We start from the raw sequence: 56,919 nt of genomic DNA, 5'->3' as shown, positions 1-56,919 counted from the left end.
ACGACGGTCGAGGCGACCCGCAGCCACGTGCGAACCCTGTACCGCGAGGGATTCGCGACCGAGCGCGAACGGTTGACCGACCTGATCGGCGAGGTCAAGGAACTGGCCGACCGCTCGGGACTCCGTCCCGGCTCGATCTCCTACCCGGAGGCGACCCTGGAGCAGTACGGTCTGGTCGAGAAGTCGATCGTGTTCACGGTCGAGGGGAACTACCGCCAGTTGCGGGGCCTGGTCAACCTGCTCGAGGTCACGGACACCTTCGTGGCCCTCGAGTCGATCAGCCTGAGCGAGGCGACGCCGAACCTGCGCATCGACCTCCGGCTGTCTACCCTTTTCTCCGGCAACGAGTCCCGGACCGGCCAGCAGGAGGCGGGAGCATGAGCGCCGCCCAGGCCGGCTCCAGCCGGCCGAACCCGCTACTGCTGGGCCTGCTCGGCATCGTCGTGGTGGTCGCCGCGTGGCGCTACCTGCCGTCGTTCGGCGGCGGTCCCGGCTTCACCCGCACGACCGCGGGCGACCTGCGTTCGACCACGATCGACGTCTTCGAGCTCGCCGCCTACACCCTCGACCAGCCGCCGCCGGCCAGCAGCCCGACCCGGGATCCCTGGTCCTTCGGCAGCCGGCCGGCGCCCGAGACGGCCCTCCCCGAGCTGGAAACGGCCCCGCCCCCCGAACCCGAGCGGCCCGCGATCCCGGAGACGCCGCCGCCACTCACCATCCCGGAGACGCCGGCGCCGGAACCGATCGGCCCCGCGCCGCCGCCGATCGACATCTTCTATATCGGCTCTTTCGGGCGCAGCGACAATCCGATCGCGGTGTTCATCGACGCCGACAAGTCCATCTTCAACGCACTCGAGGGCGACCTCGTCAAGGACAAGTTCGAAGTGCAGAACATCGGCTACGAGTCGGTCGACCTGCTCTTCGTGGGTTTCCCGGACGAACAGCCGGTGCGGCTCGCCATCGGTGGCCGGCCGACCGGAAGCTAAGGATCTGAACCACATGAACGAACACGATCGACAACCAGACCGGCGGCAACGGCGGCGCGCGCTCTCACTGGGGCTGGCGCTGCTCCTGATCCTCGCTTCCTGCAGCGGCTACCGGAGCTTCCGGGAGGCGCAGCACGCGGAGCTCACGGGCGACTGGGACACCGCCGTGCTCCGTTACATGGAACTGGTCACCGAGGACCCGGCGGATCTCCGCTACCGGGCCGGCCTGCTGCGGGCCAAGACCCAGGCCGCCCATGCCCACTTCGAAGCGGGCAGGAAGTTGCAGGAGGCCGGCCGTGACCGGGACGCGATGCTCGAGATGCAGCGGGCCGTGCAGCTCGATCCGACCAATCAGTACGCCCTGACCGAACTCGAGAAGCTCCGCACGAAGATCGAAACCAGCGGCCTCCAGCCCAGGACCATCTCCCAGATGAAGGACGATGCCCGCGCCGCCGAGCCGATGCCGCCGACGCTCAGTCCGCTGTCCAACGAGCCGGTCAGCTTCGACTTTCCGAACGCGACGTTCATGGAGGTCTACCGGGCGATCGGGCAGGCCTTCGGGATCAACATCGTCTTCGACACCAGGCTGCGCGACGCAGCGGTCGGGCCCGAGGGCATCGAGTTGCGCGACGTGACGGCGATCGAGGGTCTCGAGATCCTGATGCACAGCCTCGGCCACTTCTACCGCGTGCTCGACGAACAGACGATCATGATCCTCCAGGACACGCAGCAGAACCGCCAGCGGTTCGAGGACCGCATCATCCAGACGTTCTTCCTCTCGAACTCGGAAGTGAGTGACGTGATGACCATCCTGCGCAGCCTGCTGAACACGCGGTTCATCGCGACCAACGAACGGCTGAACGCGATCGCCATGCTCGACAGCGTGGAGAAGGTCAAGATCGCGGAACGGCTGATCGAGCAGAACGACAAGGCGAAGGCCGAGGTTGTCGTCGACGTGGAACTGCTCCAGATCGACACATCGAAGCTCCAGGAACTCGGAATGTCCCTGGACGCCAACCGCCTCGGCATCAGCCTCGACATCGGCGGAGAGGAGGTGCCGCTCAGGATGTCGGACGTGGAGTCCCTGAATCAGAACAACTGGGTGCTGAGCGTGCCCGGCTTCCTGTTCGACTTCGTCAAGACTGCGACCGACGCCCAGACCCTGGCCAAACCGCAGGTGCGGATCACGGAGGGTGAAGAGGCGTCGTTCTCGATCGGCGACAGGGTGCCGATCCCGGTCACCAGCTTCAACACTGCGAACACGGCGGGCAGCAACATCGTGCCGATCACCTCCTACCAGTACCAGAACGTCGGCATCGACGTGCAGATCACGCCGCGGGTGCATCACAACGAAGAGGTCTCGCTCGAACTCGACATCGAGGTCAGCAACATCAGCGGCCGGATCGAAAGCCAGCCGATCATCGGCAGCCGCAACATCAACACCAGCATCCGGCTGCGGGACGGAGAGACGAACTTCCTGGCCGGGTTGATCCGAACGTCCGAGACGAATACTCAGGGCGGGATTCCCGGGCTGTCCGAGATCCCCGTGCTGGGGCGTCTCTTCTCCCGGCGCTCGACCGACAACAAGCGCACCGACATCGTGCTGACCCTGACCCCCCACATCATCCGGCGCGCGGACATCCGGGAGGAGGACCTCGCGCCCATCTGGGTCGGCACGGAGAGCAACGTCGTCTACCGCGGCTCGAGCCCGCGGGTCGACTCCGGCGTCGACGGCCCCTTCGACGAACCGGACGCCACGGACGGCGCCAGCGACGAACTCCAGGACCGGCTGCCGCCGGGCCTGCGGGACGCGGCGCCGGAGGGCCAACAGCCACCGGGGGAGGAAGACGAAGGCCCGCCGCTGGGCGTCGAGCTCGTGCCGCCGCCCGGCAATCCGCCGCGCAACGCCGGTCTGCTGGATTCCACGCGCGCCCCCGGTTCCCCGCGGGTCTCCAATTCCCCGCAGGTCATCCTCCCGGCGGTGTTCCAGGAACGTGCGGAACGCTCCACCGGAGGAGTCGAACTCACGTTCGCCCCTGAAGCGCTGCGTGCAAGCGTCGGCGACAGTGTCGAGGTGCGGCTGGACGTCCGGTCCACGGCGCCGCTTTCCCACCTGCCGCTGCGGCTGCGCTTCGACCCGTCTCTGATCGAGGTCACGGCCGTGCGGGCAGGTTCGTTCCTTGGGGGCGAAGACGAGATCTCGCTGATGACCGACGACTCGACACCGGGCACTGTCGTGGTGGGCCTGAGCCGTTTGGGCGAGCGGCCGGGTGTGGCCGGCAGGGGACGTCTGCTGGCGCTCGAGGTGCGGGCCATGGACCCCGGCACGGCAACCATCGCCGTGGAGCATGCCCGGCCCAGAGGCCCGGCCCTCGAAGAGCTGGCCTCGCCCACCGTGCAGCCGCTCGAGATCGAGATCCGGGACGGCGATAGTGCGGATCGTGAACGGCCGGAGACGGTCGCATGAAGCGGGCGGGCGCGTGGCGGCGGGCCGGCTACACGCTAGTCGAACTGGTCACGGTCTGCGCCGTGATGCTGGTCCTCGCTGCCGTCGCCCTGCCCACCGCGACCTTCACGAACAAGCGAATCAAGGAGGCCGAACTGCGCTCCCACCTCCGCCAGATGCGGAACGCGATCGACGAGCACAAGCGCTACAGCGACGTGGGGCTCATCCCGATCGAGATCGGCACCGACGGCTATCCAGGTGAACTCGAGAACCTGGTGGAGCCGATCCAGCTCATCGGGCAGGCGGAGGGCGAGATCCGGTTCCTCCGCCGCATCCCCGTCGACCCGATGACCGGCGAGGCGGAGTGGGGGCTCCTGAGTTACCAGGACGACCCGGACGACCGTGCCTGGGGAGGCGAGAACGTCTACGACGTCTACTCCCTGAGCGACGGCCTCGGTCTGAACCGGGTCGCTTACCGGGAGTGGTGAAATGAACGAACGCGTCCGAGCCCGGCGCCCGGAATCCCAGGGTGGCATGTCGCTGCTGGAACTCATCATCGTCATGGCGATCATCGGCATCCTGGCCGCGGTCGCCGTGCCCCTGCTCAAGAACGCGCCCCGGCGGGCCCAGGAGGCGGCCCTCAAGCAGAACCTCCGGGTCATGCGCGACGCGATCGAGCAGCACTACGCCGACAAGGGCCACTACCCGCCGAGCCTCCAGGCGCTCGTCGAGCAGGAGTACCTGCGCGCGATACCGCCCGACCCGATCACTCGCAGCACCGAGACCTGGGTCGAGGTGTTGGCCGAGTTCCCTTCATCAGCCGACGAAGACCCCTGGGCCGAGACCGACCTGTCCCCGTTCGGGGATCCGGGAGTCGAGGACGTCCACTCCGGTTCGGAAGAGAACTCGCTGAACGGGGAGGCCTATGCCAACTGGTGACCGCGGGGTCCGCCGCAGCCAGGGGCGGACCCGCCACTCCGAAGCCGGCTACAACCTGGTGGTCCTGGCCGTCCTGATCACGGTGATGAACATCGCGGTCGCGGCCGCGCTGCCCTACTGGAGCAGTTGGGCGCAGCGACAGAAGGAAACGGAACTCATCTTCCGCGGCCTGCAGTACGCCGAGGCGATCCGCATCTTTCGCGTGCGCCAGGGACGCCTGCCGACCGCGCTCGAGGAGCTCGTTGAAGTAGAGCCCCGTACGATTCGCCAACTGTGGCCCAACCCGATGGCCGAGGACGGTCGCTGGGGCCTGCTCATGCAGGGAGGGCCGAGCAATCCCGGCCGAAGCGGCAACCAGACAGGCGGCGCGCAGCCGGCGACCAACGCGGGGGCCGTCGCGGCCGCCGGCGGAGGTTCCATGACGGCCGTGCCGCCGCCGAACGAGGAAGAAGGCGAAGGTCCCGTCGTCGGACCGATCCTCGGCGTCTACAGCGCCACTCCCGGTCCCTCGAAGCGCGTGTTCAACGGCCAGCAGGATGTCGGAGACTGGTACTTCACAAGCGAACTGATCCAGCTCAGGCCAGGCAATGCGGCCGACGGACGGCCGCCGCCCCGGCTGACCAGCGAGTGGATCGGCAAGCCGTTCCCGCCCGGAGTGCTCGAAGGCCCGGCGGTCCAGGACGGTACGGCGCCCGGCAGAGAGGCCCGTTGAGCCGGGCACCCTTGTGGCGCGACCCGCGCCACACGCGTCTCAGTCCGCGCGCCCGTCAGCGGGCGCACGGATGACATCCGCCGTCGCCGTCAGGATCCGCCAGCTGCCTCACGCCGCCGGCCTGCCGGAGCGGGCTTCGACCGGCAGCGCCGGCTACGACCTGCGCGCGGCCACCTCCGGGCCGGTCCGGATCGGGCCCGGCGCGCGCTGTCTGATCCCGACCGGTCTCGTCCTCGGCCTGCCGCCTGGCTACGAAGCCCAGATCCGGCCTCGCAGCGGACTCGCGTTCCGCCAGGGCCTGACGGTCCTGAACGCCCCCGGCACGATCGACAGCGACTACCGCGGCGAAGTCAAGCTGCTGCTGGTCAACCTGGGCGACGAGCCCGTCGATGTCGAACACGGCGAGCGGCTGGCGCAGATGGTGGTGGCCGCCGTTCCCGAAGTCACGTTCCGGGAGGACGACGCCCTCGGCCGGCAGCCGACGGAGGGCGACCGCAACGACGGCGGCTTCGGGTCCACCGGCACCTGATCGGCCCACGGTGATCATCCGCCCGGACAAGCCGGCCAGAAGACCGGCGCACCGGCACTTGACGCCTCGGACCTCTCCGTCCGTTAGTTGGAGTCGCCGTCGCCGGCGGTCCAGCTCGGCAGGGACGCCGGATCGATCCCCAGCGAGGCGAGCGCGCCAGACCAGGCATCCACCGGGTCGCCGGAAAACACGATCGATTCCTCGATCGGCGCCGTCAGCCAGTCGCTGCGGCTGACTTCCCGCATCAACTGACCCGGCGCCCAGCCCGCGTGCCCCAGGAGCAGCCGCATCCGGTCCGGCGCGCTACGGGCGAGCGTACGCAGCGCCAGGATGTTCTGCGTCGCTCCGACGCCCGGAGCGATCTCCGTGATGCCGTCCCGCTCCAGGCCGCTCAGGCCGTCGAGAGACAGCAGCACCGTGCCGACCTCAGGCTGCACCGGACCGCCGACGAAGGCCACGACTTCCGAGTCACCGGACCACTCGATGTCGAGTTCACGCAGGACCTCGTCGACCTTGAGCTGGCTCGGCCGGTTGACGACAAAGCCCAGGCTACCCCCTTCGCCGCCGTCCTCGTGAGCCGCGAGCAGCACGACCGCCCGAAAGAAGAAGGGATCGAGAACCTGGGGCATGGCGACCAGCAGCGTCGGCGTCTCGAAGTCGTCCACCCCGGGCATGGGCGCGACTCTACACGCGGCCATGCGGGCGGCGGGACGGCTTTGGGTAATCTCCGGCCCAGGCCGCACTTGAACTTCAAACGTCCGGCTGCCCAGGCCGGCGATCACCGAGAGAGCCTGACATGACGAACAGCTTCGGCGCGATAAGGACGATGAACGCCGCCGGCCGATCCTTCCGGATCGCTCACCTGCCGACTCTGAGCGCCGCCGGCCTGCCGGTGGAGCGCCTGCCGTACGCCCTGAAGATCCTGCTCGAGAACCTGCTTCGCCGGGAGGACGGTCACGCCGTGCCGGCCGCCGACATCGAGGCCGTCGCCCGCTGGGAACCCCGGGCCGAGCCGAACGTCGAAATCGCCTTCATGCCCGGACGGGTGCTGCTTCAGGACTTCACTGGCGTCCCCGCGGTGGCCGACCTGGCCGCGATGCGCGACGCGATGGCGGCCATGGGCAGCGATGCCGCCCGGATCAACCCGCTCCAGCCAGCGGAACTGGTGATCGACCACTCGGTGCAGGTCGACGAGTACGGCTCCGCCGCCGCGCTCCTGATCAACGCCGAACGGGAGTTCGAGCGCAACGAGGAACGCTACCTGTTCCTGCGCTGGGGGCAGACCGCCTTCGAGAACTTCCGCGTCGTGCCGCCGGCGACCGGCATCGTCCACCAGGTGAACCTCGAGTACCTGGCGCGCGGCGTCATGCATTCGCAGAACGGTCGCGCCGAGCCGCCCTTCGCCTACCCCGACACCCTCGTGGGCACCGACTCCCACACCACGATGATCAACGGCCTGGGCGTCCTCGGCTGGGGCGTGGGCGGCATCGAGGCGGAGGCCGCGATGCTCGGTCAGCCGATCGCGATGCTGGTGCCGCAGGTCGTCGGCTTCCGCCTCGTCGGCGCCCTGCCGGAGGGCACCACCGCCACCGACCTCGTGCTGCGGGTCACCGAGATGCTGCGCAGCCACGGAGTCGTCGGCAAGTTCGTCGAGTTCTTCGGCCCCGGGCTCGCCGAGCTCAGACTCGCCGACCGCGCGACGATCGCGAACATGGCGCCCGAGTACGGAGCCACCTGCGGCATCTTCCCGATCGACCGCGCCGCCATCGACTACCTCCGGTTCACCGGCCGCAGCGAAGCGCAGGTGGAACTGGTCGAGGCGTACTGCCGCGAACAGGGGCTCTTCCACGATCAGGACACGCCGGAGGCCGAGTACAGCGACACGCTGGAGCTGGACCTGGCCACGGTCGAGCCGTCGCTGGCCGGACCAAGGCGGCCCCAGGATCGGGTTCCCCTGTCCGGGGTCAAGGACTCCTTCCTCGGCCAGTTGCCTCAATTGTCGACCCGCGGCAGCGGCCTGCCGGTGCTCGACGGCGACGGCGGCGCCGATCCCGCCCCGGCAACCGACAAGGCGGGGGACGCCGGTGAACCGGCCGGGATCACGGACGGTTCCGTGGTCATCGCCGCGATCACGAGCTGCACGAACACCTCGAACCCGTCCGTCATGCTGGCCGCCGGACTGCTGGCGAAGAAGGCCGTCGAGGCGGGGCTCCGGACCCGGCCGTGGGTGAAGACGAGTCTGGCGCCCGGGTCCAAGGTCGTCACCGACTACCTGGCTGAAGCCGGCCTGACCGCCTACCTGGAGCAGCTCGGCTTCCACACCGTCGGCTACGGCTGCACGACCTGCATCGGCAACAGCGGCCCGTTGCCGCCCGCGACATCGGCCGCGATCGCCGAAGGCGAGCTGGTCACGGTTTCCGTCCTCTCGGGGAACCGCAACTTCGAGGGCCGGATCTCGAGCGAAGTACGCGCCAACTACCTGGCCTCCCCGCCCCTGGTCGTGGCCTACGCGCTCGCCGGCCGCATCGACATCGACCTGTACCGCGAGCCCCTCGCCGACGGCCCCGACGGTCCCGTCTACCTGCGCGACATCTGGCCGGCCCAGGGCGCCATCCAGGCTGCCCTCGAGAACTCGCTGAGGCCGGAGATGTTCACGCGGCAGTACTCGGACGTGTTCTCGGGAAGCGAAGCCTGGCAGGCGCTCGACGTTCCAGCCGGACAGACGTTCGACTGGCAGGACGACTCGACCTACGTCAAGCAGCCGCCGTTCTTCGCCGACATGCCGCGGCAGCCCGAGCCGGTACGGGATATCACCGGCGCCCGTGTGCTGGCGCTGCTCGGCGACACGGTGACCACGGATCACATCTCACCCGCCGGCCCGATCAGCCCGGACAGCCCGGCCGGGCACTACCTCCGCGAGCTCGGCGTGGAGCCCGCCGACTTCAACGCCTACGGCGCGCGCCGCGGCAACCACGAAGTCATGATGCGGGGCACGTTCGCCAACGTCCGCCTGCGCAATCACCTAGTGCCGGGAGTCGAGGGCGGCTACACCGTGCTCCTGCCGGAAGGCGAGCAGATGTCGATCTTCGACGCGTCGATGGCCTACCGCGAACGCGGCGTGCCCCAGATCATCCTGGCCGGCCTCGAGTACGGCACGGGTTCGTCGCGCGACTGGGCAGCCAAGGGGCCCCGGCTCCTCGGCGTGCGAGCGGTCATCGCCAGGAGCTACGAACGGATCCACCGCAGCAACCTGGTCGGGATGGGGATCGCGCCGCTCGAGTTCCTGGAGGGCGAAGGCCCTACCGAACTGGGGCTCACCGGCCGCGAGGAGTACGCCATCGAAGGGCTTGCCGCCGGGCTTGCCGCGGACTTCGAGCCCGGCCTGACCGTGCGAGTGCGGGCCACGGGCGACGGCGGCGAGACCGCCTTCCGCGCGCGCGTTCGCCTCGACACGCCCCAGGAGGCGGAGTACTACCGGCACGCCGGCATACTCCAGTACGTGCTGCGACAGCTCCTTGACGACGACGCCTGATCGACGTCTTCCGGTCGATCCGGTCGCCGCGCTTCCGGCCCGCGAGCGCCTCAGGATCAACGAGATCTTCTACTCGATCCAGGGCGAGTCGACCTTCGCGGGCCGCCCCTGCGTACTGGTGCGACTCACCGGCTGCCAGATGCGCTGCACCTGGTGCGACACCGAGTACAGCTTCTACGAAGGCGCCTGGATGCGGGTCGACGACGTCATCGAGCGGGTGCTCTCGTACGATTGTCCCCTGGCCGAAGTCACCGGCGGCGAGCCGCTGCTCCAGCCCGGGGTCCACACCCTGATGAGCGGCTTGTGCGACCGCGGCCTCGAGGTCCTGCTCGAGACCGGCGGCGGACTCGACATCTCCGGGGTCGACCCGCGCGTCAGGCGAATCGTCGACCTGAAGTGCCCGGCCAGCGGCGAAGCGGAGAACAACCACTGGCCGAACCTCATGCACCTGCGAGCGACGGACGAGGTGAAGCTCGTGATCCACGATCGCGGCGACTACGAGTGGGCGCGAAACGCCATCCGGGCGCATCGGATCGACCGGCTCTGCACCGTCCATCTGTCGCCCGTCTGGAGCGCGCTGGAGCCCGCCGAACTCGCCTCGTGGGTGCTCGAGGACCGGCTGCCGGCGAGGGTCTCGCTGCAGCTTCACAAGACGCTCTGGGGCGGCGAAGAACGCGGCGTCTGAACCGGACCGCGCCGCCCCCCACGAGCGCATTGGGGACTGCTACACTCCGCGCCGAATGCGGCCCAGGACGATTCGCATGCCGGGAAGGACAGAACTCTGGGGGGAGGAAGAAGGGGTGAGACAGTCAAGATGAAAGCGGCCAAGCTGACCTACGAGGACCAGGAGTACGAATTCCCCGTTGTCGTCGGCTCCGAGGGCGAAGTGGCGATCCAGAGCCACGCGCTCCGGAGCCTGACCGGTGCCATAACGCTCGACCCCGGCTACGGAAACACCGGTTCCTGCCGCAGCGCCATCACGTTCATCGACGGCGAGCAGGGAATCCTGCGCTATCGCGGCTACCCCATCGAGCAGCTCGCGGAAGAGGCGTCCTTCGTCGAGGTCTGCTACCTGCTGATCTACGGCGAGCTGCCCAACGAAGAGGAACTCGAGGATTTTCGCGCCAGGCTGCGGCGGCACACGCTGATCCACGAGGACATGAAGAAGTTCTTCGAGGCATACCCGCCGACGGCCCATCCGATGGCCATCCTCTCCTCGATGATCTCATCGCTGGCCACGTTCTACTCCGAGGACGAGAATGTCGACCTGCACGTCGTCCGCCTGATCGCCAAGCTGCCGACCATCGCCTCGTTCTCCTACAAGAAGTCGATCGGCCAGCCCTTCGTCTACCCGCAGAACGACCTCGGCTACGCCGAGAACTTCCTGAACATGATGTTCTCCGTCCCGTGCGAAGACTACGAGCCACCGCCGGTTCTGGCCCGGGCCCTGAACATGCTGCTCATCCTGCACGCCGACCACGAGCAGAACTGCTCCACCTCGACGGTGCGCATGGTCGGCAGTTCCGGCGCGAGTCTGTTCGCCGCGATCTCGGCCGGCATCGACGCCCTGTCCGGCCCGCTTCACGGCGGCGCGAACCAGCAGGTGATCGAGATGCTGGAGGCGATCCGCGACAGCGGCGACGACTTCAGCAAGTTCGTCGACCGCGCCAAGGACAGGGACGATCCCTTCCGCCTGATGGGCTTCGGACACCGCGTCTACAAGAACTTCGATCCGCGCGCCAGCATCCTGAAGGGCGCCGCGGACGAGGTGCTCGCGGAACTCGGCGTGAACGATCCGCTGCTGGAGATTGCCAAGAGCCTGGAAGAGGTCGCCCTGCGGGACCAGTTCTTCGTCGACCGCAAGCTCTACCCGAACGTCGACTTCTACAGCGGCATCATCTACCGGGCGATGGGCCTGCCGACGAACATGTTCACCGTCATGTTCGCTCTGGGCCGGCTGCCCGGCTGGCTGGCCCACTGGAAGGAGATGAGCGTCGACCCGGACAACCGGATCAACCGGCCGCGGCAGATCTACACCGGCGCCGAGGCCCGCGACTACCTACCGCTGGCCGACCGCTAGGCGCGCAGTTCCGGGCGGGTCGGCTTCGCCGGCACGTGGCCCCGGCGGTACACGAGGATCGTACGGTCGAAGGTGATGACCGGCTTGCCGTCCTGGTTGTAGCCGACGGTCCGGAAGCCGACGATTCCCTGGTGCGGCCGCGACTTCGATTCGCGCAAGGAGAGCACTTCGCTCTGCGCGTAGAGGGTGTCGCCCTCGAACACCGGGTTGGGCAGGCGGACGCTGTCCCAGCCCAGGTTCACCGCGTTCTGCGAAAGGTCCGCCACAGTCAGGGCCGTGACCAGCGAAAGCGTGAAGCAGGAGTTGACCAGGGGCCTGCCCCACTCCGTCTGACCGGCATACTCTCGGTCGAAGTGAATCGGGTTCGGGTTCAGGGTGATCATCGTCAGCCACACGTTGTCGCCCTCGGTGACCGTGCGGCCGAGCGCGTGCCGGAACACCTGGCCGACCTCGAAGTCCTCGAAGACCCTGCCGGCGCCGCCGGCAGACGGGGCCTCGTGCGTGTTCGTGTCCGTCATGTCCTCAGGATCGCTCCTTCCTCTTCCAGTTCGACCATGTCTTCCGCGCTGAAGCCCAACGCGGCCAGAACGTCCCCCGTGTGCTCTCCCATCCGCGGTTCACGCCGCCGGAGAGCGCCCGGCGTACGCTCCAGCCGCGGCGCGGGCGCGATGTGGATCTCGCCGTCGGGGCCGACCGGAAACGTGCCGCGCTCGGCGTTGTGGGCGTGCCGGGGCGCCTCGTCGAGGTCGAGCACCGGCGACACGCAGGCGTCCAGCCTGGTGAAGACCTCGGCCCACTCGTCCCGCGTCCGCGTCAGGAAGGCGCGTCGAAACGCCTCGATGTGCTCCGGCCAGCGATCGGTGTCCATCTGCTGGTCGGCGACGTCGACACCGGTGCCTTCGCAAAGGGCGGCGAAGAACTGCGGCTCTATGGCGCCCACCGATACGTAGCCGCCGCACCTGCATTCGTAGCAGCGATAGAACGCGGCGCCGCCTCCGAGCAGTCCGACGCCGGGCGTCGAGCGCGCCCCCTTCTGCCCGAAGTGAACCGCCATCAGCGAAGCGGCCCCGTCGACCATCGCCGCGTCGATGTACTGGCCCCGGCCCGAGCGCTCGCGCTCGAACAGGGCGCAGAGGATGCCGAAAGCGGCCATCAAGCCACCCCCGCCGAAGTCGGCGACCAGGTTGAGCGGCGGCAGGGGCGGGTCGGTGCCGTTGCCGATCTGCGACAGCACGCCCGCCAGGGCGATGTAGTTCACGTCGTGCCCGGCGGCCTGCGCCATCGGGCCCGACTGCCCGTAACCGGTGAGGGAGCAGTACACCAGGCGCTGGTTGAGCGCCGACAGCGTCGCGTAGTCGCAGCCCAGCCGCGCACAGACGCCCGGCCGGTTGCCTTCCAGGAAGACATCGGCCTCCGCCGCCAGCCGGTGCAGGATCCGCTGGCCGCCCGCCGTCTTCAGGTTGAGCGCGATGCTCCGCTTGTTGCGCGACACCATGTCGCCCGAGCGGACCGGCCCGCCGACCGCATTGTCGACCCGCAGCACGTCCGCTCCCATGTCGGCGAGCAGCATGGAACAGTAGGGGCCGGGCGCGAGCCGCGACAGGTCGAGAACCCGCAATCCGTCGAGCGCGCCCACGGGGGCGGAGCCTAGCAGCGCCTCCTTGCCGCCGTTGATACCCTGACCCGATGGAAGCGCCGGCCCCGGCCACCGTACTGCCGCGCTCCGAGCATCCCATCGCCTCACGCCGGCTCTCCGCCGGCGCGCAGAAGGTCCTGCGCCGGCTCCGCCAGAGCGGCAGGAACGCCTGCCTGGTGGGAGGCAGCGTGCGCGACCTGATGCTCGACCGTCGGCCGAAGGACTACGACGTCGTCACCGACGCGCGGCCGGAGGAAGTGCGGCGGTTGTTCAGGAATTCGCGGATCATCGGCCGGCGCTTTCGTCTGGTCCACGTCCTGTTCAGCGACGAGGTGGTCGAGGTGTCCACGTTCCGCGGCGCACCCGATCCCGACGATCAGCGCCGTTCACCGGGCGAACTTCTCGTCACCAGCGACAACACCTACGGCACGCCGCGGCAGGACGCGTTCCGCCGCGACTTCACCGTCAACGCCCTGCTCTACCGTGCCTCGGACCGCGCTGTCGTCGACTACGTCGGCGGCATACAGGACCTGGAGCAGCGCTCCCTGAGGGTGATCGGCGATCCGAACGTGCGCTACCGGGAGGACCCGGTGCGCATGCTGCGCGCCTGCGAGTTTGCCGCCCGACTGGACTTCGAGATCGAGGAGGGTACGCTCGGCGCCGCCTTCGCGCATCGCCGCGACATGGTCAAGGCGTCTCCGCACCGCCTGATCGAGGAGTTGCTCCAATTGCTCGCGAGCGGCCGCAGCGCCGCGGCCTTCGACTGGATGGGACACTCCGGACTGCTGCCGATCGTCCTCCCCGAGGTCGACGAAGTGTCGGAACAGTCGAGCGGGGCGAACAGCTTCGCGAACCTCGCCCGCCTGCTCGACAAACGGGTGCGGGCAGGCCCGGAGGTGCCGCCCGCGGTGCTCCTCTCGTCCCTGCTGCTGCCGCGCGTGGTGGTCGGCAGGGACCGCCTGGAAGCCGGCGGCGCCAGGGTTCACCGCCGCCGTCTGCAGCAACTGGTGGACGACGTGGTGGCCGACTTCGGCCAGCGCTTCGCCCTCTCCGCGGCGCGCCGCAGCAGGATGAAGAAGGCGCTCGAGACCTTCCAGCGGCTATGTGAAGAACCCCGGAACCCGAGAACCGTACCAAGCCTCGTCCGACGCGAAGCCTTCGTGCCCGCTCTCGAGCTCTTCGCCCTCCTCTCCGCCGCCACCGGCAGCGGCGTCGAAGCGCTGGAGAGCTGGCGGCGGCACGCCGAGGCCGCGCCGCCCGGCAAGCCGGCGGACACCGCCAGGCCGCGGAGACGCCGAAGGCGGCGAAGACGGCCGCGCCGGCGCCACTTGTAGGAGCCTGGATGGAACCGGTCGCCCAAGCGGAGCCGGCCTGCGGCCGGCGCGTTCCTGGCCGCCTCCGGCGGCAGCGGGTCAGAAGACCCGCGCACCCAGCGGGCGGTCGGTTCCATCCAAGCTCCTAGCTGGTCAGGCGGAACCAGCGGGCGAACAGGCGCTGGGCGCGGGGCGTGAAGCGCGTCCGCCGCCACTGGTTCGCGGCTCTCTTCAACACCTCGGCTCGCGTCGGGTACGGAAGGATGGTCGAGGTGAAGCGGGAGAGGCCGACGCCGTGTGTCACGGCCAGTGCGAGCGGTGCGATCAGGTCGCCGGCGCCGGCGCCGACCACGGTGGCCCCGAGCACGCGATCGCTGCCCTGCTTCAGCAGAAGCCGCAGGAATCCCTCCTCCTCGCCGTCGAGCAGGGCGCGGTGATTCTCCTCGAAGGACACGTCGATCACGTCCAGAGCAATTCCCTGCTCCTCCGCTTCCCGCCGGTCCAGGCCGGCGTGCGCCACCTCCGGCGCGGTGTAGGTGCAGCGGGGGACGACCAGCCGGTCGGCACGGGCGCTGGGAAAGAAGAGCGCGTTCTGGACGACGACCGCGGCATGGGCGTCGGCCAGGTGGGTGAAGTTGGGCGCGGGCGTCACGTCGCCGGCGGCGAAGATGCGGGGGTTCGTCGTGCGCAGCTTCGCGTCGACCTGGATGCCGCCGGCATCGCTGCGGACGCCGACCTGCTCGAGTCCCAGCCCTTCGACGTTGGGCGCCCGGCCCACGGCCACCAGGAGTTCGTCGCAGGCGGTCTCCCGCTTCTCGCCCTCGCTGTCGACCCAGGCGAGCCGGACGCCGTCGGAGTCCGGCGCCGCCTCCTCGATCCTCGCGCCGAGGGCCAGCTCGACGCCGTCACGGCGAAGCGCCCGTTCGACCAGGGCCGCGGCGTCCGGATCCTCGCGCGGCAGGACGCCGGGCAGCACGTCGAAGGTCGTCACCCGGCTGCCGAGCCGGGCGAAGGCCTGGGAGAGTTCACAGCCGATCGGGCCGGCACCGATGACGGCCAGTCGCTCGGGCCGCTCGGTCAGGGCGAAGACGGTCTCGTTGGTCAGGTAGCCGCAACGCTCGAGGCCCGCGATAGGCGGCGCCTGAGGGCGGGCGCCGGTGGCGATCACGGCCCGCCGGAAGGGCAGTTCGCGGTCGCCGGCGGAACCGGTCACGGCGACCGCGCGATCGGAGAGAAAGCGTCCTTCGCCTAGGTAGACGTCGACGCCGGCATCCCGGAAGCGCTCCGCGCTGTCGTCCCAGCTGATCGCCGCACGTATACGGCGCATGCGCTCCATCGCCGCGGCGAAGTCGCCGGGCCGCTCCGCGCCCGGCGCTCCGAAGCCGGCGTCGGCACGACCGGCGCTCCACCGCCGGGCGGCGGCGATCACGCCCTTGGACGGCACGCAGCCGAAGTTCAGGCAATCGCCGCCCATCAGCCGGCGCTCGATCAGCGCCACCCTGGCGCCCAGTCCCGCGGCGGCGATCGCGGTCACCAGGCCGGCGGTGCCCGCGCCGATGACCACCAGGTGGTATCGCCCGGGCGGCTCCGGGTTCGTCCAGTCGGCGGGCGCAACCCGGTCAGTCAACGCCCGGTCGTGCCTGTCCTCCGCCAGCAGTTCCGGCCTGGTCACTCGCCCACCTCTTCCCTGAGCGCCCGGCGGGCGATGCGGGTGACGACCGTGATGACCGCGATCGTGGCGACCAGCCCGACGCCCGTGAAGACCCAGGTTTCCCAGCCCCGCTCCCCGCCGCCGCCGGCCGCGATCTCGGCCAGGTCGCCGACCACCTTGCCGTAGTACACGTAAAGCAGGGTCGCCGGCAGCATGCCGCTGAAGGCCAGGACGTAGTCGCGCAGCTTCACTCTCGTCAGCCCCAGGGCGTAGTTCAGCAGGACGAAGGGGACGACTGGAGTGAGGCGCAGGAGGAGGACGATCTTGAACCCCTCGCGGCCGACCGCCCGGTCGATCGCGGCGAAGCGGGGCTCCGCGGCGACCTTCCGTTCGATCGCTCCGCGGACCATGTATCTCGACGCCAGGAAGGCGGCCGTCGCGCCCAGCGAGGCGCCGGCGAACACCAGCGCGGTGCCTTCAGCGAGGCCGAAGATGGCGCCCCCGGCGAGGGTGAGCAGCGAACCGGGGATGAAGGCGACGGTCGCCACCGTGTAGCCAAGAACGAACACGACCGGCCCCCACACGCCGAGGCCGTCCACCCAGGCGCTGAACTCGGGCAGGTAACCCGCCACGCGCCGGCCGAACAGCAACAGCGCCACGACCAGGGCCACGACGGCGGCTATGCGAAGCGCCAGCCCGGCCTTCATCGGTCGTCCCCATCGAAGGCCGCTGGCGCCGGGCACTGGTGCTCTTCGCCGGCGAGGTCGAACACGGTCTTGACCGGCGTGTACACCTCACCGGGCAGGTCGACGAACCGCGTCTTCCACCCGGCCATCGAGCCGTTCCACAGGCCGGGGCGCTCCAGCGCGGTCAGCGGCCTGCCGCCGTGACTCTTGTCCACGAGGAAACTGGCGGCGTGATCGACGTAGTCCTCGAGGCGGTACGGTTCGCCGCCGGGCGCCAGAACCGCGCACACCATGAACACCGGGTTGAAGTGCGTGGACCTGCCCAGGATCGCCGACTGTTCAGCGTCCTCCATGTCCATCTGGGCCGTCTCCACGATCTGCAGCCCGACTTCGCCGGACGCGTCCCGCACCCAGAAGGGACCGCCGCCGGCCGTGCCCAGGGTCGGCACGACGCCGCAAACCCGGGACGGTCGACCTGCACTCCGCGCCAGCTCCAGAGCCATGCCGGCCAGAATCCGCAGCCCCCTGACCGCCGGGCCCTGGAACGGTTCCGGCTGCATGTTGTCGATGTTCTTCATCGCGATGAGGTCGTAGCCCTGGTCGGCCAGTCCCTGGAGATTGCGAACCAGCGCGCCATGACCGCCGGGCCGGACGAGCAGTGGGGACGCCGGATCCTCAACGAGCCGGAACGGCCCGCCCCGCTCGCCCAGGGCGATGCTGTCGGTGGCCGGCGACTGGTGGGAGAGGGCGATCTCGAAGCGGCACCCGCAACGCCGCTCGAGCGCCGGCAACCGCTCGGCGAGCAACGCCTCGAACGCTGGCCCGTGCCGCGAAGCGACGGAGAAGTGGAGCGCCGCCAATCCACCGCCGTCGCCGAGGACGGCGGCCGCCTCGACGAGGTGCTCCTCGAGGGCCGTGCGCACCTCACCGCCGGGATAGCGGTGGAAGGGGATCAGGGCCTTCGGAGTGTCGCCGTACCGTTCGAGAGTTTCCGCCGCGCCGGCGGCGGCGTCGAAGGGGAGATGGCGCCGGACCTTCTCGAAGCGGCCGAGCACCGGATCGTCCGGGGCGCCGGCGGCGGCGGCCTTGAGCTCGGCGAAGAGCCGCGAGGCCGCGCCCGAAGCCGGCACGAACCGGACCAACCGTCCGGACGAGGCCGCCGCCCGGCCCGCTTCGGCAAGCCGGTCCGCTTCGGACCCGGCGGGCAGCGGGTCGATGCCGTCGCCGAGCAGGGCCGGCCGGACCAGCCGGGCCTTCGGAGGCGGGTCGCGCAGGATGGCGAGCTGGCGCCGCGCCTCGTCCACGCCGATGCCGTGCGTCTCGAGCTGCTCGCGGTCGGCGGCGCGCAGATCCTCCTCGACTGCGGTCGGCGACATCATCTCAGTAGAAGAACGTCGGCAACTGCTCGAAACATCCCGCGATCGTCGCCGCGGCGCGATCCCGGTCGGAAAGCAGCGGTTCCTCGATCGGCCAGTCGATGCCGACCTGCGGGTCGTTCCAGGCGATTGCGAGCTCGTCGTCGCCGTCGTAGTACTCGTCGCACTTGTACTGCACGTCCGCGGTTTCGCTGACCACGCAGAAGCCGTGGGCGAATCCGCGCGGAATGAAGAGCTGGCGGAAGTTGTCCTCGGAGAGCAGGCAGCCGGTCCACTCCAGGAACGACGGCGAGCCGCGCCGCACGTCGACGGCGACGTCGAACACCTCGCCCCGGGTGACGCGGACGAGCTTGGTCTGCTGCCGGCGGCACTGGAGATGCAGCCCCCGCACAGTGTGCCGGTTCGACCGGGAGTGGTTGTCCTGGACCCAGGGCCGGCCGATGCCGCCTTCCGCGAACGTCGCCGCGTTGTAGCTCTCCAGAAAGAAACCGCGGCCGTCGCGATGAACGACCGGCTCGACGATCAGCACGCTGGGCAGCCCCGTGGCGCGGACCGTTGGCAGGGCGCTCACCGCCCTTCCTCGAGGACCAGGCTGAGGTAGCGGCCGTACCCGTCGCTGGTCTTCGCCGCCAGCCGCCGCAACTGGTCGGCTTCGATGTAGCCCATGCGGTAGGCGACCTCCTCCAGGCAGGCCACTTTCAGTCCCTGCCGCTCCTCGAGCGCCTGAATGAAGTTGCCCGCCTGCAGCAGGGCCTCGTGGGTCCCCGTGTCGAGCCAGGCGATGCCGCGGCCGAGCAGTTCGACCCGGAGCGTCCCTTCGTCCAGGTAGAGCCGGTTCAGGTCGGTGATCTCCAGTTCGCCCCGCACCGAGGGACGGAGCGTCCGCGCCAACTCGACGACGCGGTCGTCGTAGAAGTAGAGGCCCGGCACCGCGTACGGCGACTTCGGCGCCGCCGGCTTCTCCTCCAGGCCGATCACGCGCCGCCCCGCATCGAACTCGACGACGCCGTAGCGCTCCGGATCCCGGACCCGGTAGCCGAAGATCGTGGCGCCGGGCGAGGACATGTGCCGCGCCGCCGCCCGCTGCAAGACGTCCGCCAGTCCGTGGCCGTGGAAGATGTTGTCGCCCAGGGCCAGCGCCGCCCGGGCGCCCCTCAGATGCTCGGCCCCGATCAGGAACGCCTGGGCGATCCCCTCGGGGGCCTCCTGGACGGCGTAGGAGAGCTCGATTCCCAGATCCCGGCCGTCGCCGAGCAGGCGCCGGAACGCGGGCTGGTCGTGCGGCGTGGTGATGATCAGGACCTCCCGCACACCCGCGACCATCAGGCTGGAGAGCGGGTAGTGGATCATCGGCTGGTCGTAGACCGGCAGCAACTGCTTGCTGACCGCCCGCGTCACCGGGTGAAGCCGGGTGCCGGCCCCGCCCGCCAGCAGGATGCCCCGAAGCGGACTCATGTTGCCGCCGTCAACCGCTGCTGCAGTCCCAGCCGGCGCCGTTCGCTGCCGGAAGCGACCGCCTCGCACCAGTCCGGGTGATCGAGGTACCAGCGGACCGTCTCGCGGAGACCCGTTTCGAAGTCGCGCCGCGGCGCCCAATTCAGATCTCTCCGCGCCTTGGCGGCGTCGACCGCATAGCGCAGATCATGGCCCGGCCGGTCTTCGACGAAGGTCACGAGGTCCCGGTAGCTCCCTGCCCCCCTCGCCGCCAGTGAAGGATTCTCCGAGGCCGGGAACTCCGCCTCGAGCGCCGAGCAGACGGCCTCGACGACCTCGAGGTTCGTTCGTTCCGCATCGCCGCCGAAGTTGTAGCTCTGGCCCGGCTCGCCCAGCCGGAGCACACGGAGCAGCCCCTCGCAGTGGTCGTCCACGTGAAGCCAGTCCCGGACGTTCGCACCCTCGCCGTACACCGGAAGCGGCAGTCCGGATGCTGCGTTCAGGATCATCACCGGGATCAGTTTCTCGGGAAACTGGTAGGGACCGTAGTTGTTCGAGCAGTTCGTCACGATCGCCGGCAGGCCGTAGGTACGGCACCAGGAGCGCACGAGATGATCCGCCCCCGCCTTGGACGCCGAGTACGGCGAGCTCGGATCGTAGGGCGTGTCCTCGCGGAACCGCCCTGCCTCGCCGAGGCTTCCGAACACCTCGTCGGTCGAGACGTGGATGAACCGGAACCCCGTCCGCTCCCGTTCCGGCCGCCCGCCGAGATCGAGCCGGGCCGCCTCGAGGAGCTCGTAGGTGCCGAGAACGTTCGTCCGCACGAAGGCTCCGGGGCCGTCGATCGACCGGTCCACGTGGCTTTCGGCCGCCAGGTTCAGGACTGCCGACGGCCGGTGCTCGGCGAACACCCTTCGCACCGCTTCACGGTCCGCGATGTCCCCACGCACGAAGGTGTAGCGGGGGTCGTCGGCCACCCGCTCCAGGTTGCGCAGGCTGCCCGCGTAGGTCAGCTTGTCGAACACGACCACCTGGCGGTTCGCACCGCGAGCGTCGGCGAGCGCGGCAGCCGCGAGGTTGCTGCCGATGAAACCGGCGGCGCCGGTAACGAGGAGCGTCTCCATGGGTTGCTAGGCCGCCGGAGCTTCCGGCAGGACGGCCGACGCCGCCGCCAGGACCTCGCGGTGCAGCAGACCGTTGGTCGCCACGACCCCTCGATTCGTTTCGAGAGTCCGCCCCAGGCTGAAGTCGAGCTCCCGTCCGAAGGCGTCCGTAACGGCGCCGCCGGCTTCCGTCACAACGATGAATCCCGCGGCGTGATCCCAGATCTTCTCGCGGTAGGTGGCGGAAGAGGGCAGGCGGAGGTAGATCGAAGCGTCGCCTCGCGCAATCGCTCCGTACTTGCACTGGCTGTCCATGCGCACGGGAGCCGCCGTGACGCCGAGCCGCTCGGCTATCCCGGCATGCCCGCCCCGGTCCGAGTGCATAGACACCGCCGATTCACAGAACACGGCGGCCGTCGAGTCGGTAATCGGGGAAACGCCGATCCGGCGGGGCGCGTACCCCTCCTCATCCAGCGGCAACTCCCAGGCGCCCCGTCCACGGGTGGCGGCGAACAGGCAGCCGCGACCGTCCGCGGAGGGTAGGTTCGGACAGCCGAGCACTCCCCCCACGACCTCGCCGTCCTCCATCAGGCCGAGCGCGATCGCGTACTGGTCACCGCGCAGGAAGCCCTTCGTACCATCGATCGGATCGAGCACCCAGAACCTGCCGCTCGCGCCGCCGGCGCTCGAACAGCGATCGATCGCTTCGCCAACCTGCTTCGCGGTGACGCCGGGAAGTTCGGATCCGACTGCGTCCACGACCCTGGTCATCACTTCCCGCCCCTCGGGGGTCACGAGGTCCGGCGATGTCTCCTCACCAACGATGGCGTCCTCCGCCGGCAGCGCAAGACTGACCAGTGCCTGGGCCGCGTAGTCCGCGACCGTCACCGGCGAGCGATCGTCCTTGGTCAGGAAGGCGCCCCCAATCTCTGCCTGCAGGCGCCGGGTGACCCGGCTCGCGATGCGGACCGCGCAAACCGCGTCCGCCAGTTCCGCGTAGTTCCTGGAGTCCGGGTCAAGGCGCACGACGGCAATGATACGGGGCAGCCCCACCGCATGCCACACTGAACCGATGCCCCACGGACCGCAGGATGAAGCCGCCCTGGTGGCGGAGGCGATCGAGGGTTCGGAACTCGCCTTCCGGACACTGGTCGAGCGCTACCAGCGGCCCGTCTTCAGTTTGGTCCTGCGGATGGTTCGGGACCACGGTGTCGCCGAGGACGTCACCCAGGAGGTCTTCGTCAAGGCCTGGATGGCGCTCTCCCGCTACGACCCCAGGCGACGTTTCGCAAGCTGGCTGTTCAAGATCGCGAGCAACGCCGCGATCGACCAGCTTCGCCGGAAGAAGCTCCCCACGACGCCGATCGAAACCAGCGACACGGACCAGCTGTCCATCCTGGACCGCATCGAGGACGAGCGCTCGGAGTCCCCCGACACCCTGGTCAAGCGGCGCGAATTGTCGGCCGCTCTCGAAGCGGCGGTGGCGGCTCTGCGACCCGAGTATCGACTCGTCGTTCTGCTCCGGTTCCGGGAGGAACTCCCCTACCGGGACATCGCGGAAGCGACCGGCATGCCGCTCGGAACCGTGAAGACGAACCTGCGCAGGGCGCGCCGCGAGATCGAGGAACGCCTGCGCCAGGATGGCGTAGTGTGAAACACGGCGGATCGGGGACCAGCGTGAAACCACGGCGACCTGGGAAACGTAGGGCGAAGGGCATGCGGAACGTCGTGCCCGAGTCGCCGTCGTACAATCGCACAGGCTGCGAGGAATGAACATGCGGAACCGAATCGACCTCCGGACCCTGTTCCAGTCGCTGGAAGATCCCGTCGCACCGGCGGGACTCACGGAACGCATCATGCGGCAGGTCGCCGCAACCAGCCGGCCGCCCATGACGCCGGTCCGGCGGCCGATCCTGCCCTTCGCGATTCCCCACTGGGCCCGGTTGCCGCTGGCCGTCTCGGCCGCGGCGGCGGTCCTGCTGCTCACCGGCGCCGCCTGGCTGGCCCCCTCGTCCTGGCTGGGTCTGCTCGATAGCCTGCAGGCCTCGCTGTTCACCGCGGTCTGGCTGCTGACCCAGGCGGCGACCGTGCTGGCGGAGAGTGTGGCCCTGCTGAACGGAGCGGTCCGGGTCGGCGAGGTCCTCGACCTGATCCTGAACACGCCGGTGGCGACGATCACGATCGCAGCAGTCACGCTGCTCTGTCTGGTGGGGGTCGCTCTCCTTCACCGGCTGTCGCGGGCGCCCGTCCATCGGACACGGGGTCGAGGATTCAGAGCGGGCGCGCTTCTTGTCGCCTTCGGGCTGTGCTGCACCGGCCTGGCCTTCGGCCAGCCCCAACAGGAGGCCGAGACGGCCGGGGAGGACGCGCGGGAAGAGGCCGCCGCGGCGATCGAAGAGGTCCGGGAGCAGTTGGACGAAGCCCTCGAGGAGGCCGGCGAAAGCGCGCAGGGTGCGGTCGAGGATGCGATCGAGCGCATCGAGGATCTCGAGCGTGACCTGGCCGAAGCCGAAGATGCCGGCGGCGAGAGCGGGCCGGTGGTGCGCGTCGACCTCGACAACAAGGTCGCCTTCGGCAGCACGGTGCGGGTCGGTCGGGACGAAGTGGCCGACGACATCACCTCGATCGGCGGCGGCATCAAGGTCGACGGGGAAGTCCGTGGAGACGCCGTGGCCATCGGCGGCGAAGCGAAGATCGACGGCCGCGTGACCGGCGAGGTGGTCGCCATCGGCGGGGACGTGGAGCTCGGTCCGGACGCGGAAGTGCTGGGGGACATCGTCACCGTCGGCGGCAGAGTGAGCCTCGAAGAAGGCGCGACCGTCCTCGGAGAGATCTCCGAGGTCGACTGGGGCGACTTCGAGTGGGACTGGGACGGCGACTGGTTCGACGGCTGGAGCGGCGACTGGTTCCCCCGGGTCGGCGAGAGACCGCCCTTCTTCCGGGTGGGCAAGGTGTTCGAGTTCGTCCGGGCGATCATCTTCACTGGACTGCTCATCGTGCTCGCGGGCCTGGTTCTGCTCGTGTCGCCGAAGGGCGTCGACCGGGTCCGGGCCGCCGCGGTTTCGGATCCGCTGATCATGCTCGTGGTCGGCTTCGGCATCGAACTGCTCATCCTCCCGGCCCTGATCGTCGCCAGCATTCTGCTCGCGGTGACGGTGATCGGCATTCCGTTCGCCATCCTCCTCTGGCCGGCGGCGCTCGTTGCCCTGGCGCTCGCCCTCGTGCTCGGGTACACCGGAGCGGCGGCCGCAGCCGGCGACTGGTTCCGGAACCGCTTCAAGGGCGCCAACGGGATCGCGGCCGGGAGCTTCGGCGCTCTCGCCCTCGGCGTGCTGACGATCCAGGCCCTGGCCCTCGTGGCCGACCTGCTCGGCTTCCTGGGCCTGCCGTGGTTCTTCCGCTTCATGTTCGGTTTCCCCGGCCTCGTCATCTGCTACCTGGCGTGGACGATCGGCCTCGGCGCCGCCTGCATGACCGCCTTCGGCACGTCCCGCTTCGGCGCGAAGGCGGCCCCCCAGACCGTGCCGCCGACGCCTCCGCCGGCGAGTGACGCGGGTAGCGAGCCTGACGCGGGTGACGCGGGCGCTGGCTCGGGAGACGGCGACACACCGCCTGTCCCCGAACCGCCGGGCGAGCAGAAGGAGTAGCCCTCCGGGAGCCGCTCGCGACAAGGACGATCGCTCGAGCGTAGTAGTCTCCCGCCATGCCAGCCCGCGGGCTCGCCAGTCTGGTCCTGCTCGCAGCTCCCCTGGCAGCTGCGGCCTCCGACGACCTTGCGGAGTCCTGCAGCCGGCTACGGGACGGCTCGAACGCCTACTTCGGAACGCGCCTCGCGGACGAGCTTCGAGCAAGCCTGTCCGCCAGCCCGAACAGCCCCGAGATCCAGGCGCAGCTCGGCGGCGAACTGCTCCGGCTCGGCGACACGGCAGGGGCGATCACGCACCTTGCGGCGGCTACCGAGGCCCTGGCTGCCTCGCCGGAAGTCCGGCCGACCATTCCCGAGTGGAACCTGGCCCTGGCCCACCTCCAGCGGGCGGAGGATCTGAACTGCGTCCACAATGCCGGCGCGGCGCCGGGCCGCTCGGCCGACAGTTGCATCCTCCCGCTCGGCCCGTCCGCGGTCCACGGACGCCCCGAACACGCCCGTGCGGCAGGTGACCTTTTCCTGTCCATGCTGGAGGAAGGCCGCCCGACGGGGCCATGGAGGCACCGGGCAAGGTGGCTGCTCAACGTGGCGCGACGGCTGACCGGGGACTTTCCGGACGGGGTGCCCGCCCGGTTCCGGATCAGCGAGGACGTGTTCACGTCGGCGGCGTTCACCGGCGGTCGCTGGCGCAACCTTGGGCCGGAACTCGGCATCGATGCTCTCGATCTTGCCGGCGGGGCGGTCGTCGACGACTTCGACGGCGACGGCGTTCTCGACCTGATCACTTCGACCTGGGATCCCTGCGGGCCTCTGCAAGCGTTTCGAGGCGACGGCCGCGGCGGTTTCGAGGACACGGGCGAAGCCTGGGGGCTCAGTGGTCAACTCGGTGGGCTGAACCTGATCCACGCCGACTACGACGGCGACGGCCGCCTCGACCTGTTCGTGCTGCGCGGCGCCTGGCTGCTGGAGGAGGGGCGCATCCGCAACTCGTTGCTGCGCAACGAACTGGGCGGCGACGCCGGGCGCTTCGTCGACATCACCGAGGCGGCCGGCCTGGCCGAACCCGCCTATCCGACCCAGGCCGCCGCCTGGGGCGACTACGACGGCGACGGCGACCTTGACCTCTACGTCGGCAACGAGGCGAGCGAGGCCCACGAGTACGCCTCGCAACTGTTCCGCAACCTGGGCAACGGCACGTTCGAGGACGTCGCGGCCGAAGCCGGCGTCAGCAACCTGCGCTACGCCAAGGGCGTCGCCTGGGGCGACGTGGACAACGACGGCGATCTCGACCTCTACGTGTCCAACTTCGGCGCCAACCGGCTCTACGTGAACACGGCTGGCGTCTTCCAGGACGAAGCCATCCGGGCAGGGGTTACCGAGCCGGAGCGGGAGAGCTTCGCTACCTGGTTCTTCGACTACGACAACGACGGCGACCTGGATCTCTACGTCGGCGACTATCGCAACCAGGCCACCGAGGTTGTGGCCTCCTACATGGGCTCGGACCCCGGCGTGGGCCAGCCTCTGCTCTACCGCAACGACTGCGGGCCGGAGCCCGACTGCGGAGGCAGGCTGCGGATGACCGAAGTGTCCCGCGCGCTGGGCATCCGACGGCCCGCTCTGCCGATGGGCGCCAACTACGGCGATCTGGACAACGACGGCTGGCTCGACTTCTACCTGGGCACCGGCGAACCGGATCTCGCCAGCCTGATGCCAAACGTCATGTACCGCTACAACGGCCGGCGCTTCGAGGAAGTCACCTTCGCCGGCGGCTTCGGCCACCTCCAGAAGGGTCACGGCGTCGCCTTCGGCGACCTGGACCATGACGGGGACATGGACCTGCTTCACCAGCTTGGCGGCTTCTACCCGACCGACACCTTCGGCAACGCCCTGTTCGAGAACCCGGGCAGCGAGAACGCGTGGATCACCCTGCGCTTCACCGGCGCCGGCCCCGCCGGCTCGGGGGCCAACCGCTACGGCGTCGGCTCGCGGATCGCCCTGACCGTCGACGGGCCCGGCGGCAAGCGGACGATCCACCGTCTGGTCGGCTCGGGGGGCTCCTTCGGCGGCAACAGCATGCAGCTCGAAGTGGGTCTCGGCGACGCCGCGCGGGTCGACGAGATCCGCGTGCGGTGGGCCGGCAGCGGCACGGCCCAGGTTTTCGAGGACGTCGAGCCGCGGGCGACGTACCGGGTCTCCGAGCATGCGGAGAGCCTCGAACGCGTCGCGGCGCCCTCCTTCCGCCTCGGCGGTGACGGATGAGAGCCCACGCCGCCGGCATCGCCGTTTCGGTAGCGTCAGCGGTCCTGTCCGGCCCGGCCCGGGCAGGAGAGAACGAGGTCCTCTTCACCGACGCCACCAGGAGCGCCGGTCTCGACTTCCGGCACTGGAACGGCATGAGCGGACACCTCTACTACCCGGAAGTCGTCGGCGCCGGCGCGGCGCTCTTCGACTACGACAACGACGGCGACCTCGACCTCTACCTGGTCCAGGGCAACCTCCTCGGCAACGAAGGAGACCGGACCTCGACGACCACGCCGTGGACGGGCGACTGGCCGCCGCGGGACCGCCTGTACCGCAACGACCTGGAGCCCAGCGACGACGGCGCCGCGGTTCGCTTCATCGACGTCACCGAGGAGAGTGGCATCGCGGCCACCGGCTACGGCATGGGAGTGGTCGCGGCGGATCTCGACAACGACGGTTGGGTCGACCTCTACGTGCTGAACCTGGGCGCCAACCAGCTCTGGCGCAACGAGGGCGACGGGACGTTCAGCGACCGGACCGAAGCAAGCGGAACGGGCGATCCGCGCTGGAGCGTCGCCGCGGCGGCCGCCGACTACGACGGCGACCTCGATCTCGACCTGTTCGTCGTGAACTACCTCAACTTCTCCCTGGCCACGCACAAGACCTGCCTTACAGAGCGGGGAGAGGTGGACTACTGCCTGCCGAGCGCCTATCAGCCGGCGCCCGACGCCCTGCTCGTGAACGACGGCTCCGGACGTTTCGAGGATGCGACGGGCGCGGCCGGTCTGGCCGCGGCGCGGCCCGGCAATGGGCTGGGCATCCTCGCGGCCGACCTCGACGGCGACCGGAGGCTCGATTTCTATGTCGCGAACGACCTGATGCCGAACCACCTCTGGCTCAACCGCGGCAACGGCGAACTGGTCGAGGACGGGCTGATCAGCGGCGCTGCTCTCAACTCGGACGGCGAGGCCGAGGCGAGCATGGGCGTCGCGGCGGGCGACTACGACGGAGACGGCGATCCCGATCTGTTCCTGACCCACTTCCACCGCGAGACGAACACGCTCTACCGGAACGACTCGCAACCGGGCTCGGCGCAGTTCCGGGATCGCACGAACGCGACCGACCTCGGCCGGCCGAGCTGGGACGCGACCGCCTTCGGCACCGCCTTCGTCGACCTCGACAACGATGGCTGGCTCGACCTCGCAGCGGTCAACGGCGCCGTGACGTTCGCCGCCGGAAGGCCGCGCACGAAAGACGATCCCTTCCCCCTCGATCAACCGAACCAGGCCTTCCTGAACGTGGCCGACGGCGCGGGCGGACGCCGCTTCGAGCCGGCGACCGCCGGGTTGCTCGACGGCGAGACCCCGTTCGTCAGTCGCGGTCTGGCCGCCGGCGACGTGGACAACGATGGCGACACGGACCTGGTCATCACGAACAACAACGGCCCCGCCCGGCTACTGCTCAACCAGACCGGGACGGAGGGCGACTGGATCGGGGTGGCGCCGGTGCTCGGCGCCGAACGCGGCCGCCGGCCGGCTTCGGGCGTCACCGTGCGCGTGCACCGCGCGGGGGCGCCACCGCTCGTCCGGCTTGCAGGGGGCGGCGGGAGCTACGCCTCGTGGGGAGATCCCCGGGTCGCGGTTTCATCCGGCGGCTCCAGGATCGACCGCATCGAAGTCCAGTGGACGGACGGGACGATCGAAGAGTGGCCCGCGCCCCCGCCCAGGGCCTACACTCCTCTGGTTCGCGGCAGCGGGGAGCGGCGCGGCGAACAGGAAGACGACGCACCATGAGGAAACCAATCCGTCTCCATGGCGCTGCCCTCATCGTTGCGCTCCTGGCGCCTCTCACAGCCGCCGGTCTCCACGCGCAGGAGGCGGAAGCGCCCAGGTTGCTGCCGGTGCCCGAGGTCGACCTGCGCGGGGTCGACGAAGCCGTGCGCGACCAGATCGACCAGCAGCGCGGCCTGCTCGAGGAGGCGCTCGCGCGCGGGCCGGAGACGGTCGCCGACGCCGAACAGCTGGGCCTTCTGTTCGGCGACGCGGGCCAACTCTACCTAGTCTACGACCTGCTGCCGGCCGCGAGAGCCTGCCTGACCAACGCCGCGGCGCTGCAGCCCCGGAACTTCCGCTGGCGCTATCTGCTCGGCAGCGCCGCGGAGCACCTGGGAGAGCTCGAGGAAGCGGTCGAGGCCTACGAGTTGGGCAGATCGCTCCGTCCCGACGACGCCGCGACCGCGATCCGCCTCGGCCGGGTGCATCTCGAACTGGGACGGTTCGAAGAGGCTCGCGGTCACTACCAGCGTGCCCTCGCAATGCCCGGATCCGTGGCTGCGGCTCACTTCGGCCTCGGCCGCGTCGCCTTCGAGACGGACGACCCGACAACCGCGCTCCAGCACTTCCAGACAGCGCTTCGGGAGCAGCCGCGCGCCGACTCGCTTCACTACCACATCGCTCTTTCCCACCGCGCGCTCGGCGACGACGCGGCGATGCGCGCCGCGATGGAGCTCCGGGGTGAAGCCCCGGTCGCTTTCGCCGATCCGATCGCCGCGGAGATCAAGGAGTCGGCGACCGGCATCGGTGCCCAGTTGCTGCTCGGGCGCGTCGCGCTGGCCGCGAACGCCTTCGAGACCGCCGAAGAGCGGTTCCGCGAGGCGGTCCGCGACTCTCCCGAGAGCGCGGCGGCAAAGAGGTCGCTGGCGGCGGCCCTGGAGGCCATGGGTCGGCGGGCGGAAGCCGCCATGTGGTACCAGGAGGCCTTGAACCTGAGCCCGAGCGATGTCGGCCTGCTGTTCCGGACCGGGCTGCTCTACAACAACGAGGGGCGCTACCAGGCCGCGGCCGAGCGGCTCCGGCGCGCGGTCGAGATCGAACCCTCGTTCGGGCCTGCCTGGGTGGAGCTGGCAAGGAGTCTCGGCGCAACAGACGCATACCTGGAAGCCGCGGAAGCTCTGACCCGGGCACTGGAATTGGCCCCGGACGATCGCAATCTCCGCTTCCACCGGGCAGGCAACTACCGGCTTGGCGGTCGCCGGGAGCTCGCCCTCCGCGAGTTCGAGTCCCTGCTGGCGGACTTCGGACTCGATCGCGAGATCGTCCTGCTGCTCGGGCGAATCGAGCAGGAACTCGGCCGGCCGGCCTCGGCCGCCAGACGCTTCGAGCAACTGGTCGAAGCCGGAGCCGACCCGCCCCTGTTGAGTCAGGCCCACTTCGAACTCGCCAACATTCGCACCCAGCAGGAGCGCTACGAGGAAGCGATCCCCCACTACCAGCGCGCGATCGCGGCCAATCCGACGCTGAAGGAGGGGTACTTCAACCTCGGCACGGCGCTCGGCCGGCTGGGAATGTTCACCGAGGCCGCCCTCGCCGCACGCCGCGCGCTCGAACTCGACCCCAGCGACAGCAGGGCCCGGGCGGCCGAGGTCACCGCCCTTCTGCTCGCCGGCGAAGATGCCCGCGTTCGCCTGATGCTGGAACAGACGCTCGAACTTCCCGACCAGGGCGGCAGCGGTTTCTTCGCCCTGCTCCTCGCCGAAGTCCTCGCCGCCTCCGAAGACGACTCCGTGCGGGACGGAACGATGGCCCTGAATCTGGCCACCGATCTGTTCCAGCGCGCCCAGACCCCGGCCCACGGCGCCGTCGTCGCCCTCGCCTACGCCGAGACCGGCGACTTCGAACAGGCTGTCGTCTGGCAGCAACGCCTGATCGACAACCTGGAACGCGCCGGCGCCGGCGCGGCGCTGCCGGACGCCCGGGAACGGTTGGCCGCGTACCAGGCCGGGCGGTCAATTCGGGCGCCCTGGCGGCGCTGACACGCCGCGGCGTGGTGGGACTGCTGCCGCGCCGTGACCGAGGCTGGAGGCTCTCAGCCTGGCGCTACGTCGCACCGAGTGTGTCGGCGCGCCGGCCTTCTGGCCGGCATCCGCTTGTCAGACCGCCAGCTCGTACCGGCCGGGCTGGTCCTCGACAACCTTGCCCTCTTCGACCAGGGCATCCAGGTGCGCCCGCAGGGAAAAGGCGGCGGGGCCGTGGAGCTTGGGGTCGACGTCGGCGTAGATGCGTTCGACCATCTCGGGGATTGTGGCGACGCCGGCGGCGATGGCTTCGAGGGCCTGGTCGGTCCGTTGCTGGCGGTGGCGGTGGATCTCGCGGATCCGGTCGAGCGGGGGCTTGATCGACTCGCCATGGCCGGGGTGAAGGATGTCGATGCCGCCGTCCTGGCCGAGTTCGAGGAGACGTTCGAGGGAGGCCATGTACTGGTTCAGGTTGCCGTCCGGCGGGGCGATGATCGAGGTCGACCAACCCATCACCAGGTCGGCGGTGAATACGGCCCGATCTTCTTCGAGCAGGAAGCAGAGGTGGTCGCTGGCGTGGCCCGGGGTGTGGAGGGCCACCAGGGTGGCGCCGTCGGCCGACAGGCGCTCGTTGTCCTCCAGGCGGCGTCCGGCAGTGAAGGGCGGCTGCTCGCTGAAGGCGAGGATCTGGCAGCCCGCGCGCTCAGCGAGGCGCGGCGCGAGGGGCCAGTGGTCCCGATGCGGGTGGCTGATCAGCACGGCCGCCACTTCGCGATCGCCGACCGCGGCGAGCACGGCCTCGAAGTGGGCGTCGTCCTCTTCCCCGGGGTCGAGCACGAACGCCGGGCCGCCGTCGCCGCCGATGACCCAGGTGTTCGTGCCCGGACCGGTGAACATGCCCGGGTTGTCCTGCGTGACCCGGAGCACGCGGTCGGAGAGCCGCACCGGCGTGCCCTTCAGGAGGGTGTCCAACGTGGGCGCCCTAGCGGCTGAAGGCCCGCTGCCAGTCCTTGACGTTGGCCGAGGAGGGGCGAGTCGCGGCTTCTTCGTAGCCCTCGTCGCCGGGCAGCACGGGACGCGCCGGTTCGTCCGGGGTCCGGCCCAGCAGCACGCGGGGCTGCATGACCGGGAAGCTCTCCTCTGCGTCGACGGCGGCGATCGCTTCGTCCGCCGTCCTGAAGGCGGCCAGCTTATGCAGATTGCGGATGGTGGGGAAGATGATCATCCACTCCTTGCGACGGCCGTGTTCGAGAGCTTCCTCGGCCGTCACCCAGGCGGAACTCGTCAGTTCGTGGTCGTCGTGGCCGGCAGTCTGATTCCCCGGCGCCCGGGTGACGAAGAAGCGGGTGTCGTAGCGCCTCGGCTGTCCCTCCGGCGTGATCCAGTGCGCCCAGTAGCTGATCCGGTCGGTGGCGAGCGTCAGGCTCTCGGCGGCGGCGATGTCGAGTAGGGACCGCCTGCCGGCGTTCAACTCGGCTCGCAAACGTTCGAAGTGCTGCTCGACCGCCCGGTCCGAGAAGTCGAGAATCCCGCCGTCCCGGTCGTAGGCGAGCAGCACACCGGCCTCCTCGAAGCACTCGCGGATCGCGGCCACGTAGAAGGTCAGGCCGCCCTCCTTGAGGGCGAGCCGGGCACTCGCCTCGCGGTCGGTGAGACCGTGGCAGAGCGCCTCGTCGACCCGGTCTTCGGGGTCGACGCGGCCGCCCGGGAAGACGTAGGCGCCCCCGACGAAGTCTGACTGGATGTGGCGGCGCTCCATGAACACCTCGACCCCGCGGTCGCTGTCCCGCAACAGGAGGACGGTCGAGGCGTGCCGGGCAACCACCGGGGATGTCGCCTGATCAGCCATTCTCACCGCCGTCCAATTCTTCGATCAGGTCGTCGGCCGGAGGCTCCGTGGCCTGCAGACGACTGGCGGTGGCCTCCGCGGCGCGCATGGCGCGCAGGAAACTGCGACCCGCGATGTCCTTCAGCTCGTCGTCGCTGTAGCCCCGTCGAACGAGTTCCACGAACAGATCCGGGAAGGTCGACGCGTCCTCCAGGCCGACCGGCACGGTCGGGATGCCGTCGTAATCCGAGCCGATCCCCAGATGCGCGGTGCCGATCAGACCCCGGATGTGGTCGATGTGGTCAGCCACGTCGCCGAGGGATGCCTGGGCTCCCGGGTTCTCACTTCGCCAGGCCGTCAACCGGCGGCGCATCTCCTCCGGCGCGGTGCCCGCGGCCATCAGTCGACGGCGTTCGGCATCCAGGCGCTGAAAGGACGCCCGCACGTTCTCGTTGACGAAGGACGGCACGAAGGTGACCATGACCACACCGCCGTTCTCAACCAGCCGGCGCAGGACGTCGTTCGGCACGTTGCGCGGGCTGGCCGTGACCGCAAACGCCGAGGAGTGGGAGAAAATGACCGGTGCTTCGGACTCGTCCAGCACATGGTGCATCGTCCGCGGCGAAACATGGGAGAGGTCCGCCAGCATGCCGAGCCGGTTCATCTCCCGGATCACCCGCCGGCCGAACGCCGTGAGCCCGCCGTGAGCCGGCCGGTCGGTCGCCGCGTCCGCCCAGGCGACGTTGCTGTTGTGAGTCAGGGTCATGTAGCGAACGCCGACCACGTAGAGTTGCCGCAGAACCCCGAGGGAAGACTCGATCGAGTGGCCGCCCTCGGCGCCGAGCAGGGACGCGACCTTGCCCGCGGCGTGAACGCGCTCGATGTCGTCCGCGGTGAGGGCCAGTTCCAGGTCGTCCGGATAGCGATCGATCAGACGCCTGGTCAGGTCGACCTGCTCGAGCACGACCCGGGCCGCGCCGGCCCCGCTGTAGGAGGTCGGAATGTAGACCGACCAGAACTGGGCGCCCACTCCGCCCTGCCGCAGGCGCCGCAGGTCGGTGTGCATCGGCGGATCGAGCGCCGTGGTGTCCTCGAAGTCGATCCGGTCGAGGTGGTTCGAAACCCGCGTCCGGTACTGCCACGGGACGTCGTTGTGCCCGTCGATCAGCGGCACCTCCCGGAGCAGGCGAAGCACGTGCTCCCGGCTGGCGCGGTCCTCCTGGGCGTCGGTCACGGGCGGTGAACCATAGCTCACCGCCGCGGCCACGACGGCGCCCAGCACGGCGGCCGTTCTGCTTCTCATCCTGGTTCCCCCTCTTTGCAAGGCCGCGATTGTAGGGCAACCGCCGCTGCAGCCGGCAAGCCGGGCGCCGATGCTAGGCTGCGCCCGGTGCAGGGCTGCTGGGCAAGGACGATCGGCATCGTCGGTCTGGGCAGCTTCGGCCGCTTCCTGGTCCGGCACCTGGGCTCCCGGTTCGATGTTCAGGTCTGGGATCGCCGCGATCTGAGTGAGCGGGCCGCCGCGCTGGGTGCGCGCTGGACCGACCTCGAAGGCTGCGCCGGCTGCGACATCGTGATCCCGGCGGTGCCGGTCCAGGATCTGGACGGCCTGGTCGTCGACCTGGCCCCGCGCCTCGCACCGGACGCGCTGGTCGTCGACGTCGCCTCGGTCAAGGTGAAGCCGCTCCGGATCCTCGAGCGGCGCCTGCCCCGGCAGATCCAGTACATCGGCACTCACCCGATGTTCGGCCCCCAGAGCGGCGGCGCCGGCATCCGCGGCCTGAAGGTCGTTCTCTGCCTCCCCGAGCGCCCGGTCGACAGGGAGCGGGTCGAGACGGTGAGAGCCTTCCTGGCGTCGGACCTGGAGCTACAGGTGATCGAAATGTCAGCCGAGGAACACGACTCCGAGATGGCCTACATCCAGGGTCTGACCCACTGGATGGCCAAGGCTCTCCGGGAGATTCACGTCCCGGACCCGGCCCTCGGCACGGTCGCCTACCGGCACATGATGAAGATCGAGGAGAACCTCCGCGACGACTCGGACGATCTGTTCCTGACCATCGCCCGCGAAAACCCGTTCGCCGCCGACGCCCGCCGGGAACTCCGCGAGAGGCTTCGGGAGATCGAGGAGGCGATCGAGGGGGACTAGCTACGACAGCCAGCGCTTGCGGCGCCGGTAGTGCTTGACGTCGCGGTAGCTCTTTCGCTGGCCGACCTGGGTCAGGCCGAGGTAGAACTCCTTGACGTCGGCGTTGTCCTGGAGCTCCGCCGGCGTCCCCTCGAGAACGACGCGGCCTCCCTCCATGATGTAGCCGTAGTGGGCGATCCCGAGGGCGCGGCTGGCGTTCTGTTCGACCAGCAGGATCGTCGTGCCCTCGTCGCGGTTGATGCGCTGGATGATCTCGAAGATCTCCTGGACGAGGAGCGGCGCCAGGCCCAGGGACGGCTCGTCGAGCAGCATCAGCTTCGGCTGCGCCATCATGGCCCGGCCGATGGCCAGCATCTGCTGCTCGCCGCCGGAGAGGAAACCGGCCATCGAGTTGCCCCGTTCCTTGAGACGCGGGAAGTAGCCGTAGACACGGTCCAGCGCCTCGTCCGTGCCGCCCTTGTCCCGCGCCGTGTAGGCCCCCGCCAGCAGGTTCTCCTGCGGCGTCAGGTGCTCGAAGACCCGGCGCCCCTCCATCACCTGGAAGATGCCCCGGCGCACGATGTCCTCGGCGGGCAGCTTGTCGATCTGCACGCCCTCGAACTCGACGTTGCCGTCCGTGACCTCGCCGTCCTCGGGATGGAGGAGCCCCGATATCGCCTTGAGCGTGGTCGACTTGCCGGCGCCGTTCGTGCCGAGCAGCGCCGCGATCTGGCCCTGCTCCACCTTGAGCGAGAGCCCCTTGAGCACGAGGATGACGTCGTTGTAGATGACCTCGACGTTGTTCAGGGACAGCATGGCTTGAGCCTGCCCTACTCGGCCGCCCCCAGGCTGGAGGCCATCCGCATCTCGGTCACGGGCTGGAACCTCCCTTCCCTGATCTCGAAGATCCTCATGCCCTTGATGCCGCGATGGTCGGTGGCCGTGAAGGTGACCGGCGCCGTCACGCCTCCCGTGTCCCAGCCGTCGAAGGTCTCGAAGGCAGCGAAGATGGTATCGCCGGTTACTTCGCCGGCCGCGGCCGCCCGTTCGATCGCCTCGGTCACCAGGCTCGCGACCGCCCAGCCCTGGCCGTAGAGCAGCCCCTCCTCGTCGATCGACCCGCCCTTCGACGCGAGGTACTCGGCCGCGTCGTTCAGGCCGTCGACTCCCTCGCCCGGCGGCGAGTAGATGATCGAAGCCAGAACACCTTCCGCGGCGTCGCCCGCCAGATCCAGCAGCACCTCGTTGCTGCAGTAGTTCAGGCAGGCGAAGCGCAGGTCCAGGCCCAGGTCCCGCGCGTTCTTGACGGCAATGGAAACCGGTCCCGACGTGTTCTGGAACACGACCGTGTTGGCGCCGGATTCCGCGATCCGGGTCAGCGTCGCGCTGAAATCCGTGTTGCCCCGCGCCATCTCGTGCGGCGCCATCTCGATGCCGCGCTCCTTCGCGTAGTCCTCGCCCCCCTGGCGCCACGGCGAGAGACCGAACGGACTCGGGTGGTGCATCAGCGCGACGTTCGGCATCTCGCCTCCCGTGGCTTCCGCCTCTTCGATCAGGTAGTCGAGCAGGATGAAGAGCTGGTCGCTGTAGGTCGTGCCGACGAGGAAGTTGAAGGGGGCCTCGGACGGATCTCCCAGTACGTGAGAGAACGATGCCGAGACGAAGGGAATGCGGTCCGCCGCGATCCGGCCACGCAGGGCTTCCGTGTCACCGGTGCCCCAACCCATGAACATGACCGCTCCGGCCTGGACGTACTCGGAGTAGAGCTGCTCGGCCTTCGCCACGTCGTAGCCGTAGTCGTTCCACAGCAGGTCGACCTCGCGGCCGGCAATGCCGCCGAGGTCGTTCAGGCGGGCGTAGTAATCGCGGATCGCCTCGGCGTACAAGGTGCCCACGTCCGAGGTCGCGCCGGTCAGGTCGAAAATCGCACCGATGGTGATCGGCGCATCCGCTTCCGAGACCGGGTCGCCGCCTCCGCAGGCGGCGAGGAGCAACAGAGCTACAGCAGCAAGGCAAACGAGACGGTTCATGTCGTGGTCTCCTGAAGGGGCATGACCGCCCCGGAACAGCCGGTCCGTAAACAACGGATCATACTGGCGCAGAGGCGCCTAGTACGAGAACGGCCAGACGCGGAAGTAGTCCTTCACGTTGCGCCAGAGTTTGGCGAGCCCTTCCGGTTCGAGCACCAGGAAGAGGATGATCACGAGTCCGAAGACGCCCTGCTGCACGTACGGCAGGACCGTCGCCGCCCACGGCGCCGTGTCCTGCAGTGAGCGCCCCAGAGTGTTGATCATCGCTGGCAACAGAACGATGAGGGCCGCCCCGAAGAACGAACCGGAGATCGTCCCCAGGCCGCCGATGATGATCATCGCCAGGTAGGAAATCGAGACTTCGATCGTGAACCGCTCCCAGGTCACGATCGACCGGTAGTGGGCGAGCAAAGCGCCGGAGAGGCCGACCAGGAAGGACGAGGTGGCGAAGGCGAGCAGCTTGTAGCCGAACACGTTGACGCCGATCGCCGAAGCCGCGATGTCCTGGTCCCGGATCGCCACCCAGGCCCGGCCCACGCGGGAGCGGAACAGGTTCGCGGCGAACAGCGCGACCGCGAGCGCGACAACGATCAGTATCCAGTAGAACCGGCCGTCGGTGTTCATCCGGGCGCCGAACAGCTCGGGCGCCGGCACGACGAGCGCTTCCGTTCCGCCGGTGAGGCCGTCCCAGTGCGTGACGACAAACTCGACGATCTGCTGCGCCGCCAGCGTCGCGACGGCCAGGTAGAGGCCCTTGAGCCGCAGGGAAGGCAGTCCGACCACCAGACCGGCGACGGCGGTGATCAGGGCCGCAGCCGGAATGCTCAGGTAGAAGGGAACGTCGAGCCGGACAGTCAGCAGGCCCGATCCATAGGCGCCGACCGCCATGAAGGCGCCCTGGCCGAGGGAGATCTGGCCGGTGTAGCCAACCAGGATGTTGAGGCCAATCGCACCGATCGTGGCGATGGCGATCTGATTGGCCAGGTTGAGCCAGTAGGGGTTGGCCAGGAGCGGGAACACGACGAGGCCGACCAGGAGCAGGCCTGTGCGCACCTTCTGCAACGGCATGCGCCGCAGCGCCATGTCGGAGCGGTAGTCGCTGAAGAAGATTCCGGATTCCATGCCCTACACCCGCTCGATGATCTCCTTGCCGAACAGGCCGTACGGACGAACCATCAGGACCAGGATCAGCACGATGTACGGGACGATGAGCTCCAGGCCCGAAGTCGTGTAGCCGGCCGTGTACGACTCCAGCAGCCCGATGACGCCGCCGCCGACGATCGCGCCGGGCACCGAGTCGAGACCGCCGAGGATGACGACGGGGAACACGCGCAGTCCGATGAAGATGATGTCGTGGCTGACGCCGACCGTGTTCGCCAGCATGATGCCGGCGACCGCCGCGGTGATCGCCGCCATCGCCCAGGCGACAGCGAGGACGCGCTTGATGCTGATGCCCATCGACAGCGCCGCCTGCTGGTCGTCGGCGATGGCGCGCATCGCGATGCCGTCCCGGGTGTAACGGAAGAACAGCGTCAGAACCGTCAGCAGGATCGCAGCGATAGCGATCACGAGCAAACGGTCGAAACCGACGATCGCGCCCAGGAACTCGACTTCTCCCGAGGGGATGAAGTTCGGGAAGGCCTTGGGTCGCACTCCCCAGATGCCGTTCACCACCGCTCGCAGCAGGCTCGAGAGGCCGATCGTGACCATGATCATCGAGATCACCGGCTCGCCGATCAGTGGCCGGAGAACGAGACGCTCCACGATCAAGCCGATCATGGCCGCGGTGAGCAGCGTCGCCAGCACACCCAGACTCCAGGGCAACCCGAACTGGGCAATGAAAGCGAAGGCCAGGTAGGCGCCGAAGAGCAGGAACTCGCCCTGCGCGAAATTGATCACGTCGCTCGCCTTGAAGATCACGACGAAGCCGACCGCCACCAGGGCATAGACCATGCCGTTCGAGAGCCCGGAAACGGTGAGTTGAAGGAAGACGTCGGAGTCCATCGTCCGCTCCTCAGGCGGTGGCGGGCTGAGCGATGCGCAGCCGGGTCTGCAGGACCGCGGTCGTGCCGTCCTGGTAGGTGATCTCGTTCTCGATCTCGACCGCCTCGTCGCCGCCGTAGAGCGCGTTGACGAGCAGGCGGTACCGATCGGCGATGAACCGGCGCCGCACTTTCCGCGTACGCGTCAACTCCTCGTCATCCGCGTCGAGTTCCTTGTGCAGCAGCAGCAGGCGCTGGATCCGGGCCGACTCCGGCAGATCGCCGTTGATGCCGGCCGTATGTTCCAGCACGAGTTCGTAGATCTCCGGCTTCTGGGCGAGGTCCGTGAACGTGGTGTACGGGATCTGGCGCCGTTCGGCCCACTTGCCCGCGTTGGCGAAGTCGATCGTGATCAGCGACGTGACGAACGCGTAGTCGCCGCCGCCGAACACGACCGCCTCCTTGACGTAGGGGCTGAACTTCAGCTTGTTCTCGATGAACTGCGGCGAGAACTGGGTGCCATCGTGCAGCTCCATCACGTCCTTCTTGCGATCGATGACGATCAGGTGCCCGTCGTCGTCCATGTAACCGGCGTCGCCGGAGTAGAGCCAGCCGTCGCGAAGTGCCTCCTCCGTCGCCTCCTCGTTGTTGTAGTAGCCGAGGAAGACGGACGGACTCCTGGTCAGGATCTCGCCGCCTTCGCCGAGCCTGACCTCCGCCCCGGGCACCGGCGTGCCGACCGTCTGGAACTTGATGTCGTCGTCGCGGTGCGCCACCGAAATCCCGGATACCTCGGTCTGGCCGTAGATCTGCTTCAGGTTCACGCCGATGGCGTGGAAGAAGCGGAAGATGTCGGGCCCGAGCGCCGCGCCGCCCGTGTAGGCGCGCCGGATTCGCCGCACCCCGAGCTTGTCGCGCAACCAGAAGAAGCAGCAGGCGTTCGCGATCCAGTTCTGCACGGCCAGCAGCCTGGATAAACCGCCCTCCGCCAGCCGGGTGTCGGCCGCTCTGTAACCGACGCCCAACGCCCAGTTGTAGACCTTGCGCTTGAGCCAGGAGGAATCCTCGATCCGTACCTGGACATCGGACACCATGTTCTCCCAGATGCGGGGCGGCGAGAACATCATGTGCGGTCCGATCTCGCGGATGTCGTGCTGCACCGTCTCCGGTTCTTCAGGAAAGTTCATGGTGAAGCCGACGAGCATTCCGCAGGCCGCGCCGATCATCTGCTCGCCGATCCACGCGAGGGGCAGGAAGGAGACGAACTCGTCGTCGCTCCGCATCGGATCGATGCTCTGAAAGCTGTGCGCCATGGTCAGCAGGTTGCGATGCGAGAGCATCGCCAGCTTCGGCTTGCCCGTGGTCCCGGAGGTGGTCGACAGCAGCGCCACGTCATCGGCGGTCGTGGCTTCGACCCAGCGCTCGAAGTCGTCCGCCGTGCTGCTCGTCGCGGACCGCCCGATCTTCTCCACTTCGGAGAAGCCGAGCAGGAACTCGTGCGGGTAGGCACCGAGTCCGCGGGGGTCGTAGTAGATGACGTTCGCGATCCCCTGGCCGTCCGCTTCAGCGGCGCCGCTCAACTCGTCCCAGACCTCCAGCAGCTTGTCGACCTGCTCCTGGTCCTCGGCAATGACGAAGCGGGCGCCCGCGAACTCGACCAGGTACTGCACTTCGCTCGCCACCGAGTCCTGGTAGACGCCCAGGGAGCGGGCGCCGACCGCCTGGGACGCGAGCTGGGCAATAAGCCACTCGGGCCGGTTGTCCCCCAGCACGGCGACGATGTCGTCCCGCTTGAGTCCGAGTTCAACCAGGCCGCGGGCGAAGTTCCTGACCCGCTCCGCGTATTGCGCCCAGGTGAAGCTCTGCCAGATGCCGAACTCCTTCTCCCGGAGCGCCGCTTCGCCGCCGCGCTCGCGGGCATTCCGGAGCAGCAGCTTTGGCATCGTGTCCGCGTCCCGCGGCAGTTCCGCCAGCGCGGTCATTCGGCGTCTCCCAGGTAGGCGTGAATGACGGCCGGATCGGCGCGCACCTCGTCCGGAGTGCCGCACGCGATCGAACGGCCGAAGTCGAGCACCGCCACGCGGTCCGAGAGATCCATGACGACTCCCATGTCGTGCTCGATCAGCACCGTCGTCACGCCCCATTCCTCGTTCACGTCGAGGACGAAGCGCGCCATGTCCTCCTTCTCCTCCACGTTCATTCCCGCCATCGGCTCGTCGAGCAGAAGGAGCTTCGGATCGAGCGCCAGCGCGCGGGCGAGTTCCACCCGCTTCTGCAGGCCGTAGGCGAGGGTGCCGACCGCCTGGTGGCGCAGGTTCTCGATCTCCAGAAAGTCGATCACGTCCTCCACCGCGGCCCGGTGCCGGATCTCCTCGCGGCGCTGCGGACCCCAGTAGACGCCGCAGCTGAGCACGTTGCCGCGCATGTGGATGTGCCGCCCCAGCATGAGGTTCTCGAGCACCGTCATGCCGCGGAAGAGCTCGATGTTCTGGAACGACCGGGCGATGCCGATCTGGGCCACCTTGTGGGGCGCGCGGCCGACGAGCGAGACCGGCGCCGCCTTTGGCTCCGGCATGTAGGTGATCGAGCCCTGCTGAGGCCGGTAGAGGCCGCTGATCGAGTTCAGCAGCGAGGTCTTGCCGGCGCCGTTCGGCCCGATGATCGCGAACACCTCGCCGTGACGTACGTCCAGCGCGACATCGTTCAGAGCGTGGACGCCGCCAAACGAGAGCGTGACACCGTTGGCCTCGAGACAGGTCGAGGGCAAGGGCTCCTGAGCTTGGGCTTGGGCCACGGCTGCGCGATTGTATGCGCCCCGCCCGTTTCGCGATCTGCAAAGATCGCCGCGCCGCAGATAGTGCACCGACCTGCAGAAGCGGAGGATTCTCCATGCCGGCACGACCCGTCCTGGTTTCAGCGCCCCCCGAACTCGACCTCGCCCGCCCCGAAGAGGTCGGCCTGAACGCCGCGCAACTGGCGTGCATCGACGATCATCTGCGGCGCCGCTACCTGGAGCCGGAGAAGATCGCGGGCTGCCTCACGCTCGTCGCCCGCGGCGGCAAGCCGGCCTGGCTCTCGGCGCAGGGGCTGATGGACCGTGAGCGGAACCGCGTCATGCGGACCGACACGATCTTCCGCATCTACTCGATGACCAAACCGATCACCTCGGTCGCCCTGATGCAGCTCTACGAACAGGGCCACTTCCAGCTCGACGATCCGGTCGAGAAGTTCATCCCCGAGTGGCGCGATCTGAGGGTCTTTGAGAGCGGGAACCACCCGAACTTCCTCACCCGGCCGGTCGATCGCCCGATGACGGTCCGCGACCTGTTCACGCACCAGTCGGGGCTGACCTACGGTTTCATGGAACGCACGAACGTCGACGCCGCGTACCGCGAGCTCGGCATCGGCGGACCGCCGTCCGGCGGCAGCCTGCGCCAGATGATCGAGCAACTCGCGGAGCTGCCCCTCGAGTTCTCGCCCGGCGACGCCTGGAACTACTCGGTCGCCACCGACGTGCTCGCCTACCTGGTCGAGGTCTTCTCCGGCCAGCCGTTCGACGAGTACCTGCAGGAGCACATCACCGGGCCCCTGGGCATGGTCGACACCGGCTTCACAGTGCCCGCGGCCAAGGTCGACCGCTTCGCCGCCAACTACGGGCGAGACCGGAACAAGAAGCTGGTCCTGCTCGACGATCCCCAGACCAGCCACTACACCGGCGAAGTCAGCTTCTTCTCGGGTGGCGGTGGACTCGTGTCGACGATGCACGACTACTACCGCTTCTGCCAGATGATGCTGAACGGCGGGACCTTCGACGGCGCCCGCATCCTCGGCCGCAAGTCGGTGGAGCTCATGACGATGAACCACCTCCCGGACGGCAGCGACCTGACCGACCTGGCGGTCGGCTCCTTCAGCGAGACGACCTACGAGGGGGTCGGCTTCGGTCTCGGCGTCTCCGTCACCCTGGACCTCGCGGTCGCCCAGGCGATCGGCTCGGTCGGCGAGTACGGCTGGGGCGGCGCCGCGAGCACGGCCTTCTGGATCGATCCGAAGGAGGACCTGATCGTGATCTTCATGGTCCAGTTCTGGATGTCGGGCACGTTCAACTTCCGCGGCCAGCTCAAGTCGATTGTCTATCCGGCGCTGACCTGAGCACCGGCGGCACGGTGAAGGACCCGCGTTCGATCTGCGAACGTCGCGCGGAGCAGCGCGACGGCGAACTGCGGCGAACGCGGCGCATCGAGAAGACGGTGTCGTGGTCGCGGCTGGCCGTCGTTCTGGCGGCAGCCGTGCTGGTCTGGCTGTCGGTCCAGGCGAGGCTCTTCCCCCTGCTCTGGGCGGCAGTCCCGGCCCTGCTCTTTCTCGTCCTCGTCGTTCTCCACGAGCGTGTGCTGCAGCGGGCCGAACGGCTGAAGCGGGAACGAGCCTTCTACCGATTCATGCTCGACCGCCTCGACGGCGACTGGCGCGCCGGCGGACGGCCCGGAACACGCTTTGCGGACGATCACGCCGGGCACGTGTACGCCGCGGACCTCGACCTCTTCGGCCCCGACTCGCTGTTCCGGCTATTGAGCCGGGCCCGGACTCGCGGCGGAGAGGAACTTCTGGCGTCGTGGTTGCTCCAGCCCGCGCCGCCCGATGCCCTGCGGCGGCGGCAGGAGGCCGTCCGCGAGCTGGCGCCCGGCCTGGACTTCCGCGAGCGTCTCGCCGCGACCGGTCGAATCGCGCGTACCGACCTCGATCCGGAGGCGCTAGTGTCCTGGGCGGAGGGCGCCTGGGCGGAAGGTGACGGCCGCGCCGCGCTTCCCGGCGCCGGCGGACGGGAGTCCCTCGTGCGCGCCCTGCTGGTTGCCGTCGCCGCCGCCAATCTCCTCACGGTCACGGGCTGGCTGGCCTGGGGTTGGGGGCCATCGCCCTTCCTTGGCCTGGCCGTGCTGCAGATCCTGTGGAGCCTCGCCTGGCGTCAGCGTTTCCGGGCGGTCACGGCCGGCGTCAGGCGGGCGAGCCGTGACCTGAACCTGGTTGCATCGCTACTGGAAGTCATCGAGCGCGAGCCGTTCGAGAGCACGCGCCTGGTCGAACTGGACAGGCGGCTACGAAGCGACGACGGCGTCACCGCCTCCCGCAGCGCCAGGCAACTGCAGCGCCTCGTCGACCTGCTCGACTCGATGCGCAACGCCTTCTTCGTTCCCTTCGGATTGCTGCTGCTCTGGACGCCCCAGGTCGCCTACTCCATCGACTCCTGGCGTCGCCGGCACGGAGACCGGGTCGCCGTCTGGCTCGGGGCACTGGCCGAGGTCGAAGCTCTGGCGAGCCTCGCCTCCCATGCGTTCGAGAACCCGGACCGGACCTACCCCACGCTGGTCGAGCCGTCGGGGGACGGGCGTCCACTGCTCGACGGCCGGGAACTCGGGCATCCGCTGCTGCCGGCCCAGGAGTGCGTGGCGAACGACGTGTTTCTGGCCGGGCCGCTTCGGGAGGCCGACCGGGACGACCGGCAAGCCGAGGCGGCTGGCACAACGGCGGCCCAGTGCCTGATCGTCAGCGGCTCGAACATGTCCGGCAAGAGCACCTTGCTCAGGACCGTCGGCACGAACGTAGCGCTGGCGCAGGCCGGCGCGCCGGTGCGAGCGCGTTCGCTGCGGCTGACGCCGCTGGCGGTCGGCTCCTCGATCCAGCTCCACGACTCGCTCGCCGAGGGCCAGTCCAGGTTCTACGCCGAGATCACGAAGCTCAAGTCCGTGCTCGACCTGACCGAACAGCCGACGCCGGTGCTGTTCCTGCTGGACGAGATCCTCCACGGCACCAACTCCCACGACCGCAGAGTCGGCGCCGAGGCCCTGGTTCGCGGCCTGCTCGACCGCGGCGCGATCGGTCTCGTGACCACGCACGATCTGGCCCTGGCCAGCATCGCCGAGGATTCTGCCGAATCGCGGCTCTGGAACGTCCACTTCCAGGACCGGCTGGAAGACGGCAGGATCCGCTTCGACTACCAGCTTCGCGAGGGCACGGTCACCAGGAGCAACGCCCTCGATCTGATGCGCCAGGTCGGCCTGGACGTGTAGCCGCAGCCCCTTCGACATTTCTGTAGTAACATCAATTGTGCGAGTCGAGTTCGACGAGAGGAAGCGGGCGGCCACACTTGAAGCGAGGGGACTTGACTTGGCCCGCGCCACCGACGTGTTCCGTGGCGCAACGCTGACCGCACAGGATGACCGCTGGAACTACGGAGAGGACCGCTACATAACCGTCGGTTTCTTGGACGACGCGATGGTGGTTCTCGTCTGGACGCCCCGCAGCGATGCATACAGGATCATCAGCATGAGGAAGGCCAATGAACGAGAGCGAGCACTCTACGGCCCAAGACTTTGACCCGGACACCGCGCCGGACCTCTCCCGGGAGGGCTGGCCGGAGAAGTTCGCCAAAGCGCCCGTCCGCCGCGGCCGTCCGCCACTCGCGAAACCGAAGGTGTCGACCACCATTCGGCTGTCGCAGGACGTGATCGACCACTTCCGGGCCGGCGGTCGAGGCTGGCAGACGCGAATCAACGAAGCGCTTCGTGACTGGATCAAGCGGCACGACGCCGCGTGACGTGTGAAGCAGGTCACAGGCCTCGACGAAGACGTCGAGCCGCATGTCGTCGCCGAACCGAGCGAGTAGTGCGCGGAACGCCGCTCAGAAGCCGAGTTCCCCCTTGACTTCCTCGGAGCCGCGCACTCGGCCAGCCTCGACATCGGCCCAGGCTTCCTCCAGACCACGCTCGCACTCCTCACTCACGCGTCGGTCCGTCTCGGGCACGCTCAACAGGAGTCGGGCGTAGGAGTCCGCTCGATTAGTCAGGTACTCCAAGTCCCGCACGGCCGCCGGAACTTCGGCCTCCGTAGACCCTTGGCCAACCGAACCGGTCGGCGCGACAGGTGATGCCCCGACCTCTGTCACCAGCGGAGCCAGGGTCCACATCGTCCTCGTCGGGCGGACGGGCGACCAGAACTCGGACACCGGCGGGCGCCAAGTGAACTACGGGCCGCCTCCGCGGGACCGCGGGACTCTGGCTCAGATCGTGAGCCGGATGGTCTCGACGGTGCCGAGTGGGACGCTGAGAACGGCAGTAGCCGGGCTTCTCCGCCTGACGTTCTGAGGCCTGCATTGCGCGAATCGTGAGTGCTCCTGGCCGAAGGCGGACCAGGCCGCGAGGCCGCAACCGCCCGGGGCATTGGATCGCGGACGATTCCCTGGGGCGTCGCTTCCGGGTAACCGGGAGCGGCGCCTCTCGCCATCGCGCTCTTGTCCTGGCTACACTTACGCGCCGCCTTGGACTAGAATCGGTCGTGCAATGACCGCGACGGTAGTTCCCTTCCACTCGTCGCCTGAGTCGGCGTTTACCCCGGAGCGCGTTCCCGCGCCCGAGCCGGAGACGTGCGTCGTGGACACGGCCGAGGACTTCGGGACGCTGAGGGACCGTGCTAGGGATCTCGTCGCCAAGGGGTCATACAAGGGGGCAGGCACCGTCTACCTCCAGGCCATGGAGGTGGCGACCGCCGATGGTGAGAGCGATCTCGCCGAGGAGGCGCTGTGCGGTTGGGGCGCTGCGGAGACGGAACTCGGCAATGGCACCGAGGTGATGCCGGAGCTCCGCAGGATCCTGCTTGGTAGCGCGGTGGACCACAACTGCTGTCTGGCCGCCTATACCTTGGCGCGCGCTCATGAGCTGGAGGGCGAAGTCAAGAAGGCTCTCTTTTACGCACGGCTGTTCCGCGACCGCGCTGAGTACGTTGAGCGCGCGGGGCTAAGGGGTCTTGCGCAGAATCTCATGGGAAACCTCTTGGTGGCCGAGGGTAGAGAAGCTGATGCTGCGGCGTGTTACCGAGTCGCGCTCCGCTTGTCGGAGGGTGCCGCACCGTCTTGGACGGCTTCGGCCGAAGGCAATCTCGGTTACTGCCTCGTAGTCCAGGCAGCAGGATCCCGTACTCCTCACCGTGCCCGATTCCGGGAAGGGCTCAAGCTGCTGTACCGAAGCCTGCGTACCTTCAGGCGAGAGCGAGCTGAGTGGGACATCGCACTCTCGCACCTTGATCTTTGCTTCGCCCACCTGGAACTCAGACGCACAGCCTGCGCCAAACGGCACGCAGCGACCGCCCTGAAACTCGCCAAGCGCGTTGACGATCTCGACTTGGTCAAGAACTGCCTGTACCTGCTCGGGCAGGCAGCCATCTTGGAAGGCGATACAGAAGCGGCGCGAGCGTCCTTCAGCGACCTTGAGCGGCGCTTCTATCCCGAACGAACCGGCTTGACCGACGTACTGATGTCCGTCGATCTTCGCCAAGTAGTGAACCTGAGGGCGTGATGAAGGGCCTGCTCTCCAGCTGCTGGGGCCGGACGCAAAGCACGGCGGTCATTGCGACGCTAGCTTTGCTGCTCGGCGGTGGCGCGGCGTATGCCGCTGGCAGTGCGCCCGTGTTGGGTAACGGCGGCGACGTCTACCAAGTCAGCATAGGTCCCTACCGCGACCTCTTCCCGGACGGCAGCCAGGCTTCAGAGGACGCGGACGTTCTACGGCTCGAAGCTCGTCGTGGATCGGGCACGGTCGAGTACTACTTGGTCCCCGGCAGCGAATCGGACGACAGCGACCGTACGCCATCCCTGTTCTTCGACGCGGCCACCGAGAAGCTGTACGTCGTCTGGTCGAGCAGCAACGCCTCGACCCTGACCCGTATCAATCTCGCGTCCTTCGACGGCAGCATCTGGTCCGAGACGATTGAGGTCTCCGGCAACATATACAGCGAGAAGTCTGCACCACGCCTCGCCGTCACCCACGACCGTTTCGAGCTGGCAGGCGGAACTGCCGGCGAGTCGAGCACACGGACAGTCCTCCACGTCGTCTGGGCAGAGGACACGACGGACGGCGAGAAGGTCATGTACGCCCCGGTCGTCCTGATCGACGGCGGGCTGGCGTCCACCTGGCGTCGAGTCCACCGGCTGAACGACTACGTGTCCCAGTCGCTGGTTGACGATCCGTTCACGAGTGAGGTGGCGACGAAACTGCTAACCGCACCGACCGTCGACGCGGCTTCCGAACCGAACGCGGTGGTTATCGGCTTTGCCGACAGTGGCACGGGGGCCTTGGTCCAGTTGGAACTCTCCACGCCGGCAACCGAACTCGCGGAACTCGCCGACAGTTTGGCGGACCACCTCGACTCCTCCAGCCTGTGTTCGCGAATCGAGACGGAAGGCTCGGATGCGATCACCTCCGTCGCTTCGGCAGCGAGACACCACATCGTACTTGTCGGCCGCCGCATCCGCAGCCGCGTGCTTGCACCTATCGCGGACGACGTGAGGAGTCACCTGATAGCCGAAGCCAGGGACCTCTGCGACGAGGGCGGCCTGACGAGCGTAACGAGCAACGCCCGTCACCACATTGTCCTAGTAGGCGCTCGAGCCCAGGAAGGCGATCTCCTCGAAGGTGCTGGGAGCGATGACGGTCACGTTCTTCTCGCCGCGGCCCAGGAAATCGGCGACGATTACGTCCAGCATCTCGCCCGGCTGCAGGTGAAGTCAGAGCGGATCGCACCGACGATCGGCGATGGCGAGCCGACGATCCTGGTTTCGCCCAACGGCACCGGAGCGATCGTCGTCTGGGAGAACGCGAACACGCTGACCTACGTCGAGACGGAGACCGGCGAGGCTGGGGACTGGAGCAGCTCCCACACTCTCCAGATCGGCAGCAGCCTCTCGCGCACCGAGGCCTACTCGATGCTTCGCGATCGAGCCCGCTCGCTCGAATAGGAGAGCGGTCCGCGAAGCGGTGCCGGCCTAGCGGCCGGCGCGTTTTCCGGCCGCCTTCGGCGGCAGCGGGTCAGAAGACGCGCGCACCGACAGGCGGGCCCGTTCCCTGCGCGACGGCGTAGTCTGGAGGCCGCGTCGCCCTAGCCAACGACGACTTCCAGCCTGCCGGGGCCAGGGAAGGGGCGCCCAGCGGGCTGGAGGCAAGCGTCTCCCGAGATCGTCACCTCAACCGACGACCCACCGCAGCGCAGCCGACCGAAGCGAGCGCCGACCTCCCATCCACCAATCAAGCGCGAGCGGCCGCTGGGAGCCCCTTCCCTGGCCCCGCCAGGCGGGTGCGTGTCCTGGATGCCGGCGGGGACGCCGGCGCACCCAATGTGAAAGCGCCGCCGGTCGACGCGCTAGGGGCTAGGGACCCAAACGAACGTCGCGTCCCGGACCGCCCTCCAGTTCGTGGCGCAAGGCGTCCCGGCGTTCGAAGAAGGCCGGCAGCAAGGCGTCGGCCAGCGGCGGCACGGGTTCGCTCACCAAAGTCGCCGGGTTGATCCAGCGGCCGTTGCGCTGCACGCGATAGTCGAGATGCGGCCCGGTTGAAAGACCGCTGGAGCCGACGTACCCGATGACCTGGCCCTGATCGACGCGCGCTCCGGAGCGAATGCCTCGCGCGTAGCCGGAGAGGTGCAGATAGGCCGTCAGGTAGCCGTTCGGGTGGCGCAGCCGGACCGTCCGGCCGCCTCCGCCGCGCACACCGGCCGAAAGGACGGTGCCATCCGCCGTCGCCCGCACCGGGGTTCCGACCGGCGCGCCGTAGTCGATGCCGTAGTGCGGCATGCGACGCTTCAGGATCGGGTGGAAGCGACTCAGAGAAAACCGGGACGTGACTCTCGAGTACGGCAGCGGCGAACGGAGGAACTGCCGCCGCAGGGGCTGGCCATCGGCGTCGTAGTACCGGTTGGAACCACCGACACCGCTTCCCTCCTCGGCGAAACTGTAGGCCTCGAGCCAACGGTCCCGGTTCTGGTAGCGCAGGGCGTGGACCGCAGCCACACCCTGGACCTGCCCGTCCAGGAGGAGTTCGTCGAACAGGATCTCGAAACGGTCGCCGACCCGCAGGTCGCGATTGAAATCGAGGTCCCACTGCAGCACCCTCGCCATGCTCCCGGCCAGAGAGACAGGCCCGCCGGCGCGGCGAATCGAGCTCTCAAGGGCTCCGCGCAGTTCGCCGTGGACCAGGCGCCGGATGTGACTGCGTCGATAGGGCCGGTAGCGACTCGTCCAGTCGCCGCCGTTCCGCTCGACCACGACGACGCCCGAGCCCCGGCGCGGCAGCGTGACGCCGACGAGTCCCTCGTCGCGGTGGACCATCGAGTAGAAGGCCTCGCGCGCGCGCAGCTTGCGGGGGTCCAGCACCTCGCTGACCGCCGCGCTGGCCTGATGGAGTTCCGCCTCCGGAACGCCGGCTCGACGCAGAACCCCGTCGAGGGTGTCGCCTCTCCGGATCACGTGCTCCAGCGGGAAGGGCACCTGATCCAGTGCCTCCGGGTCGAGCGCGAAGGCGAGGTCGTCGTCGGTCACGCTGCCTGACGCGGCGCTCACTTCAATGGGCGTAGCCGCGGGGCGGATCGCGAGCCAGCCCAGGAAGATCGCCAGAGCGGCGCTCAGGAGACCTGCGGCCCAACGCCCAAGTTGTTCAGTACGCACGAGTTAGGCACCTCCGGGCCGGGCCCGGAAGTCCTATTCTTCCATGCTCAGGCCGCGTCCTGCTGCCTCGACCGCATCTTTCTTGGCTCTCGAGAGCGGATGTAGCCGTGCTCGCGGGCGTACTGGAGGAGGACAGCCTCCAGCTTCCGCCTGCCCCGGTAGAGCCGGCTCATCACGGTGCCCAGTGGAATGCCGAGCTGATCCGCGATCTCCCGGTAGGACAGTCCCTGCAGGTCGGCCAGTTCGACCGCCGTCCGGTAGTCCTCGGGAAGCGCCTCGAGAGCCTGCTGAACATCCTGATCGAGCGCGTCGACCATCAGCTCTTCCTCCGGGGTGGCGCCGCGCGCGGTCAGCGGCGACTCGAGGAGCTTCGACTCGAAGGAGCCCTCGATCTCGTCGAAGGAGTTCTTGAGCGGCTGGCGCTGGCGCTTCCGGTAGCGGTTGATGAACGTGTTCTTGAGGATCTTGAACAACCAGGCCTTGAAGTTCGTCCCCTCCTGGAACTTGTCGTAGTACTTGTACGCCCGCAGGTAGGTCTCCTGCAGGAGATCCTCGGCGTCCTGACGATTGCGGGACATCCGGTAGGCCGTGCTGTAGAGACTGTCCATGAAGGGCAGCACCTCGGCCTCGAAGTTCCAGCCGCCGTTGTGATCGGCTATGGCGCTCATCTGTGGTTTGCCTCCCCCGCCGCGGCAATGGGGCCGCGACGCCTTGTGTGGGAAGGGGTCAGCACATTCGGTGCCAAGTCCCAAAGGCACGGCGCTCAAGCCGTCATCTTGTTGTCAGAGCACCGTTTTCCGGCCCGACGGCGCCACCGAGGGCGAGCCCCGGCGCTTACACGGAAGCTCCGCGAAACGCCAATATGGCCGGCGCACGCCACAAGGGACGTGCAAGCCGGCCAGAAGGCCTCCCTCCCGGGAGGCTTCAGCGGCGCAGGTTCCCCGGCGCCGCAAACCGCGGCGGGTTCTCCTAGAAGAACCCGCCGCCGCGGAGCGCGATGACGAGGGCGTAGATGACGACCGACTCCATGAAGGCCAGGCCGATCAGCAGCATGATCTGAATGCGGCCGCCCGCGCCCGGATTCCGCGCCAGTCCCGCGCAGGCCTCGCCGGTCGCGCGGCCCTGACCGATCGCGCCGCCGGCCGCGGCAATACCGATGCCCACGGCGGCGCCCAGCAGGCCGAGATTGGCGCCGCCGCCGTCGCCTTCTGCGCCGTCCTGAGCCAATGCCGGAGCGGCAAACAGGGTGAGCAGCAGGGCCACGAGAAGGACGAGCTTTGACTTCTTCATTTCCTGAGAGTCCCTTTCAGTGTGCCGACGCTTCAGCCTCGGCGATGTAAACGGTGGTCAACATGATGAAGATGAAGGTCTGCAGCGTAGCGGCCAGGAGGCCGAGCGCCATGATCGGAAGCGGCAGCGCAAGGGGAACCAGACCGAAGATGGCGGCCGCGGCGAGGTGTTCGCCGAAGACGTTCCCGAACAGCCGCATGCCGAGCGAGAGCACGCGAGCTGCGTGACTGATGATCTCGATCGGTATGAACAGCGGGGCAAGCCAGAGGACCGGGCCGACGAAGTGCCCGAAGTAGCGCAGTCCGTTCCGGCGCAGGCCGAACAGGTGGTACAGCACCCAGGCCGTAATCGAGAGGGCGAACGTGACGTTGACGTTCTGGGTCGGGGGCTGCAGGAAGAAGATGGACCCCGACAGGTTGCTGATGAAGATGAAGAAGGCGAAGGAGGCGATCAGGGGCAGATGTCGCGAGCCGCCCTCGCCGATCGTCTCCTCGAGGAGGTTTCGCATCCAGTGGAGGACAATCTCGACGATCTGTTGCACCTTGCCCGGATCGTCCCGGTTCAGTCCGTTCGACACGATCACCCCCAGTGTCGTCACGACGCCGAAGACGAACAGCGCCATGACGACGTGATCCGGCACTTCGGGGGGCAGGCTCTCCTCGGCTCCCGCCAGACCCACGCCGAACTTCCAGGCCGCGTTCACGGGCTCGTAGAGGATGGAGTGTTCGCCGGCAGCCATAACAGTTGGGGGACTTCGGACGTGGGGGGATGGTGACCGTCGCTCGAACGGATGAGTCGGGCGTGTGTACGGTTACGCGGAGTCGGTCGGCGTACGGGTCGGAACCGGGCTGATCCTCAGGCTAGCGAGGCGAACCGACGCGACGCGCCAGTTCCGAAGCCACCAGTGCCAGAGGCACGACCGAGAATCCCAGGATTAGCGCGATGAACTCCCTTGACCCCACAAGCAGGGCCGCAACGATGAAAGCGCTCAACAACGAATAGCGGAGAACGGTGAACAGAGTGTTCCTGGCGCCAGCACGCCCGTCGACGTTCGGCTCCAACGCGCGAACCTGCATCTCCAGGCCGCGGAAGCTGAAACTACTGACGAGCCCTGCGACTGTCAAGGCAACTGCGGCGCCCGGGCTCCAGGCGAGCGCTGCCGCACCTCCCAGGGCCGTCAGCAGCAGCGACCAGCGAAGAACCCGCTTCGACATCGCTGCCAACTGATCGGCCGTTCCCGAAGGCCCCCGGAAGCCGAGCAGACGGGCGACTTCACGAGCCGCCGAAGCCATCTTCCTCCTCGTCCGCGCTGACTCGCTGGATTGTCTGATAGGCATTGTAGAAGCCCGCCGCGACGCCAAACAGGAAGCCGATCATCGCTCCGATCTTCGGCGCGTCGAACCAGTCTCCGACCGTCTGGCCGGCCAGGAAGCCAAGAACGGAGGCCACCGGGAAGACCAGACCGATGACCGCCACGTCGAGAAGACGGATGGGCAGGCGCATGCCGGGCCCTACGCCCTCGAGTCCCAGAGCACGTCCGACTCGCCGCTAACCAGGTTCTCGTAGCGAGCCATGACGAAGAGCGCGTCGGATAGCCGGTTGACGTAGGTCAGGGCCGGCGCGCCGACCGGCTCGGTGGCGGCGAGCGTTACCAGCCGCCGCTCCGCCCGACGGCAGATGGTCCTGGCCAGGTGCAGCGCGGCCGCCGCGGCGCAGCCACCGGGCAGCACGAAGTTCGCGAGCGGCTCGAGCTCTTCCTGCAACTGGTCGATCGTCTTCTCCAGGGCCTCGACGTGGCGCTGCTCGATGCGCGGCACGGAAGGAGCCTCATCGTCCGGCGGAACGCACAGATCCGAACCGAGATGGAACAGCTCCTGCTGAACCCGGCGGAGGCTGTCGGCAACGGGAGCCGAGGGACCGGAAGCCACCACGACACCCAAAGCCGAGTTCAGCTCGTCGACCGTGCCGTAGGCTTCGACGCGGGCGTCGTCCTTGCGAACCCGGACGCGAACGCCCAGGCCGGTCGTTCCATCGTCGCCGGTCCGCGTGTAGACGCGCGTTATGCGGGGCAAGGGACCCTAGACGTCGTCCCTGATCGCACCTTCGACCGGGCTGCTCGCACCCTCGGTGTAGATGCCACCCGTCAGCTCGAACGACTCGACGGCGCGCTCACGAAGACGCTCCAGCGCCTCGTCGAAGTTCTCGGGGGCCATCTCTTCGTCGCAGAAGGAGCAGCAGCTTTCCCAGGTGTAACCAAGGCCATCGACCTGCTTCCGGCCACCGGGCGTCACCTCGTCGGTGATCGGACACCAAATCGTGCTCATCGCGAGCATGAAGTTCTCCACGTAGCGCTCCTCGGCGGCCTTGGAGGCATACGAATCGGGATCGCCCGCGAACGTCGCGGCGACGCCGGGCTCGCTGCCCCGGTACGCGACACCGCCATGAGTCCAGGTCTCGCCATCGGCTATGGACGGCACGAACTTGACCGGACAGAGGTCCGTCGACTTGAGAGCCTCAGGGATCTTGACCTTGGCCAGATCGACCGCGTCGGGCGGCAACTGTGCGGCAACGGGCGCCACCAGAAAGGCCAAAGCCAGGACCAGGATGAAACGGGACTTTGAACGGCCGGAAACGAGCTTCTTCGACATGGGCGGGAATCCCTCCGCGATGCTGGGAATCGACAAGGAAACACGGCGCCGACGACCGGCGCCAGTTCAGTGAAACAGGGCACGCGAGTATAGCAACCGGCCGCCGACCGCGGCGGGCTCAACTCCCAACCTCGTGGCCATGCACACTGGTACGCTCCGTGACCGTGAGCCGATCCGCGGCAGCATGGCCTCCGAGCTGCCAGGCCGGTCTTGCCACGGTGGCGATGCTGGTGGGACTCTCCAGCCTGTGGGCCGCCACCGCCGCCGGCGCGCAGGAAGGCGGGACGGAGGCGAACGACGAACCTGCAGCCTCGTCTTCCCCGACTGCCGACCGGCTGAGCAGGCGCCACGCCGACTGGCTGGCTGAGGTTTCGGTCCTCATGACGGCTGAGGAACGCGATCTCTTCTTCCAGCTCACTCGGGAGTACCAGCGGGAGGCCTTCATTCGGAAGTTCTGGCAAGTGCGTGATCCGGTGCCCAAAACCGGACGCAACGAGATGCGCGAGCGCTGGGAGGAGCGGGCGGCCTATGCCCGCACCAACTATGGGGGCCTGACGGACGCGCGCTCGCAGGTTCTGCTGATTCACGGCGAGCCTCACCGCATCGTCCAGGTCCGGTGCACCACGACACGCATACCGGCCGAGGTCTGGGTGTACCAGGGAAGCGACCGGGTCCGGTTCAACTTCCTGTTGCTCTTCGTCCGAGCGCGAGGCCTCGGAGAGGCTCGGGTCTGGGCGCCGGGCCGCGGCGACATCCGGGGCGTGGTTGAAGGGGCGAAGGCATGCATCAACGGCCACCTGCTCGAGGACGTCATCGACCAGATGCGCAGCCTGGGACACGAGTACGGGAGCCAGCTCGCACACGTGCTGGCGAAGCCGAGGCCTCGCAACGAAGAGTGGACGGCCGCGTTCGCGGCGGCCAGCACCGACCTGCCACCCGGCGCGTCCCTCTTCTCTGCCGACACCGACTACGACTTCCTCGGCCGGTTTCAGAGCCGTACGGTCGTCGAGGGACGGCTTCGCATCGATCCGGCCGCGATTGCCGTCGGCGAGTTCGCCGGCTACAGGTCGCGCGACTTGGTCCTGGTTGGCGAAGTCATCAAGGATCGTGAACTGTTCGAGTCGTTCCGCTACAAATTCGGCTTCCCCGCCCCCACCGGTGAACAGGGCGCGGCGGGCGGGCCCCTGCTGCTACCGTTTCAGCGCTATCTGCGGCCCGGCGACTACCGATTGATCCTGCGGATCGAGGACGTCAACGGCCTGCGGTTCTTCCGCGGCGAGCAGGACGTCAGCGTCCCCAGACTCTCCGACCTTGCGCCGCTGCCCGGAGGCCAACCGGAGGGCGAACAGTTGCTGGCAGAGGCCGCCCGAAGCGTGGGTACCGAGTCGGTCGACATCCGGTTGCTGAAGCCCGCGGGCGAGATCCTCTCCGGCCTCGTTCGCTTCGACGCGGTTGTCGAGGGCGAGGGAGTGTCGGCCGTCTCCTTCCTCCTCGACGAAACGGCGGTGCTCAGGAAGGCGCATGCGCCCTACAGCGTTGAGCTCGACCTCGGCGACTTCCCCCGGCCCCGTACCCTGCGGGTCGAAGGCGTCGGCGAGAACGGTGAGGTGCTGGCCTGGGACGAGCTGGCGATCAACGCCGGCGACCATAGCTTCACGGTCCGGCTGATCGAGCCCCGGCGCGGTGCGAGCTACGTCTCCAGCCTTCGTGCGCGGGCAGAGGTCGAGCTTCCGGAAGGAGCGACGCTGGATCGGCTCGAGTTCTACCTGAACGAGAACCTGTCCTCGACCCTCTACCAGGAGCCATTCATCCAGCCGATCCAGCTTCCGCCCTCCACCGGCGTGTCCTACGTGCGCGCCGTGGCTCACCTTCGCGACGGCAACACGGCGGAAGATCTCGTCTTCATCAACTCGCCCGGCGACATCGAACGCGTCGAGGTCCAGTTCGTGGAGCTGTTCGTCTCGGTCACGGATCGTCGCGGGCGGCCGCTCGAGAACCTGGAGCTCCCCGACTTCAACGTCCTCGAGGATGGTCGGGAGCAGCGCGTAAGCCGATTCGAGCGGGTCGTCGACCTCCCCATCCATGTAGGCGTCCTGATCGACAACTCCGCTTCCATGCGCGCCTCCCTCGACATCACGCGGCGCGCGGCGCTGAGGTTCTTCGAGCAGGCCGTGAGTCCGCGCGACCGGGCCGCCGTCATCACCTTCAACCGCTTTCCTCAACTGGCTGTCCGCCTGACCAACGACCTGCGGGAACTCGGTAGCGGGCTCGCCGGCCTGACCGCCGAGGGGCAGACCGCCCTCTACGACAGCCTGATCTTCAGCCTCTATCACCTCGCGGGCGTCACCGGTCAGCGCGCGATCCTGCTCCTGACGGACGGGAAGGACGAGGTCTCGCGCTTCTCTTTCGACGAGACTCTCGAGTACGCCCGCCGTGCCGGCGTCACGGTGTACGCCATCGGCCTCGGCATCGACGAAGCCGGTGCCAGGCGCCGGTTGGACAGGCTCAGCGCGCAAACCGGCGGGCAAAGCTACTTCGTCCGCGACCCGGAACTGCTCGACGAGATCTACGCCAACGTCCAGCGTGAGCTTCGCTCGCAGTACATGCTCGCCTACCAGTCCAGCAACAACCGAACCGATGACGGCTTCCGCCGTATCGAGGTGGACGTTCACCGACCCGGTGCCCAGGTCAAGACCATGAGCGGCTACTACCCCTAGCGATCGCCTCTCGGACCAACGAAAAAGGCCCTCGGCGGGAACAACCCACCGAGGGCCTGAGAGGATCCCGGCGACGACCTACTCTCCCACACCGTCGCCGGTGCAGTACCATCGGCGCTGCGGGGCTTAACTGCCGTGTTCGGAATGGGAACGGGTGTTTCCCCCGCGCTACGGTCACCGGAAATCGCCGGATCCACCGCGCGCCACCTACCAGTAGCGCCGGTAACCAAATCGAATCCCTGAAGGGCATCCGTCGAGGCTATCCGCCCCGACCAACCTAAGCGTCCAAGTCCCGAGTGCAGCAATCTTGAAAATGGTCAAGCCGAACGACCGATTAGTACGGGTTAGCTAAACGCCTCGCAGCGCTTACACGCCCCGCCTATCAACCTGGTAATCTGCCAGGGGTCTTCAGGGATACCTCATCTCGAGGCTGGCTTCCCGCTTAGATGCTTTCAGCGGTTATCCGAACCGAACATAGCTACCCAGCTGTGCCGCTGGCGCGACAACTGGTGCACCAGAGGTTCGTCCGTCCCGGTCCTCTCGTACTAGGGACAGCTCCTCTCAAGTATCCTACGCCCACATGAGATAGGGACCGAACTGTCTCGCGACGTTCTAAACCCAGCTCACGTACCACTTTAATCGGCGAACAGCCGAACCCTTGGGACCTGCTTCAGCCCCAGGATGTGATGAGCCGACATCGAGGTGCCAAAC

52 protein-coding genes and 2 rRNA genes (1 of these 54 only partly in view) are annotated in these 56,919 nt (G+C 68.4%); 24 read left to right on the top strand and 30 right to left on the bottom strand.

Translation table 11 applies throughout. The features are described 5' to 3' along the window. The 7 genes from OXI49_14790 to dut form a co-directional block, all read left to right on the top strand. Positions 1 to 381: the 3' portion of a hypothetical protein gene (locus OXI49_14790; protein MDE2691778.1), read on the top strand. Its footprint begins 201 nt before the window's first position; only the last 381 of its 582 coding nucleotides appear in the window; its start codon lies off the left edge, out of view; it ends in the stop codon at positions 379 to 381. Further along, entirely contained in the window at positions 378 to 986 is a 609-nt protein-coding gene (locus tag OXI49_14785; protein ID MDE2691777.1) for a hypothetical protein, read from the top strand. The genes OXI49_14790 and OXI49_14785 overlap by 4 nt, the downstream gene beginning before the upstream one ends. Before the next feature lie 13 nt (positions 987 to 999). Next, the gene (locus tag OXI49_14780) at positions 1,000 to 3,453 is read left to right on the top strand and encodes a hypothetical protein (GenBank protein ID MDE2691776.1); all 2,454 of its coding nucleotides are present in this window, start codon (positions 1,000 to 1,002) and stop codon (positions 3,451 to 3,453) included. Beyond that, positions 3,450 to 3,920, top strand: a complete 471-nt coding sequence (locus OXI49_14775; protein ID MDE2691775.1) for a type II secretion system protein — start codon at positions 3,450 to 3,452, stop codon at positions 3,918 to 3,920. Before OXI49_14780 ends, OXI49_14775 begins: the two co-directional genes overlap by 4 nt. A 1-nt stretch (position 3,921) precedes the next feature. Further along, positions 3,922 to 4,371, top strand: a complete 450-nt coding sequence (locus OXI49_14770) for a type II secretion system protein (protein ID MDE2691774.1) — start codon at positions 3,922 to 3,924, stop codon at positions 4,369 to 4,371. After that, positions 4,358 to 5,083 (top strand): hypothetical protein, encoded by a 726-nt coding sequence (locus OXI49_14765; protein ID MDE2691773.1) that lies wholly within the window; start codon positions 4,358 to 4,360, stop codon positions 5,081 to 5,083. Before OXI49_14770 ends, OXI49_14765 begins: the two co-directional genes overlap by 14 nt. Before the next feature lie 70 nt (positions 5,084 to 5,153). Further along, on the top strand, positions 5,154 to 5,612 hold the full coding sequence (gene dut / locus OXI49_14760) for a dUTP diphosphatase (protein ID MDE2691772.1): 459 nt from the start codon (positions 5,154 to 5,156) through the stop codon (positions 5,610 to 5,612). Between the two features lie 83 nt (positions 5,613 to 5,695). Here dut and OXI49_14755 read toward each other — a convergent pair whose 3' ends face one another. After that, positions 5,696 to 6,286, bottom strand: a complete 591-nt coding sequence (locus OXI49_14755) for a YqgE/AlgH family protein (protein MDE2691771.1) — start codon at positions 6,284 to 6,286, stop codon at positions 5,696 to 5,698. A 122-nt stretch (positions 6,287 to 6,408) separates the two neighbouring features. Here OXI49_14755 and acnA point away from each other — a divergent pair, with 122 nt between their 5' ends. The 3 genes from acnA (at position 6,409) to OXI49_14740 (ending at position 11,224) form a co-directional block, all read left to right on the top strand. Further along, entirely contained in the window at positions 6,409 to 9,144 is a 2,736-nt protein-coding gene (gene acnA, locus OXI49_14750; GenBank protein MDE2691770.1) for an aconitate hydratase AcnA, read from the top strand. A gap of 55 nt (positions 9,145 to 9,199) precedes the next feature. After that, the gene (locus OXI49_14745; GenBank protein ID MDE2691769.1) at positions 9,200 to 9,829 is read left to right on the top strand and encodes a radical SAM protein; all 630 of its coding nucleotides are present in this window, start codon (positions 9,200 to 9,202) and stop codon (positions 9,827 to 9,829) included. Positions 9,830 to 9,958: 129 nt separating this feature from the next. Further along, complete coding sequence (locus tag OXI49_14740; protein ID MDE2691768.1) at positions 9,959 to 11,224, top strand: citrate synthase; 1,266 nt, start codon at positions 9,959 to 9,961, stop codon at positions 11,222 to 11,224. On the opposite strand, the gene OXI49_14735 is transcribed toward OXI49_14740, so the two are convergent. Together OXI49_14735 and OXI49_14730 are read right to left on the bottom strand one after the other, a co-directional pair. Beyond that, positions 11,221 to 11,742: a MaoC family dehydratase gene (locus tag OXI49_14735; GenBank protein ID MDE2691767.1), complete on the bottom strand. Its 522-nt coding sequence runs from the start codon at positions 11,740 to 11,742 to the stop codon at positions 11,221 to 11,223. The genes OXI49_14740 and OXI49_14735 overlap by 4 nt on opposite strands. Next, positions 11,739 to 12,860, bottom strand: coding sequence for a CaiB/BaiF CoA-transferase family protein (locus OXI49_14730; GenBank protein MDE2691766.1), 1,122 nt, complete (start codon positions 12,858 to 12,860; stop codon positions 11,739 to 11,741). The genes OXI49_14735 and OXI49_14730 overlap by 4 nt, the downstream gene beginning before the upstream one ends. A gap of 50 nt (positions 12,861 to 12,910) precedes the next feature. Between OXI49_14730 and pcnB the strand changes: the two genes are divergently transcribed. Next, entirely contained in the window at positions 12,911 to 14,194 is a 1,284-nt protein-coding gene (gene pcnB, locus OXI49_14725; GenBank protein MDE2691765.1) for a polynucleotide adenylyltransferase PcnB, read from the top strand. A gap of 124 nt (positions 14,195 to 14,318) precedes the next feature. Here the strand turns inward: pcnB and OXI49_14720 are convergent, their stop codons facing one another. Genes OXI49_14720 through OXI49_14690 form a run of 7 tightly spaced genes read right to left on the bottom strand, consistent with a single transcriptional unit; the run spans position 14,319 to position 21,449 of the window. Next, positions 14,319 to 15,845, bottom strand: a complete 1,527-nt coding sequence (locus tag OXI49_14720; GenBank protein ID MDE2691764.1) for a mercuric reductase — start codon at positions 15,843 to 15,845, stop codon at positions 14,319 to 14,321. Beyond that, positions 15,842 to 16,531, bottom strand: coding sequence for a TVP38/TMEM64 family protein (locus tag OXI49_14715; GenBank protein ID MDE2691763.1), 690 nt, complete (start codon positions 16,529 to 16,531; stop codon positions 15,842 to 15,844). The genes OXI49_14720 and OXI49_14715 overlap by 4 nt, the downstream gene beginning before the upstream one ends. Beyond that, on the bottom strand, positions 16,528 to 17,886 hold the full coding sequence (locus OXI49_14710) for a DUF4301 family protein (GenBank protein MDE2691762.1): 1,359 nt from the start codon (positions 17,884 to 17,886) through the stop codon (positions 16,528 to 16,530). The genes OXI49_14715 and OXI49_14710 overlap by 4 nt, the downstream gene beginning before the upstream one ends. A gap of 4 nt (positions 17,887 to 17,890) precedes the next feature. Continuing rightward, positions 17,891 to 18,457 carry a dTDP-4-dehydrorhamnose 3,5-epimerase gene (rfbC, locus tag OXI49_14705; GenBank protein ID MDE2691761.1) on the bottom strand — a complete coding sequence of 189 codons (567 nt, stop codon included), beginning with the start codon at positions 18,455 to 18,457 and terminating at the stop codon, positions 17,891 to 17,893. Further along, complete coding sequence (gene rfbA, locus OXI49_14700) at positions 18,454 to 19,341, bottom strand: glucose-1-phosphate thymidylyltransferase RfbA (GenBank protein ID MDE2691760.1); 888 nt, start codon at positions 19,339 to 19,341, stop codon at positions 18,454 to 18,456. The genes rfbC and rfbA overlap by 4 nt, the downstream gene beginning before the upstream one ends. Beyond that, the gene (gene rfbB, locus OXI49_14695; protein ID MDE2691759.1) at positions 19,338 to 20,444 is read right to left on the bottom strand and encodes a dTDP-glucose 4,6-dehydratase; all 1,107 of its coding nucleotides are present in this window, start codon (positions 20,442 to 20,444) and stop codon (positions 19,338 to 19,340) included. Before rfbB ends, rfbA begins: the two co-directional genes overlap by 4 nt. A 6-nt stretch (positions 20,445 to 20,450) precedes the next feature. Then, positions 20,451 to 21,449 (bottom strand): 3'(2'),5'-bisphosphate nucleotidase, encoded by a 999-nt coding sequence (locus tag OXI49_14690; protein ID MDE2691758.1) that lies wholly within the window; start codon positions 21,447 to 21,449, stop codon positions 20,451 to 20,453. A 46-nt stretch (positions 21,450 to 21,495) separates the two neighbouring features. Here OXI49_14690 and OXI49_14685 point away from each other — a divergent pair, with 46 nt between their 5' ends. From OXI49_14685 to OXI49_14665, 5 genes are all read left to right on the top strand, one after another. Next, positions 21,496 to 22,077, top strand: coding sequence for a sigma-70 family RNA polymerase sigma factor (locus tag OXI49_14685; GenBank protein ID MDE2691757.1), 582 nt, complete (start codon positions 21,496 to 21,498; stop codon positions 22,075 to 22,077). Positions 22,078 to 22,192: 115 nt separating this feature from the next. Next, entirely contained in the window at positions 22,193 to 24,070 is a 1,878-nt protein-coding gene (locus tag OXI49_14680; GenBank protein ID MDE2691756.1) for a polymer-forming cytoskeletal protein, read from the top strand. Between the two features lie 56 nt (positions 24,071 to 24,126). Continuing rightward, a complete protein-coding gene (locus OXI49_14675; protein ID MDE2691755.1) occupies positions 24,127 to 26,328 on the top strand; it encodes a CRTAC1 family protein in 2,202 nt (733 codons plus the stop codon). Then, a complete protein-coding gene (locus OXI49_14670) occupies positions 26,325 to 28,103 on the top strand; it encodes a CRTAC1 family protein (GenBank protein ID MDE2691754.1) in 1,779 nt (592 codons plus the stop codon). Before OXI49_14675 ends, OXI49_14670 begins: the two co-directional genes overlap by 4 nt. Continuing rightward, positions 28,100 to 30,121 carry a tetratricopeptide repeat protein gene (locus OXI49_14665; GenBank protein MDE2691753.1) on the top strand — a complete coding sequence of 674 codons (2,022 nt, stop codon included), beginning with the start codon at positions 28,100 to 28,102 and terminating at the stop codon, positions 30,119 to 30,121. Before OXI49_14670 ends, OXI49_14665 begins: the two co-directional genes overlap by 4 nt. Before the next feature lie 117 nt (positions 30,122 to 30,238). On the opposite strand, the gene OXI49_14660 is transcribed toward OXI49_14665, so the two are convergent. The 3 genes from OXI49_14660 to OXI49_14650 are packed head-to-tail and all read right to left on the bottom strand — an operon-like array spanning position 30,239 to position 33,234. Beyond that, positions 30,239 to 31,075 (bottom strand): MBL fold metallo-hydrolase, encoded by an 837-nt coding sequence (locus OXI49_14660; protein MDE2691752.1) that lies wholly within the window; start codon positions 31,073 to 31,075, stop codon positions 30,239 to 30,241. Between the two features lie 10 nt (positions 31,076 to 31,085). Further along, positions 31,086 to 31,952 carry an NUDIX hydrolase gene (locus tag OXI49_14655; GenBank protein MDE2691751.1) on the bottom strand — a complete coding sequence of 289 codons (867 nt, stop codon included), beginning with the start codon at positions 31,950 to 31,952 and terminating at the stop codon, positions 31,086 to 31,088. After that, entirely contained in the window at positions 31,945 to 33,234 is a 1,290-nt protein-coding gene (locus tag OXI49_14650) for a dipeptidase (protein ID MDE2691750.1), read from the bottom strand. Before OXI49_14650 ends, OXI49_14655 begins: the two co-directional genes overlap by 8 nt. Positions 33,235 to 33,321: 87 nt before the next feature. Between OXI49_14650 and OXI49_14645 the strand changes: the two genes are divergently transcribed. Then, positions 33,322 to 34,080 (top strand): prephenate dehydrogenase, encoded by a 759-nt coding sequence (locus OXI49_14645; protein ID MDE2691749.1) that lies wholly within the window; start codon positions 33,322 to 33,324, stop codon positions 34,078 to 34,080. Here OXI49_14645 and OXI49_14640 read toward each other — a convergent pair whose 3' ends face one another. From OXI49_14640 to OXI49_14615, 6 genes are all read right to left on the bottom strand, one after another. After that, positions 34,081 to 34,875: an ABC transporter ATP-binding protein gene (locus OXI49_14640; GenBank protein MDE2691748.1), complete on the bottom strand. Its 795-nt coding sequence runs from the start codon at positions 34,873 to 34,875 to the stop codon at positions 34,081 to 34,083. It abuts the gene before it with no gap. Between the two features lie 14 nt (positions 34,876 to 34,889). Then, the gene (locus OXI49_14635; protein MDE2691747.1) at positions 34,890 to 36,089 is read right to left on the bottom strand and encodes an ABC transporter substrate-binding protein; all 1,200 of its coding nucleotides are present in this window, start codon (positions 36,087 to 36,089) and stop codon (positions 34,890 to 34,892) included. Between the two features lie 78 nt (positions 36,090 to 36,167). Next, positions 36,168 to 37,211, bottom strand: coding sequence for a branched-chain amino acid ABC transporter permease (locus OXI49_14630; protein MDE2691746.1), 1,044 nt, complete (start codon positions 37,209 to 37,211; stop codon positions 36,168 to 36,170). Positions 37,212 to 37,214: 3 nt separating this feature from the next. After that, on the bottom strand, positions 37,215 to 38,093 hold the full coding sequence (locus OXI49_14625; protein ID MDE2691745.1) for a branched-chain amino acid ABC transporter permease: 879 nt from the start codon (positions 38,091 to 38,093) through the stop codon (positions 37,215 to 37,217). Between the two features lie 10 nt (positions 38,094 to 38,103). Beyond that, a complete protein-coding gene (locus tag OXI49_14620; GenBank protein MDE2691744.1) occupies positions 38,104 to 40,053 on the bottom strand; it encodes an AMP-binding protein in 1,950 nt (649 codons plus the stop codon). Further along, complete coding sequence (locus OXI49_14615) at positions 40,050 to 40,865, bottom strand: ABC transporter ATP-binding protein (GenBank protein ID MDE2691743.1); 816 nt, start codon at positions 40,863 to 40,865, stop codon at positions 40,050 to 40,052. The genes OXI49_14620 and OXI49_14615 overlap by 4 nt, the downstream gene beginning before the upstream one ends. Positions 40,866 to 40,960: 95 nt before the next feature. Here OXI49_14615 and OXI49_14610 point away from each other — a divergent pair, with 95 nt between their 5' ends. Genes OXI49_14610 through OXI49_14595 form a run of 4 tightly spaced genes read left to right on the top strand, consistent with a single transcriptional unit; the run spans position 40,961 to position 44,660 of the window. Further along, positions 40,961 to 42,220 (top strand): serine hydrolase, encoded by a 1,260-nt coding sequence (locus OXI49_14610; protein MDE2691742.1) that lies wholly within the window; start codon positions 40,961 to 40,963, stop codon positions 42,218 to 42,220. A 14-nt stretch (positions 42,221 to 42,234) separates the two neighbouring features. Continuing rightward, positions 42,235 to 44,133: a DNA mismatch repair protein MutS gene (locus OXI49_14605; protein ID MDE2691741.1), complete on the top strand. Its 1,899-nt coding sequence runs from the start codon at positions 42,235 to 42,237 to the stop codon at positions 44,131 to 44,133. A gap of 37 nt (positions 44,134 to 44,170) precedes the next feature. Further along, a complete protein-coding gene (locus OXI49_14600) occupies positions 44,171 to 44,440 on the top strand; it encodes a BrnT family toxin (GenBank protein MDE2691740.1) in 270 nt (89 codons plus the stop codon). Then, positions 44,403 to 44,660: a BrnA antitoxin family protein gene (locus OXI49_14595; GenBank protein MDE2691739.1), complete on the top strand. Its 258-nt coding sequence runs from the start codon at positions 44,403 to 44,405 to the stop codon at positions 44,658 to 44,660. Before OXI49_14600 ends, OXI49_14595 begins: the two co-directional genes overlap by 38 nt. Positions 44,661 to 44,744: 84 nt before the next feature. Here the strand turns inward: OXI49_14595 and OXI49_14590 are convergent, their stop codons facing one another. Continuing rightward, on the bottom strand, positions 44,745 to 44,867 hold the full coding sequence (locus OXI49_14590) for a hypothetical protein (protein ID MDE2691738.1): 123 nt from the start codon (positions 44,865 to 44,867) through the stop codon (positions 44,745 to 44,747). A gap of 535 nt (positions 44,868 to 45,402) precedes the next feature. Here OXI49_14590 and OXI49_14585 point away from each other — a divergent pair. Together OXI49_14585 and OXI49_14580 are read left to right on the top strand one after the other, a co-directional pair. Further along, the gene (locus OXI49_14585) at positions 45,403 to 46,413 is read left to right on the top strand and encodes a hypothetical protein (protein MDE2691737.1); all 1,011 of its coding nucleotides are present in this window, start codon (positions 45,403 to 45,405) and stop codon (positions 46,411 to 46,413) included. 110 nt (positions 46,414 to 46,523) lie between these two features. Further along, positions 46,524 to 47,852 carry a hypothetical protein gene (locus OXI49_14580; GenBank protein ID MDE2691736.1) on the top strand — a complete coding sequence of 443 codons (1,329 nt, stop codon included), beginning with the start codon at positions 46,524 to 46,526 and terminating at the stop codon, positions 47,850 to 47,852. A 408-nt stretch (positions 47,853 to 48,260) separates the two neighbouring features. On the opposite strand, the gene OXI49_14575 is transcribed toward OXI49_14580, so the two are convergent. The 8 genes from OXI49_14575 to OXI49_14540 form a co-directional block, all read right to left on the bottom strand. Next, positions 48,261 to 49,553, bottom strand: coding sequence for a peptidoglycan DD-metalloendopeptidase family protein (locus OXI49_14575; GenBank protein ID MDE2691735.1), 1,293 nt, complete (start codon positions 49,551 to 49,553; stop codon positions 48,261 to 48,263). Positions 49,554 to 49,600: 47 nt separating this feature from the next. Then, complete coding sequence (locus tag OXI49_14570; GenBank protein MDE2691734.1) at positions 49,601 to 50,221, bottom strand: sigma-70 family RNA polymerase sigma factor; 621 nt, start codon at positions 50,219 to 50,221, stop codon at positions 49,601 to 49,603. Positions 50,222 to 50,522: 301 nt separating this feature from the next. Further along, positions 50,523 to 50,843: an ATP synthase F0 subunit C gene (locus OXI49_14565; GenBank protein MDE2691733.1), complete on the bottom strand. Its 321-nt coding sequence runs from the start codon at positions 50,841 to 50,843 to the stop codon at positions 50,523 to 50,525. Positions 50,844 to 50,859: 16 nt separating this feature from the next. Then, positions 50,860 to 51,582 carry a F0F1 ATP synthase subunit A gene (gene atpB / locus OXI49_14560; protein MDE2691732.1) on the bottom strand — a complete coding sequence of 241 codons (723 nt, stop codon included), beginning with the start codon at positions 51,580 to 51,582 and terminating at the stop codon, positions 50,860 to 50,862. Positions 51,583 to 51,703: 121 nt separating this feature from the next. Further along, positions 51,704 to 52,135 (bottom strand): hypothetical protein, encoded by a 432-nt coding sequence (locus OXI49_14555; protein MDE2691731.1) that lies wholly within the window; start codon positions 52,133 to 52,135, stop codon positions 51,704 to 51,706. Then, entirely contained in the window at positions 52,116 to 52,346 is a 231-nt protein-coding gene (locus tag OXI49_14550; GenBank protein ID MDE2691730.1) for an AtpZ/AtpI family protein, read from the bottom strand. Before OXI49_14550 ends, OXI49_14555 begins: the two co-directional genes overlap by 20 nt. Before the next feature lie 8 nt (positions 52,347 to 52,354). Then, entirely contained in the window at positions 52,355 to 52,915 is a 561-nt protein-coding gene (locus OXI49_14545; GenBank protein MDE2691729.1) for a cob(I)yrinic acid a,c-diamide adenosyltransferase, read from the bottom strand. Positions 52,916 to 52,921: 6 nt separating this feature from the next. After that, on the bottom strand, positions 52,922 to 53,491 hold the full coding sequence (locus OXI49_14540) for a hypothetical protein (protein ID MDE2691728.1): 570 nt from the start codon (positions 53,489 to 53,491) through the stop codon (positions 52,922 to 52,924). 164 nt (positions 53,492 to 53,655) lie between these two features. Between OXI49_14540 and OXI49_14535 the strand changes: the two genes are divergently transcribed. Continuing rightward, positions 53,656 to 56,208 (top strand): VWA domain-containing protein, encoded by a 2,553-nt coding sequence (locus OXI49_14535; protein MDE2691727.1) that lies wholly within the window; start codon positions 53,656 to 53,658, stop codon positions 56,206 to 56,208. 65 nt (positions 56,209 to 56,273) lie between these two features. On the opposite strand, the gene rrf is transcribed toward OXI49_14535, so the two are convergent. Continuing rightward, positions 56,274 to 56,390 (bottom strand): 5S ribosomal RNA (rrf, locus tag OXI49_14530). Between the two features lie 131 nt (positions 56,391 to 56,521). Further along, a 23S ribosomal RNA gene (locus OXI49_14525) occupies positions 56,522 to 56,919 on the bottom strand; the annotation flags it as partial.

This window comes from Acidobacteriota bacterium (assembly GCA_028875725.1).
Lineage (GTDB): Bacteria > Acidobacteriota > Thermoanaerobaculia > Multivoradales > Multivoraceae > Multivorans.
Note: the sequence above shows the minus strand (reverse complement) of the source record. Positions and strands in the feature narration are given on the sequence as shown.

What these genes read in the sequence shown, in the direction of transcription:
- OXI49_14630 (MDE2691746.1), bottom strand. Translation starts at nt 37,211, where the DNA reads ATGGAATCCGGAATCTTCTTCAGCGACTACCGCTCCGACATGGCGCTG.
- OXI49_14675 (MDE2691755.1), top strand. Translation starts at nt 24,127, where the DNA reads ATGCCAGCCCGCGGGCTCGCCAGTCTGGTCCTGCTCGCAGCTCCCCTG.
- OXI49_14665 (MDE2691753.1), top strand. Translation starts at nt 28,100, where the DNA reads ATGAGGAAACCAATCCGTCTCCATGGCGCTGCCCTCATCGTTGCGCTC.
- rfbB (MDE2691759.1), bottom strand. Translation starts at nt 20,444, where the DNA reads ATGGAGACGCTCCTCGTTACCGGCGCCGCCGGTTTCATCGGCAGCAAC.
- OXI49_14555 (MDE2691731.1), bottom strand. Translation starts at nt 52,135, where the DNA reads ATGGCTTCGGCGGCTCGTGAAGTCGCCCGTCTGCTCGGCTTCCGGGGG.
- OXI49_14640 (MDE2691748.1), bottom strand. Translation starts at nt 34,875, where the DNA reads ATGCTGTCCCTGAACAACGTCGAGGTCATCTACAACGACGTCATCCTC.
- OXI49_14585 (MDE2691737.1), top strand. Translation starts at nt 45,403, where the DNA reads ATGACCGCGACGGTAGTTCCCTTCCACTCGTCGCCTGAGTCGGCGTTT.
- acnA (MDE2691770.1), top strand. Translation starts at nt 6,409, where the DNA reads ATGACGAACAGCTTCGGCGCGATAAGGACGATGAACGCCGCCGGCCGA.
- OXI49_14595 (MDE2691739.1), top strand. Translation starts at nt 44,403, where the DNA reads ATGAACGAGAGCGAGCACTCTACGGCCCAAGACTTTGACCCGGACACC.
- rfbA (MDE2691760.1), bottom strand. Translation starts at nt 19,341, where the DNA reads ATGAGTCCGCTTCGGGGCATCCTGCTGGCGGGCGGGGCCGGCACCCGG.
- OXI49_14625 (MDE2691745.1), bottom strand. Translation starts at nt 38,093, where the DNA reads ATGGACTCCGACGTCTTCCTTCAACTCACCGTTTCCGGGCTCTCGAAC.
- atpB (MDE2691732.1), bottom strand. Translation starts at nt 51,582, where the DNA reads ATGGCTGCCGGCGAACACTCCATCCTCTACGAGCCCGTGAACGCGGCC.
- OXI49_14550 (MDE2691730.1), bottom strand. Translation starts at nt 52,346, where the DNA reads ATGCGCCTGCCCATCCGTCTTCTCGACGTGGCGGTCATCGGTCTGGTC.
- OXI49_14785 (MDE2691777.1), top strand. Translation starts at nt 378, where the DNA reads ATGAGCGCCGCCCAGGCCGGCTCCAGCCGGCCGAACCCGCTACTGCTG.
- OXI49_14740 (MDE2691768.1), top strand. Translation starts at nt 9,959, where the DNA reads ATGAAAGCGGCCAAGCTGACCTACGAGGACCAGGAGTACGAATTCCCC.
- OXI49_14710 (MDE2691762.1), bottom strand. Translation starts at nt 17,886, where the DNA reads ATGTCGCCGACCGCAGTCGAGGAGGATCTGCGCGCCGCCGACCGCGAG.
- OXI49_14570 (MDE2691734.1), bottom strand. Translation starts at nt 50,221, where the DNA reads ATGAGCGCCATAGCCGATCACAACGGCGGCTGGAACTTCGAGGCCGAG.
- OXI49_14685 (MDE2691757.1), top strand. Translation starts at nt 21,496, where the DNA reads ATGCCCCACGGACCGCAGGATGAAGCCGCCCTGGTGGCGGAGGCGATC.
- OXI49_14715 (MDE2691763.1), bottom strand. Translation starts at nt 16,531, where the DNA reads ATGAAGGCCGGGCTGGCGCTTCGCATAGCCGCCGTCGTGGCCCTGGTC.
- OXI49_14680 (MDE2691756.1), top strand. Translation starts at nt 22,193, where the DNA reads ATGAACATGCGGAACCGAATCGACCTCCGGACCCTGTTCCAGTCGCTG.
- OXI49_14650 (MDE2691750.1), bottom strand. Translation starts at nt 33,234, where the DNA reads ATGAGAAGCAGAACGGCCGCCGTGCTGGGCGCCGTCGTGGCCGCGGCG.
- dut (MDE2691772.1), top strand. Translation starts at nt 5,154, where the DNA reads ATGACATCCGCCGTCGCCGTCAGGATCCGCCAGCTGCCTCACGCCGCC.
- OXI49_14655 (MDE2691751.1), bottom strand. Translation starts at nt 31,952, where the DNA reads ATGGCTGATCAGGCGACATCCCCGGTGGTTGCCCGGCACGCCTCGACC.
- pcnB (MDE2691765.1), top strand. Translation starts at nt 12,911, where the DNA reads ATGGAAGCGCCGGCCCCGGCCACCGTACTGCCGCGCTCCGAGCATCCC.
- OXI49_14735 (MDE2691767.1), bottom strand. Translation starts at nt 11,742, where the DNA reads ATGACGGACACGAACACGCACGAGGCCCCGTCTGCCGGCGGCGCCGGC.
- OXI49_14770 (MDE2691774.1), top strand. Translation starts at nt 3,922, where the DNA reads ATGAACGAACGCGTCCGAGCCCGGCGCCCGGAATCCCAGGGTGGCATG.
- OXI49_14765 (MDE2691773.1), top strand. Translation starts at nt 4,358, where the DNA reads ATGCCAACTGGTGACCGCGGGGTCCGCCGCAGCCAGGGGCGGACCCGC.
- OXI49_14775 (MDE2691775.1), top strand. Translation starts at nt 3,450, where the DNA reads ATGAAGCGGGCGGGCGCGTGGCGGCGGGCCGGCTACACGCTAGTCGAA.
- OXI49_14755 (MDE2691771.1), bottom strand. Translation starts at nt 6,286, where the DNA reads ATGCCCGGGGTGGACGACTTCGAGACGCCGACGCTGCTGGTCGCCATG.
- OXI49_14610 (MDE2691742.1), top strand. Translation starts at nt 40,961, where the DNA reads ATGCCGGCACGACCCGTCCTGGTTTCAGCGCCCCCCGAACTCGACCTC.
- OXI49_14780 (MDE2691776.1), top strand. Translation starts at nt 1,000, where the DNA reads ATGAACGAACACGATCGACAACCAGACCGGCGGCAACGGCGGCGCGCG.
- OXI49_14565 (MDE2691733.1), bottom strand. Translation starts at nt 50,843, where the DNA reads ATGAAGAAGTCAAAGCTCGTCCTTCTCGTGGCCCTGCTGCTCACCCTG.
- OXI49_14635 (MDE2691747.1), bottom strand. Translation starts at nt 36,089, where the DNA reads ATGAACCGTCTCGTTTGCCTTGCTGCTGTAGCTCTGTTGCTCCTCGCC.
- OXI49_14540 (MDE2691728.1), bottom strand. Translation starts at nt 53,491, where the DNA reads ATGTCGAAGAAGCTCGTTTCCGGCCGTTCAAAGTCCCGTTTCATCCTG.
- OXI49_14670 (MDE2691754.1), top strand. Translation starts at nt 26,325, where the DNA reads ATGAGAGCCCACGCCGCCGGCATCGCCGTTTCGGTAGCGTCAGCGGTC.
- OXI49_14620 (MDE2691744.1), bottom strand. Translation starts at nt 40,053, where the DNA reads ATGACCGCGCTGGCGGAACTGCCGCGGGACGCGGACACGATGCCAAAG.